Source organism: Halomonas koreensis (assembly GCF_031451675.1).
In the GTDB taxonomy this organism is placed as follows: Bacteria; Pseudomonadota; Gammaproteobacteria; order Pseudomonadales; family Halomonadaceae; genus Halomonas; species Halomonas koreensis.
On the sequence record NZ_JARWAK010000008.1, the window covers coordinates 112,330 to 164,843 of the forward strand.

At 68.8% G+C, this 52,514-nt stretch carries 73 protein-coding genes and 1 tRNA gene (2 of these 74 only partly in view); 48 read left to right on the forward strand and 26 right to left on the reverse strand.

The features are described from left to right. The 5 genes from gltB to eno all read left to right on the forward strand — a co-directional run. Positions 1-1,776: the 3' portion of a glutamate synthase large subunit gene (gltB, locus tag QC818_RS10625; protein ID WP_309652834.1), read on the forward strand. It extends 2,673 nt beyond the left edge of the window; only the last 1,776 of its 4,449 coding nucleotides appear in the window; its start codon lies off the left edge, out of view; the stop codon is at positions 1,774-1,776. Between the two features lie 23 nt (positions 1,777-1,799). Then, entirely contained in the window at positions 1,800-3,218 is a 1,419-nt protein-coding gene (locus QC818_RS10630; protein WP_309652835.1) for an FAD-dependent oxidoreductase, read from the forward strand. Between the two features lie 512 nt (positions 3,219-3,730). Beyond that, positions 3,731-5,386 carry a CTP synthase gene (locus tag QC818_RS10635; protein WP_309652836.1) on the forward strand — a complete coding sequence of 552 codons (1,656 nt, stop codon included), beginning with the start codon at positions 3,731-3,733 and terminating at the stop codon, positions 5,384-5,386. A gap of 5 nt (positions 5,387-5,391) precedes the next feature. Continuing rightward, positions 5,392-6,243 carry a 3-deoxy-8-phosphooctulonate synthase gene (gene kdsA, locus QC818_RS10640; protein WP_309652837.1) on the forward strand — a complete coding sequence of 284 codons (852 nt, stop codon included), beginning with the start codon at positions 5,392-5,394 and terminating at the stop codon, positions 6,241-6,243. Positions 6,244-6,279: 36 nt separating this feature from the next. Next, positions 6,280-7,572: a phosphopyruvate hydratase gene (eno, locus tag QC818_RS10645; RefSeq protein ID WP_309652838.1), complete on the forward strand. Its 1,293-nt coding sequence runs from the start codon at positions 6,280-6,282 to the stop codon at positions 7,570-7,572. Between the two features lie 475 nt (positions 7,573-8,047). On the opposite strand, the gene fdxA is transcribed toward eno, so the two are convergent. The 25 genes from fdxA to QC818_RS10770 form a co-directional block, all read right to left on the reverse strand. Continuing rightward, entirely contained in the window at positions 8,048-8,371 is a 324-nt protein-coding gene (gene fdxA, locus QC818_RS10650) for a ferredoxin FdxA (protein WP_309652839.1), read from the reverse strand. A gap of 157 nt (positions 8,372-8,528) precedes the next feature. Further along, complete coding sequence (mutS, locus tag QC818_RS10655) at positions 8,529-11,120, reverse strand: DNA mismatch repair protein MutS (protein WP_309652840.1); 2,592 nt, start codon at positions 11,118-11,120, stop codon at positions 8,529-8,531. Continuing rightward, positions 11,117-12,424 (reverse strand): site-specific integrase, encoded by a 1,308-nt coding sequence (locus QC818_RS10660; RefSeq protein ID WP_309652841.1) that lies wholly within the window; start codon positions 12,422-12,424, stop codon positions 11,117-11,119. The genes mutS and QC818_RS10660 overlap by 4 nt, the downstream gene beginning before the upstream one ends. Continuing rightward, positions 12,394-12,588: an excisionase family protein gene (gene xisR / locus QC818_RS10665; protein ID WP_309652842.1), complete on the reverse strand. Its 195-nt coding sequence runs from the start codon at positions 12,586-12,588 to the stop codon at positions 12,394-12,396. Before xisR ends, QC818_RS10660 begins: the two co-directional genes overlap by 31 nt. A gap of 1 nt (position 12,589) precedes the next feature. Next, on the reverse strand, positions 12,590-13,099 hold the full coding sequence (locus tag QC818_RS10670) for a hypothetical protein (protein WP_309652843.1): 510 nt from the start codon (positions 13,097-13,099) through the stop codon (positions 12,590-12,592). Then, entirely contained in the window at positions 13,096-13,308 is a 213-nt protein-coding gene (locus QC818_RS10675; RefSeq protein ID WP_309652844.1) for a hypothetical protein, read from the reverse strand. The genes QC818_RS10670 and QC818_RS10675 overlap by 4 nt, the downstream gene beginning before the upstream one ends. Beyond that, the gene (locus tag QC818_RS10680) at positions 13,305-13,691 is read right to left on the reverse strand and encodes a hypothetical protein (protein WP_309652845.1); all 387 of its coding nucleotides are present in this window, start codon (positions 13,689-13,691) and stop codon (positions 13,305-13,307) included. Before QC818_RS10680 ends, QC818_RS10675 begins: the two co-directional genes overlap by 4 nt. Then, positions 13,688-14,011 (reverse strand): hypothetical protein, encoded by a 324-nt coding sequence (locus tag QC818_RS10685; RefSeq protein WP_309652846.1) that lies wholly within the window; start codon positions 14,009-14,011, stop codon positions 13,688-13,690. Before QC818_RS10685 ends, QC818_RS10680 begins: the two co-directional genes overlap by 4 nt. After that, the gene (locus tag QC818_RS10690) at positions 14,008-14,682 is read right to left on the reverse strand and encodes a dATP/dGTP pyrophosphohydrolase domain-containing protein (RefSeq protein ID WP_309652847.1); all 675 of its coding nucleotides are present in this window, start codon (positions 14,680-14,682) and stop codon (positions 14,008-14,010) included. The genes QC818_RS10685 and QC818_RS10690 overlap by 4 nt, the downstream gene beginning before the upstream one ends. Further along, positions 14,679-15,002, reverse strand: a complete 324-nt coding sequence (locus QC818_RS10695; RefSeq protein ID WP_309652848.1) for a hypothetical protein — start codon at positions 15,000-15,002, stop codon at positions 14,679-14,681. Before QC818_RS10695 ends, QC818_RS10690 begins: the two co-directional genes overlap by 4 nt. Then, positions 14,999-16,399 (reverse strand): DNA cytosine methyltransferase, encoded by a 1,401-nt coding sequence (locus tag QC818_RS10700; RefSeq protein ID WP_309652849.1) that lies wholly within the window; start codon positions 16,397-16,399, stop codon positions 14,999-15,001. The genes QC818_RS10695 and QC818_RS10700 overlap by 4 nt, the downstream gene beginning before the upstream one ends. Next, positions 16,396-16,620, reverse strand: coding sequence for a hypothetical protein (locus QC818_RS10705; protein ID WP_309652850.1), 225 nt, complete (start codon positions 16,618-16,620; stop codon positions 16,396-16,398). The genes QC818_RS10700 and QC818_RS10705 overlap by 4 nt, the downstream gene beginning before the upstream one ends. Then, positions 16,617-17,003: a hypothetical protein gene (locus QC818_RS10710; protein WP_309652851.1), complete on the reverse strand. Its 387-nt coding sequence runs from the start codon at positions 17,001-17,003 to the stop codon at positions 16,617-16,619. Before QC818_RS10710 ends, QC818_RS10705 begins: the two co-directional genes overlap by 4 nt. A gap of 14 nt (positions 17,004-17,017) precedes the next feature. Beyond that, positions 17,018-17,143, reverse strand: coding sequence for a hypothetical protein (locus QC818_RS10715; protein WP_309652852.1), 126 nt, complete (start codon positions 17,141-17,143; stop codon positions 17,018-17,020). Then, positions 17,140-17,733 (reverse strand): hypothetical protein, encoded by a 594-nt coding sequence (locus QC818_RS10720; RefSeq protein WP_309652853.1) that lies wholly within the window; start codon positions 17,731-17,733, stop codon positions 17,140-17,142. The genes QC818_RS10715 and QC818_RS10720 overlap by 4 nt, the downstream gene beginning before the upstream one ends. An 11-nt stretch (positions 17,734-17,744) precedes the next feature. After that, positions 17,745-18,686 (reverse strand): recombination-associated protein RdgC, encoded by a 942-nt coding sequence (locus tag QC818_RS10725; RefSeq protein ID WP_309652854.1) that lies wholly within the window; start codon positions 18,684-18,686, stop codon positions 17,745-17,747. A gap of 11 nt (positions 18,687-18,697) precedes the next feature. Continuing rightward, complete coding sequence (locus QC818_RS10730) at positions 18,698-19,024, reverse strand: hypothetical protein (protein WP_309652855.1); 327 nt, start codon at positions 19,022-19,024, stop codon at positions 18,698-18,700. Continuing rightward, on the reverse strand, positions 19,021-19,548 hold the full coding sequence (locus tag QC818_RS10735) for a hypothetical protein (RefSeq protein WP_309652856.1): 528 nt from the start codon (positions 19,546-19,548) through the stop codon (positions 19,021-19,023). The genes QC818_RS10730 and QC818_RS10735 overlap by 4 nt, the downstream gene beginning before the upstream one ends. After that, the gene (locus tag QC818_RS10740) at positions 19,545-19,868 is read right to left on the reverse strand and encodes a hypothetical protein (protein WP_309652857.1); all 324 of its coding nucleotides are present in this window, start codon (positions 19,866-19,868) and stop codon (positions 19,545-19,547) included. The genes QC818_RS10735 and QC818_RS10740 overlap by 4 nt, the downstream gene beginning before the upstream one ends. 11 nt (positions 19,869-19,879) lie before the next feature. Next, the gene (locus tag QC818_RS10745; RefSeq protein ID WP_309652858.1) at positions 19,880-20,212 is read right to left on the reverse strand and encodes a hypothetical protein; all 333 of its coding nucleotides are present in this window, start codon (positions 20,210-20,212) and stop codon (positions 19,880-19,882) included. Beyond that, complete coding sequence (locus tag QC818_RS10750; RefSeq protein WP_309652859.1) at positions 20,209-20,523, reverse strand: hypothetical protein; 315 nt, start codon at positions 20,521-20,523, stop codon at positions 20,209-20,211. Before QC818_RS10750 ends, QC818_RS10745 begins: the two co-directional genes overlap by 4 nt. Next, positions 20,520-20,825 (reverse strand): hypothetical protein, encoded by a 306-nt coding sequence (locus QC818_RS10755; protein WP_309652860.1) that lies wholly within the window; start codon positions 20,823-20,825, stop codon positions 20,520-20,522. Before QC818_RS10755 ends, QC818_RS10750 begins: the two co-directional genes overlap by 4 nt. Then, positions 20,822-21,160 carry a hypothetical protein gene (locus QC818_RS10760; protein ID WP_309652861.1) on the reverse strand — a complete coding sequence of 113 codons (339 nt, stop codon included), beginning with the start codon at positions 21,158-21,160 and terminating at the stop codon, positions 20,822-20,824. Before QC818_RS10760 ends, QC818_RS10755 begins: the two co-directional genes overlap by 4 nt. Then, positions 21,157-21,540, reverse strand: a complete 384-nt coding sequence (locus tag QC818_RS10765) for a response regulator transcription factor (RefSeq protein ID WP_309652862.1) — start codon at positions 21,538-21,540, stop codon at positions 21,157-21,159. Before QC818_RS10765 ends, QC818_RS10760 begins: the two co-directional genes overlap by 4 nt. A gap of 168 nt (positions 21,541-21,708) precedes the next feature. Beyond that, positions 21,709-22,395 carry a LexA family protein gene (locus QC818_RS10770; protein WP_309652863.1) on the reverse strand — a complete coding sequence of 229 codons (687 nt, stop codon included), beginning with the start codon at positions 22,393-22,395 and terminating at the stop codon, positions 21,709-21,711. A gap of 92 nt (positions 22,396-22,487) precedes the next feature. On the opposite strand from QC818_RS10770, the gene QC818_RS10775 reads away from it, so the two are divergent. The 40 genes from QC818_RS10775 to QC818_RS10970 all read left to right on the forward strand — a co-directional run bounded on the left by QC818_RS10775 (position 22,488) and on the right by QC818_RS10970 (position 50,514). After that, entirely contained in the window at positions 22,488-22,691 is a 204-nt protein-coding gene (locus QC818_RS10775; RefSeq protein WP_309652864.1) for a Cro/CI family transcriptional regulator, read from the forward strand. 41 nt (positions 22,692-22,732) lie between these two features. After that, complete coding sequence (locus tag QC818_RS10780) at positions 22,733-22,936, forward strand: Cro/CI family transcriptional regulator (RefSeq protein ID WP_309652865.1); 204 nt, start codon at positions 22,733-22,735, stop codon at positions 22,934-22,936. Beyond that, positions 22,933-23,262 carry a hypothetical protein gene (locus QC818_RS10785; protein ID WP_309652866.1) on the forward strand — a complete coding sequence of 110 codons (330 nt, stop codon included), beginning with the start codon at positions 22,933-22,935 and terminating at the stop codon, positions 23,260-23,262. The genes QC818_RS10780 and QC818_RS10785 overlap by 4 nt, the downstream gene beginning before the upstream one ends. Continuing rightward, positions 23,259-23,561 (forward strand): hypothetical protein, encoded by a 303-nt coding sequence (locus QC818_RS10790; RefSeq protein WP_309652867.1) that lies wholly within the window; start codon positions 23,259-23,261, stop codon positions 23,559-23,561. Before QC818_RS10785 ends, QC818_RS10790 begins: the two co-directional genes overlap by 4 nt. After that, the gene (locus QC818_RS10795; protein ID WP_309652868.1) at positions 23,558-24,766 is read left to right on the forward strand and encodes a hypothetical protein; all 1,209 of its coding nucleotides are present in this window, start codon (positions 23,558-23,560) and stop codon (positions 24,764-24,766) included. Before QC818_RS10790 ends, QC818_RS10795 begins: the two co-directional genes overlap by 4 nt. Position 24,767: 1 nt before the next feature. Beyond that, complete coding sequence (locus QC818_RS10800; protein WP_309652869.1) at positions 24,768-25,397, forward strand: replication protein P; 630 nt, start codon at positions 24,768-24,770, stop codon at positions 25,395-25,397. Between the two features lie 2 nt (positions 25,398-25,399). Then, positions 25,400-25,741, forward strand: a complete 342-nt coding sequence (locus tag QC818_RS10805; RefSeq protein ID WP_309652870.1) for a hypothetical protein — start codon at positions 25,400-25,402, stop codon at positions 25,739-25,741. Beyond that, on the forward strand, positions 25,734-26,051 hold the full coding sequence (locus tag QC818_RS10810; RefSeq protein WP_309652871.1) for a hypothetical protein: 318 nt from the start codon (positions 25,734-25,736) through the stop codon (positions 26,049-26,051). The genes QC818_RS10805 and QC818_RS10810 overlap by 8 nt, the downstream gene beginning before the upstream one ends. Then, the gene (locus QC818_RS10815) at positions 26,038-26,265 is read left to right on the forward strand and encodes a hypothetical protein (protein WP_309652872.1); all 228 of its coding nucleotides are present in this window, start codon (positions 26,038-26,040) and stop codon (positions 26,263-26,265) included. Before QC818_RS10810 ends, QC818_RS10815 begins: the two co-directional genes overlap by 14 nt. Next, entirely contained in the window at positions 26,262-26,996 is a 735-nt protein-coding gene (locus QC818_RS10820) for a hypothetical protein (protein ID WP_309652873.1), read from the forward strand. The genes QC818_RS10815 and QC818_RS10820 overlap by 4 nt, the downstream gene beginning before the upstream one ends. Further along, positions 26,993-27,346: a hypothetical protein gene (locus QC818_RS10825; RefSeq protein ID WP_309652874.1), complete on the forward strand. Its 354-nt coding sequence runs from the start codon at positions 26,993-26,995 to the stop codon at positions 27,344-27,346. Before QC818_RS10820 ends, QC818_RS10825 begins: the two co-directional genes overlap by 4 nt. Then, the gene (locus tag QC818_RS10830) at positions 27,336-27,629 is read left to right on the forward strand and encodes a hypothetical protein (RefSeq protein ID WP_309652875.1); all 294 of its coding nucleotides are present in this window, start codon (positions 27,336-27,338) and stop codon (positions 27,627-27,629) included. The genes QC818_RS10825 and QC818_RS10830 overlap by 11 nt, the downstream gene beginning before the upstream one ends. 124 nt (positions 27,630-27,753) lie before the next feature. Further along, positions 27,754-28,314, forward strand: a complete 561-nt coding sequence (locus QC818_RS10835; RefSeq protein ID WP_309652876.1) for a VRR-NUC domain-containing protein — start codon at positions 27,754-27,756, stop codon at positions 28,312-28,314. 1 nt (position 28,315) lies between these two features. Continuing rightward, positions 28,316-29,050, forward strand: a complete 735-nt coding sequence (locus QC818_RS10840) for a hypothetical protein (protein WP_309652877.1) — start codon at positions 28,316-28,318, stop codon at positions 29,048-29,050. 121 nt (positions 29,051-29,171) lie between these two features. Then, positions 29,172-29,245 (forward strand) — tRNA-Met (locus tag QC818_RS10845). A gap of 133 nt (positions 29,246-29,378) precedes the next feature. Further along, complete coding sequence (locus QC818_RS10850; RefSeq protein ID WP_309652878.1) at positions 29,379-29,645, forward strand: hypothetical protein; 267 nt, start codon at positions 29,379-29,381, stop codon at positions 29,643-29,645. Beyond that, a complete protein-coding gene (locus QC818_RS10855) occupies positions 29,642-30,136 on the forward strand; it encodes a lysozyme (RefSeq protein WP_309652879.1) in 495 nt (164 codons plus the stop codon). The genes QC818_RS10850 and QC818_RS10855 overlap by 4 nt, the downstream gene beginning before the upstream one ends. Next, a complete protein-coding gene (locus tag QC818_RS10860) occupies positions 30,129-30,350 on the forward strand; it encodes a hypothetical protein (protein WP_309652880.1) in 222 nt (73 codons plus the stop codon). Before QC818_RS10855 ends, QC818_RS10860 begins: the two co-directional genes overlap by 8 nt. A 414-nt stretch (positions 30,351-30,764) precedes the next feature. Further along, positions 30,765-30,935, forward strand: coding sequence for a hypothetical protein (locus QC818_RS18430; protein ID WP_445351949.1), 171 nt, complete (start codon positions 30,765-30,767; stop codon positions 30,933-30,935). A 348-nt stretch (positions 30,936-31,283) separates the two neighbouring features. Then, positions 31,284-31,790, forward strand: coding sequence for a DUF1441 family protein (locus QC818_RS10870; protein ID WP_309652882.1), 507 nt, complete (start codon positions 31,284-31,286; stop codon positions 31,788-31,790). Next, positions 31,783-33,861 (forward strand): phage terminase large subunit family protein, encoded by a 2,079-nt coding sequence (locus QC818_RS10875; RefSeq protein WP_309652883.1) that lies wholly within the window; start codon positions 31,783-31,785, stop codon positions 33,859-33,861. Before QC818_RS10870 ends, QC818_RS10875 begins: the two co-directional genes overlap by 8 nt. Positions 33,862-33,870: 9 nt before the next feature. Then, positions 33,871-34,098: a gpW family head-tail joining protein gene (gene gpW, locus QC818_RS10880; RefSeq protein WP_309652884.1), complete on the forward strand. Its 228-nt coding sequence runs from the start codon at positions 33,871-33,873 to the stop codon at positions 34,096-34,098. A gap of 1 nt (position 34,099) precedes the next feature. Further along, complete coding sequence (locus QC818_RS10885; protein ID WP_309652885.1) at positions 34,100-35,596, forward strand: phage portal protein; 1,497 nt, start codon at positions 34,100-34,102, stop codon at positions 35,594-35,596. A 3-nt stretch (positions 35,597-35,599) separates the two neighbouring features. Next, positions 35,600-36,862 carry a head maturation protease, ClpP-related gene (locus tag QC818_RS10890; RefSeq protein WP_309652886.1) on the forward strand — a complete coding sequence of 421 codons (1,263 nt, stop codon included), beginning with the start codon at positions 35,600-35,602 and terminating at the stop codon, positions 36,860-36,862. A 71-nt stretch (positions 36,863-36,933) separates the two neighbouring features. Beyond that, positions 36,934-37,293 (forward strand): head decoration protein, encoded by a 360-nt coding sequence (locus QC818_RS10895; RefSeq protein ID WP_309652887.1) that lies wholly within the window; start codon positions 36,934-36,936, stop codon positions 37,291-37,293. Positions 37,294-37,378: 85 nt separating this feature from the next. Beyond that, complete coding sequence (locus QC818_RS10900) at positions 37,379-38,371, forward strand: major capsid protein (RefSeq protein ID WP_309652888.1); 993 nt, start codon at positions 37,379-37,381, stop codon at positions 38,369-38,371. A gap of 16 nt (positions 38,372-38,387) precedes the next feature. Continuing rightward, positions 38,388-38,711 (forward strand): head-tail joining protein, encoded by a 324-nt coding sequence (locus tag QC818_RS10905; RefSeq protein WP_309652889.1) that lies wholly within the window; start codon positions 38,388-38,390, stop codon positions 38,709-38,711. Continuing rightward, positions 38,711-39,286 (forward strand): phage tail protein, encoded by a 576-nt coding sequence (locus QC818_RS10910; RefSeq protein WP_309652890.1) that lies wholly within the window; start codon positions 38,711-38,713, stop codon positions 39,284-39,286. Before QC818_RS10905 ends, QC818_RS10910 begins: the two co-directional genes overlap by 1 nt. A gap of 7 nt (positions 39,287-39,293) precedes the next feature. Continuing rightward, a complete protein-coding gene (locus tag QC818_RS10915; protein WP_309652891.1) occupies positions 39,294-39,749 on the forward strand; it encodes a hypothetical protein in 456 nt (151 codons plus the stop codon). 12 nt (positions 39,750-39,761) lie between these two features. Further along, positions 39,762-40,091 (forward strand): hypothetical protein, encoded by a 330-nt coding sequence (locus QC818_RS10920; protein WP_309652892.1) that lies wholly within the window; start codon positions 39,762-39,764, stop codon positions 40,089-40,091. 62 nt (positions 40,092-40,153) lie between these two features. Continuing rightward, positions 40,154-40,963: an Lcl C-terminal domain-containing protein gene (locus QC818_RS10925; protein WP_309652893.1), complete on the forward strand. Its 810-nt coding sequence runs from the start codon at positions 40,154-40,156 to the stop codon at positions 40,961-40,963. Between the two features lie 106 nt (positions 40,964-41,069). Further along, positions 41,070-42,062, forward strand: coding sequence for a hypothetical protein (locus QC818_RS10930; RefSeq protein ID WP_309652894.1), 993 nt, complete (start codon positions 41,070-41,072; stop codon positions 42,060-42,062). A gap of 82 nt (positions 42,063-42,144) precedes the next feature. Then, positions 42,145-42,660 carry a hypothetical protein gene (locus QC818_RS10935; RefSeq protein WP_309652895.1) on the forward strand — a complete coding sequence of 172 codons (516 nt, stop codon included), beginning with the start codon at positions 42,145-42,147 and terminating at the stop codon, positions 42,658-42,660. A 199-nt stretch (positions 42,661-42,859) separates the two neighbouring features. Continuing rightward, entirely contained in the window at positions 42,860-43,114 is a 255-nt protein-coding gene (locus QC818_RS10940; protein WP_309652896.1) for a hypothetical protein, read from the forward strand. 2 nt (positions 43,115-43,116) lie between these two features. Continuing rightward, the gene (locus QC818_RS10945) at positions 43,117-45,912 is read left to right on the forward strand and encodes a phage tail tape measure protein (RefSeq protein ID WP_309652897.1); all 2,796 of its coding nucleotides are present in this window, start codon (positions 43,117-43,119) and stop codon (positions 45,910-45,912) included. A gap of 47 nt (positions 45,913-45,959) precedes the next feature. Next, positions 45,960-46,451, forward strand: a complete 492-nt coding sequence (locus QC818_RS10950; RefSeq protein ID WP_309652898.1) for a DUF4124 domain-containing protein — start codon at positions 45,960-45,962, stop codon at positions 46,449-46,451. A 78-nt stretch (positions 46,452-46,529) separates the two neighbouring features. After that, a complete protein-coding gene (locus tag QC818_RS10955) occupies positions 46,530-46,877 on the forward strand; it encodes a hypothetical protein (RefSeq protein ID WP_309652899.1) in 348 nt (115 codons plus the stop codon). A 71-nt stretch (positions 46,878-46,948) separates the two neighbouring features. Further along, positions 46,949-48,130, forward strand: a complete 1,182-nt coding sequence (locus tag QC818_RS10960) for a hypothetical protein (protein ID WP_309652900.1) — start codon at positions 46,949-46,951, stop codon at positions 48,128-48,130. A gap of 4 nt (positions 48,131-48,134) precedes the next feature. Next, entirely contained in the window at positions 48,135-48,740 is a 606-nt protein-coding gene (locus QC818_RS10965) for a hypothetical protein (protein WP_309652901.1), read from the forward strand. Beyond that, the gene (locus QC818_RS10970) at positions 48,733-50,514 is read left to right on the forward strand and encodes a hypothetical protein (protein ID WP_309652902.1); all 1,782 of its coding nucleotides are present in this window, start codon (positions 48,733-48,735) and stop codon (positions 50,512-50,514) included. Before QC818_RS10965 ends, QC818_RS10970 begins: the two co-directional genes overlap by 8 nt. 32 nt (positions 50,515-50,546) lie before the next feature. Here the strand turns inward: QC818_RS10970 and QC818_RS10975 are convergent, their stop codons facing one another. Beyond that, complete coding sequence (locus QC818_RS10975) at positions 50,547-50,786, reverse strand: DUF1654 domain-containing protein (protein WP_309652903.1); 240 nt, start codon at positions 50,784-50,786, stop codon at positions 50,547-50,549. A gap of 164 nt (positions 50,787-50,950) precedes the next feature. Here QC818_RS10975 and QC818_RS10980 point away from each other — a divergent pair, with 164 nt between their 5' ends. From QC818_RS10980 to recA, 3 genes are all read left to right on the forward strand, one after another. Beyond that, positions 50,951-51,079: a hypothetical protein gene (locus tag QC818_RS10980; RefSeq protein ID WP_309652904.1), complete on the forward strand. Its 129-nt coding sequence runs from the start codon at positions 50,951-50,953 to the stop codon at positions 51,077-51,079. A 312-nt stretch (positions 51,080-51,391) separates the two neighbouring features. Next, entirely contained in the window at positions 51,392-51,886 is a 495-nt protein-coding gene (locus QC818_RS10985; RefSeq protein WP_309652905.1) for a CinA family protein, read from the forward strand. Between the two features lie 161 nt (positions 51,887-52,047). Further along, positions 52,048-52,514, forward strand: the beginning of a protein-coding gene (gene recA, locus QC818_RS10990) for a recombinase RecA (RefSeq protein WP_309652906.1). Its footprint extends 595 nt past the window's final position; only the first 467 of its 1,062 coding nucleotides appear in the window; it begins with the start codon at positions 52,048-52,050; its stop codon lies off the right edge, out of view.

The window sequence follows — 52,514 nt, forward strand, 5'->3', positions numbered from 1 at the left end:
GGTGGCGAGGACCCGGCCCGCTACGGCACCATCCGCTCCTCCAAGATCAAGCAGATCGCCTCCGGGCGCTTCGGCGTCACCCCGGCCTACCTGGCCAACGCCGAGGTGCTGCAGATCAAGGTGGCCCAGGGCGCCAAGCCCGGCGAGGGCGGCCAGCTGCCCGGCGGCAAGGTCAACCAGCTGATCGCCCGGCTGCGCTACTCGGTGCCCGGCGTGACCCTGATCTCGCCGCCGCCGCACCACGACATCTATTCCATCGAGGACCTGGCGCAGCTGATCTTCGACCTCAAGCAGGTCAACCCGGACGCCCAGGTGTCGGTGAAGCTGGTCTCCGAGCCCGGCATCGGCACCATCGCCACCGGCGTGGCCAAGGCCTACGCCGACCTGATCACCGTGTCCGGCTATGACGGCGGCACCGCGGCCAGCCCGCTGACCTCGATCAAGCATGCCGGCAGCCCCTGGGAGCTGGGCCTGCCCGAGGTGCATCAGGCGCTGCGCATCAACGGCCTGCGCGACAAGATCCGCCTGCAGACCGACGGCGGCCTGAAGACCGGCCTGGACGTGATCAAGGCGGCGATCCTCGGCGCCGAGAGCTTCGGCTTCGGCACCGCGCCCATGGTGGCGCTGGGCTGCAAGTACCTGCGCATCTGCCACCTCAACAACTGCGCCACCGGCGTGGCCACCCAGCACCAGTACCTGCGCGACGAGCATTTCCGCGGCACCGTGGACATGGTCAAGCACTACTTCCGCTTCATCGCCGAGGAGGTGCGCGAGCTGATGGCGATGCTGGGCGTGGCCCGGCTCACCGACCTGATCGGGCGCACCGACCTGCTCGAGGCGATCGAGGGCGTGACCGACTCCCAGCGCCGGCTCGACCTGTCGCCGCTGATGACCAACGACTTCGTGCCGGCCGAGGCGCCGCAGTTCTGCGCGGTCAGCCGCAACGCGCCCCACGACCCGGGTGCCAAGAACCAGGAGGTGCTCGAAGCGCTGAAGACGGCCATCGAGGACCGGTCCGGCGGCGAGTTCGAGTTCGCCATCACCAACTGCGACCGCTCCGTGGGCGCCCTGGCTTCCGGGGTGATCGCCAAGCGCTACGGCGAGGCGGGCCTCGAGGATGCCCCGGTGACCGCCCGCTTCCGCGGCGTGGCCGGCCAGAGCTTCGGGGTGTGGAACGCCCGCGGCCTCAACCTCTACCTGGAGGGCGATGCCAACGACTACGTCGGCAAGGGCATGAACGGCGGCCAGGTGGTGGTCGTGCCGCCCCGCGAGAGCCGCTTCGAGAGCCACAAGACGGCGATCGTCGGCAACACCTGCCTGTACGGCGCCACCGGCGGCAAGCTGTTCGCCGCCGGCACCGCCGGCGAGCGCTTCGGGGTGCGCAATTCCGGCGCCCAGGCGGTGATCGAGGGCGCCGGCGACCACTGCTGCGAGTACATGACCGGCGGCCTGGTCACCGTACTCGGCGAGACCGGCGTCAACTTCGGCGCCGGCATGACCGGCGGCTTCGCCTACGTGCTCGACGAGGACCGCACCTTCGTCGACAAGTACAACCATGAACTGGTGGAGATCCACCGCGTCAACACCGAGGCCATGGAGGCCCATCGGCGACACCTGAGGGAGATCATCGAGGAGTTCGTCGCGCAGACCGGCTCGCAGCGCGGCCGTGACATCCTCGAGGACTTCAGCGACTTCATCCGCCACTTCTGGCTGGTGAAGCCCAAGGCGGCGAGCCTCGCCAGCCTGCTGGACGAATCCCGTCGGCGTCCCGAGTAAGCCTGCAGAGAGGAGAGAACAACATGGCCAACCGTTTGAGCAACGACTTCCAGTTCATCGACGTGGGGCGCCAGGATCCGGAGAAGAAGCCGGCGCGCACCCGGGCACGGCAGTTCGCCGAGATCTACGAGCCGTTCCAGCCCCAGGAGGCGGCGGCCCAGGCGCACCGCTGCCTGCACTGCGGCAACCCCTACTGCGAGTGGAAGTGCCCGGTGCACAACTACATTCCCAACTGGCTGCAGCTGGTCAGCGAGGGCAACATCCTGGAGGCCGCCGAGCTCTCCCACCGCACCAACTCGCTGCCCGAGGTGTGCGGCCGGGTCTGCCCCCAGGATCGGCTCTGCGAGGGCGACTGCACCCTCAACGACGGCTTCGGCGCGGTGACCATCGGCTCGGTGGAGAAGTACATCACCGACACCGCCTTCGCCATGGGCTGGCGCCCGGACATGTCCAAGGTCGCCTGGACCGACAAGAAGGTGGCGATCGTCGGCGCCGGCCCGGCCGGGCTCGGCTGCGCGGACATCCTGGTGCGCAACGGTGTCAAGCCGGTGGTGTTCGACCGCTATCCAGAAATAGGTGGGCTGCTGACCTTCGGCATTCCCGAGTTCAAGCTCGAGAAGACCGTGATGGAACGCCGTCGCGCCGTCTTCGAGGAGATGGGCGTGGAGTTCTGCCTGGGCGTGGAGATCGGCAAGGACATGGCGTTCGACCAGCTGCTGGAGGAATATGACGCCGTCTTCCTGGGCATGGGCACCTACAAGTACATGGAAGGGGGCTTCCCCGGCGAGGACCTGCCGGGCGTCCACAAGGCGCTGGATTACCTGATCGCCAACGTCAATCACTGCCTGGGCTTCGAGAAGGACCCGGCGGACTACGTCTCCCTGGAAGGCCAGAAGGTGGTGGTGCTGGGCGGCGGCGACACCGCCATGGACTGCAACCGCACCGCCATCCGCCAGGGCGCGGCCGCGGTGACCTGCGCCTATCGCCGCGACGAGGAGAACATGCCCGGTTCGCGCAAGGAGGTGGCCAACGCCCGGGAGGAGGGCGTGGAGTTCCTGTTCAACCGCCAGCCGGTGGCGGTGGTCGGCGAGGACAAGGTGGAGGGCATCAAGGTCGTCCGCACCCGCCTCGGCGAGCCCGACGAGAACGGCCGCCAGCGCCCCGAGGTGGTGCCCGGCTCCGAGGAGGTGGTGCCCGCCGATGCCGTGGTCATCGCCTTCGGCTTCCAGCCGAGCCCGGCGCCCTGGTTCGAGACCGTGGGCATCGAGCTCGACGAGCGGGGCCGGGTCAAGGCCCCCGAGCACGGCGCCTACGCCTTCCAGACCACCAACGAGAAGATCTTCGCCGGCGGCGACATGGTGCGCGGCTCCGACCTGGTGGTCACCGCGGTGTTCGAAGGCCGCCAGGCCGGCGAGGGCATCCTCGACTACCTGGAGGTGTAAGGCGCGGGCTTCGGTCCTCGGGCCTCGGGCTACGAGCGATACGGTGCTTCTATCCTGGCCGAGGTTCGAGGTTCGAGGTTCGAGGTTCGAGGTGCGAAGTGCGAGGTGCGAGGTGCGAGGTGCGAGGTGCGAGGCGGCCCGTCCGGTGGGACCGTTCGTTGGGACGGTTTCCCGGGAGCTGGAACGAGCCCGGAAAGCCGCCGCGCAAGCCTTTAGCCGAGCGCTGAGGCGGAGCGAAGCGGCGCGCGGCGCTCGCCAGGGATGGCGAGCGAGCCTTGCCCGTGAGGGATTATGTTGTAAGGCGACGCGCAGCCGCGAGCGGGGCATCAGGGCTTCGCTCGGCGTGGCGCCGGCGGCGGCTTACCGGGCGTGGCTCCGCAAGTGCTTGGCGCCACGGCTACCCTTGGCGCTTGGCCGCCAAATTGAGCCATTGGTCGTATTCTGCTACGCTGTCGTCCCATCCTGGCGCGGCTTCCTGCCGGGCCTACCGATCACGTTTCGACAGGTTCTCCATGACACGATATATCTTCGTGACCGGCGGCGTTGTGTCCTCACTCGGCAAGGGCATCGCGTCGGCTTCGCTGGCGGCGATTCTCGAGGCGCGTGGCCTCAAGGTCACCATGCTCAAGCTCGATCCCTACATCAACGTGGATCCGGGCACCATGAGTCCCTTCCAGCATGGCGAGGTGTTCGTCACCGAGGATGGGGCCGAGACCGACCTGGACCTCGGGCACTACGAGCGCTTCATCCGCACGAAGATGACCCAGGCCAACAACTTCACCACCGGTCGCGTCTACGAGCACGTGCTGCGCAAGGAGCGCCGCGGCGACTACCTGGGCGGCACCGTCCAGGTGATCCCGCACATCACCGACGAGATCAAGCGTCGCGTCTATGAGGGCGGCAAGGGCTTCGACGTGGCCCTGGTCGAGATCGGCGGCACCGTGGGCGACATCGAATCGCTGCCCTTCCTGGAGTCGATCCGCCAGATCCGCAGCGAGCTGGGCGCCAGCCGGGCGATCTTCATGCACCTGACCCTGGTGCCCTATATCAAGACCGCCGGCGAGACCAAGACCAAGCCGACCCAGCACAGCGTCAAGGAGCTGCGCTCCATCGGCATCCAGCCGGATATCCTGATCTGCCGCAGCGAGGTCGAGCTGGAGGAGAGCGAGCGGCGCAAGATCGCCCTGTTCACCAACGTCGAGGAACGGGCGGTCATCCCGCTGCAGGACGCCGACACCATCTACCGCATCCCGCTGATGCTCCACGAGCACGGCCTCGACGAGATCGTCTGCGACAAGCTGCGCCTGGAGGCCGGTCAGGCCGACCTGGCCGAGTGGATCGGCGTGCTCGACGCCAAGCTCAACCCGCTCAAGTCGATCAACATCGCCATGGTCGGCAAGTACATGGAGCTGCTCGACGCCTACAAGTCGCTCAACGAGGCGCTGGTGCATGCCGGCATCCAGAGCCGCATCAAGGTCAACGTCGACTACGTCGACTCCGAGGACATCGAGCGTCACGGCCCCGAGCGGCTGGCCGGCAAGGACGCCATCCTGGTGCCCGGCGGCTTCGGCGAGCGCGGCGTGGAAGGCAAGATCGCCACCGCCCGCTTCGCCCGGGAGAACGGCATTCCGTATCTCGGCATCTGCCTGGGCATGCAGGTCGCGGTCATCGAGTTCGCCCGCCACGTGGCCGGCTGGAGCGACGCCAACTCCACCGAGTTCACCCACGACACCCAGCACCCGGTGGTGGGCCTGATCACCGAGTGGCTGAACCCGGAAGGCAAGATCGAGCTGCGCGACGAGGCCTCCGACCTGGGCGGCACCATGCGCCTGGGCGGCCAGGTCTGCCAGCTGGCGGCCGGCTCGAAGGCCCGCGAGGCCTACGGCGCCGAGGAGATCGTCGAGCGCCACCGCCATCGCTTCGAGGTCAACGACCAGTTCGTCGCCGACCTGGAGCAGGCCGGCCTGGTGGTGTCCGGCAAGAGCGTCGACAACTCCCTGGTGGAGATGGTCGAGCTGCCCGACCACCCCTGGTTCGTGGCCTGCCAGTTCCACCCGGAGTTCACCTCCACCCCGCGTGACGGCCACCCGCTGTTCACCGGCTTCGTCAATGCGGCCCTGGCACACAAGGCGGCTCGCGTCCGCGCCCAGGCCGCCCCCCAGGAGTGAGCCCCATGTCCGCCCCGGATCGCCTGATCGATGTCGCCGGCCTCCGGGTCGGCAATCACCGGCCGCTGACCCTGTTCGGCGGCATGAACGTGCTGGAGTCCCGCGAGCTGGCCCTCGAGGTGGCCGAGGCCTATGTCGAGGTCACCGGCCGGCTGGGCATGCCCTACGTGTTCAAGGCCAGCTTCGACAAGGCCAATCGCAGCTCCATCCACTCCTTCCGCGGCCCCGGCCTGGAGAAGGGCCTGGAGATACTGGCCGAGGTGAAGGAGCGCCACCGGGTGCCGGTCATCACCGACATCCACGAGCCCTGGCAGGCGGCCCCCGCGGCCGAGGTGGCCGACGTCATCCAGCTGCCGGCCTTCCTGGCCCGCCAGACCGACCTGGTGGTGGCGATGGCCGAGACCGGCGCGGTGATCAACATCAAGAAGCCGCAGTTCCTGGCGCCCCACGAGATGCGCCATATCCTGCGCAAGTGCGAGGAGGCCGGCAACGATCGGCTGATCCTCTGCGAGCGCGGCACCAGCTTCGGCTACAACAACCTGGTGGTCGACATGCTGGGCTTCGGTGACATGAAGGCCACCGGCTACCCCTTGCTGTTCGACGTGACCCATGCCCTGCAGCGCCCCGGCGGGCGTGCCGACAGCGCCGACGGGCGCCGCGCCCAGGTCGCCGAGCTGGCCCGGGCCGGGGTGGCCGTGGGGCTGGCCGGGGTGTTCCTGGAGTCCCATCCGGATCCGGACAACGCCAAGTGCGACGGCCCCTGCGCCCTGCCGCTCGACAGGCTCGAGCCCTTCCTCGCCCAGCTCAAGGCCCTGGACGACCTGGTGAAGGGCTTCCCTCCGCTCGAGATTTCCTGATTCCCCGCAACGCTGACACGCTAAGGACGAGACAACATGACCAAGATCGTCGATATCCGCGCCCTCGAGGTGCTCGACTCCCGCGGCAACCCCACCGTGCAGGCCGAGGTGCGCCTGGAAAGCGGTGCGGTCGGCTGTGCCTGCGCCCCGAGCGGGGCGTCGACCGGTTCCCGTGAGGCCCTCGAGCTGCGTGACGGCGACAAGGGCCGTTACCTGGGCAAGGGCGTGCTGAAAGCCGTGGAGGCCGTCAACGGCGCCATCCGCGAGCGTCTCATCGGCATGGACGCCCGGGATCAGCGAGGCCTGGACAACGCCATGCTCGAGCTCGACGGCACCGACAACAAGGCGGGGCTTGGCGCCAACGCCATCCTCGCCGTGTCCCTGGCCGCGGCCCGGGCGGCCGCCAACGCCAAGGGCATGCCGCTCTACGCCCATATCGCCGAGCTCTACGGCCAGCCCGGGCAGTACCGCATGCCGGTGCCGATGATGAACATCCTCAACGGCGGCGAGCATGCCGACAACAACGTCGACATCCAGGAGTTCATGATCCAGCCGGTGGGCGCGCCGAGCTTCCGCGAGGGCCTGCGCATGGGCGCCGAGGTCTTCCACGCCCTGAAGAAGGTGCTGGCCGCCCGCGGCCTGTCCACCTCGGTGGGCGATGAGGGCGGCTTCGCCCCCAACCTGGCCTCCAACGCCGAGGCCCTGGCGGTGATCAAGCAGGCGGTCGCCGACGCCGGCTACGCGCTGGGCGCCGACATCACCCTGGCCCTGGACTGCGCCTCCTCCGAGTTCTACCGGGACGGCCAGTACCAGCTGTCCGGCGAGGGCAAGTCCTTCGACGCCGCCGGCTTCGCCGATTACCTGGTCGAGCTGTGCGACCAGTACCCGATCGTCTCCATCGAGGACGGCATGGACGAGTCCGACTGGGACGGCTGGAAGGCGCTGACCGACAAGCTCGGCGACCGCGTCCAGCTGGTCGGCGACGACCTCTTCGTCACCAACACCAGGATCCTCAAGCGCGGCATCGACGAAAAGATCGGCAACTCCATCCTGATCAAGTTCAACCAGATCGGCTCGCTGTCCGAGACCCTGGACGCCATCCGCATGGCCCAGGACGCCGGCTTCACCGCGGTGATCTCGCATCGCTCCGGCGAGACCGAGGACACCACCATCGCCGACCTGGCGGTGGGCACCGCCGCCGGCCAGATCAAGACCGGCTCGCTGTGCCGCTCCGACCGGGTCGCCAAGTACAACCGCCTGCTGGTGGTCGAGCAGGAGCTCGGCGAGCGGGTGGACTACCCGGGGCGCAGTGCCATCAAGGGCCAGTAAGCGCCTGCGGCACTGTCCCGTGTAGGAAATCGCCTACACGTGACCGGCGAGATGTGTGACATCTGCCCTGAGATACCGGCGCCCCTGGGGCGTCGGTATTTTTTTATCTTTCTGATTCTAAAGAGTTATTTTCCTTTCTGCCGAGGCCGGGCGGGGCGTTCCAGGCGCAGGGGCCCGGTTGAGAAGTCTCGCAGGGCTGCCAGAATGGTAAGCGGGACAAGGGAGAGAGGATCTCTCCCGGCAGGATGCCACGGGATGCAGTCTCGAGCGTGCGCGGTGCGACAGGACGTCGTTCCCGGGCAGGGAAATCGCTCAAGGAGTTCGGGCGGAGGGAACCGCTCAAGGAGAGCTAGGAGCGGGCGGCCTTCGGGCCGCCTTCTTTCGCTAGGTGTTCTCCTTCAACGCAGCGCGAAAACGGCGACGCCGAATGTCGGGAGACATTCGGCGTCGTCGTGTCGGCGGTCCCGAGCCGGGTTCAGCGTTCCAGCTGCTCCAGCTTGCCGGCCTTGCCGTCCCACTCCTCGGCGTCGGCCGGCGGGTCCTTCTTCTCGGTGATGTTGGGCCAGACCTCCGCCAGCTCGGCGTTGATCTCGATGAACTGTTCCTGTCCTTCCGGCAACTCGTCCTCGGAATAGATCGCCTCGGCCGGGCACTCGGGCTCGCACAGCGCGCAATCGATGCACTCGTCGGGGTGGATCACCAGGAAGTTGGGGCCTTCGTAGAAGCAGTCCACCGGGCAGACCTCGACACAGTCGGTGTACTTGCACTTGATGCAGTTCTCGGTGACGACGAATGTCATGTCAGTCTCCCTTCCTCGGGGCCGGGGGTGCGCCGCGGCCGATCGGTCTCGTAAGTTGAAATAAAGTTATAAAAACTTTTGCTTTTATAATATGTTGAACTTGGTCGAACCATTCTAGTCGGCCCGCCGCATGGCCCGCAAGCCATGGGGCCCGCGTTCACAGGCTCTCCTGCCAGTGGTACAGCCATTCCAGCGCCTGGCGAGGCGTCAGCTCGTCCAGTGTCAGGCCGGACAGGCTCTCCACCACCGGGTGCGGAGCACTGGCGAAGAGATCGGCCTGCTGGGGCGCCGGGCCCCCGTCCGGGGCCGTGGCCTCGCCGCGCTGACCCTGGTCGACCTCCTGCTGTTCCAGGGTGGCGAGCTTCTCCCGGGCTCGCGAGATCACGCCCTGGGGCACGCCGGCGAGCTGAGCCACCTGCAGGCCATAGCTCTGGCTGGCGGGGCCGTCCTCCACCCGGTGCATGAAGACGATCCCCTCGCGATGCTCGGCCGCCGTGAGGTGCACGTTGGCGACCCCGGCGGCCTGCTCGGCGAGGGCGGTCATCTCGAAGTAGTGGGTGGCGAACAGCGTGAAGGCCCGGGTGCGGGTCAGGTGCTCGGCGCTGGCCCAGGCCAGCGACAGGCCGTCGAAGGTGCTGGTGCCGCGGCCGATCTCGTCCATCAGCACCAGGCTCCGCTCGCTGGCGTTGTGCAGGATGTTGGCGGTCTCGGTCATCTCGACCATGAAGGTGGAGCGCCCGCCGGCCAGGTCGTCCGAGGAGCCGATGCGGGTGAAGATGCGATCCACCGGGCCGATCGCGGCGGCGTCGGCGGGCACGAAGCTGCCGGTATGGGCGAGCAGGGTGATCAGCGCGGCCTGGCGCATGTAGGTGGACTTGCCGCCCATGTTGGGGCCGGTGATGACCAGCATGCGCCGCTCGTCGTCCATGACCAGGTCGTTGGGCACGAAGGGCGCCTCGCTGACCCGCTCGACCACCGGATGGCGGCCGCCGCGGATGTCGAGGCCCGGCGCCTCGGGCAGCGCCGGGCGCACGAAGTCCAGGGCGCGGGCCCGCTCGGCGAGCGCCGCCAGCACGTCCAGGGCGGCCAGCGCCTGGCCGGTCGCCTGCAGCGGGCCGAGCTCGGCGTTCAGGTCGTCGAGCAGGCTCTCGTAGAGCAGCTTCTCCCGGGCCAGGGCGCGGGACTTGGCCGACAGGGCCTTGTCCTCGAACTCCTTGAGTTCGGGGATGATGAAGCGCTCGGCGTTCTTGAGCGTCTGGCGGCGGATGTAGTCCGCCGGGGCCTCCCGGGCCTGGGCCCGGGGGATCTCGATGTAGTAGCCGTGGACCCGGTTGTAGCCGACCTTGAGGCCGGGCAGCCCGGTGCGCTCGCGCTCCCGGGCCTCCAGCCGGACCAGGTAGTCGCCGGCATGCTCGGCCAGGCCGCGGTGCTCGTCGAGCTCGGCGTCGAAGCCCTCGGCGATCACGCCGCCGTCGCGGATCACCACCGGCGGGTTCTCCACCAGCGACCGGGCCAGGGTGTCGGCGAGTTCCGGGTAGGGGCGGATATGCCGCTTGAGGTCGTCCAGGGCGGTGCCGTCATCAAAGCCGGCCAGCTCGGCCTCGAGGTCGGGCAGGGCGGCCAGGGCATCGCGCAGTCGCGCCAGGTCCCGGGGGCGGGCGCTGTAGAGCGCCACCCGGGCGAGGATGCGCTCCACGTCGCCGATGGCCTTGAGGGTCTCGGCCAGCGGCTCGAAGCCGTCGCGGTCGAGCAGGGCGGCCACCGCCGCCTGGCGGGCGCCGACCCGGTCGCGGTCACGCAGCGGGCGGTTGAGCCAGCGCTTGAGCAGCCGCGAGCCCATGGCGGTGGCGGTGGTGTCGAGCACGCTGGCCAGGGTGTTGTCGACGCCGCCGCCCAGGTTGACGTCGATCTCCAGGTTGCGCCGGCTGGCGGCGTCGATGACCACGGCGTCGTCGCGGTTCTCCACCCCGATGGCGGTCACGTGGGGCAGCCGCGAGCGCTGGGTGTCGCGGGCATAGTCCACCAGCACCCCGGCGGCGGTGATGGCGGCCTCCAGGTGGGCGCAGCCGAAGCCGCGCAGGTCGGCGACGCCGAACTGGTCGCACAGGGTGCGGCTGGCCGACTCGAGGTCGAACAGCCAGTCGTTCTGGCGGCGCAGGCCGCGGCGGTCTTCCAGGGCGGCGGGCAGGGCGAGGCTCTCCGGCACCAGCAGTTCCGCCGGGTCGAGGCGGGTCAGCTCGGCCAGCGCCTCGCTCTCGCCCTCCACCTCGAGCACGCTGAAGCGTCCGCTGGACAGCTCCAGCCAGGCCAGGCCCCAGCGCTCGCCGGCCGGGTGCAGGGCGACCAGCAGGTTGTCGCGACGCGCGTCGAGCAGGGCCTCGTCGTAGAGGGTGCCGGGGGTGACGATGCGCACCACCTTGCGCTCCACCGGGCCCTTGGCGGCCGCCGGATCGCCCATCTGCTCGCAGATGGCCACCGACTCGCCGGCGGCGACCAGCCGGGCCAGGTAGCTCTCGGCGCTGTGGTAGGGCACGCCGGCCATGGGGATCGGCTGCCCCGCCGACTGGCCGCGCTGGGTGAGGGTGATATCGAGCAGCGCCGCGGCGCGTTTGGCATCGTCGTAGAAGAGTTCGTAGAAGTCCCCCATGCGATAGAAGAGCAGCACCTCGGGGTGCTCGCGCTTGATCTTCAGGTACTGGGCCATCATCGGCGTATGGCTGGGCTTCGCGCGGGAGGCCACGTCGTTCATGGGATCTCGGGCTTTCCTTGAAATTCGTGGGGCATCAGTGGGGCAAAAGCGCCGGCATTCTGCATCTCGGTCCAGATCCTGGCCGCCTCGTCCTGGCTCTCGCTGTCGATCCACCGGGCGTAGACCTTGACCAGCATCGAGTAGTCCTTGTGCCCCATCTGCTTGGCGATGAAGGCAAGGTTACCATGAGCCGTGAGCGACCAGCACGCGTAGGTGTGGCGGGTCTGGTAGGGCCGGCGGTGGCGCACCCCGGCCCGCTTCATGATCTTGGTGACCTTGGCGTGCCAGCTGTGCGGGTTGAACCAGCGGTTGATCAGCGGCTGGCGCGCCTGGACGGTCGGGCTGAGCAGTGGCACCAGCGTCTCGGTACGGCTCTGGTGGCGCGTCAGGGCCACAGGGACGGATTCCGGATCGAGGTGGGCCGTCATGTCGGAGAGCTGGCGCGCGGCCTCCAGGGCCGGAGGCAAGAGCCAGATGACGCGGTCGCGTCCCTCTTTGGTCTTGGGCACCTTGAGCTCGTTGCGGCGGGTCACGGATCGGCGCACGGTCAGGCAGCCGCGTTTGAGGTCGACATCCTCCCTGGCCAGGCCGCACAGCTCGCCGGGGCGCAGGCCGGTGTAGACGGCGATGGTGACGGCGGCCACGTCCTGCGGGTGCAGGCAGCCGCGCTCGATCAGCTGGCGGAACTCGCCCTGGGTGAACGGGTCGGGCTCGGCATCCTCGGCGCGAATCCGCTCGGCCGCGGCGGCCAGGTCCTGGTCGGTGTAACCGTTGATGCGCAGCCAGGCGAAGAATCCGTTGGCCACGGCCAGGTAGTGGTTGGCGGTGGAGACCTGGCGGGTGGCGACCAGTTCGCCGCGCATCAGCTGCACATCCTCGGGGGTGAGCGTGGCCACGATCAGGTCTTTACCCAGGCTCTCGACCACGGCATCCAGCGCAGTTCTGTAGCGGCCCTCGGTGTCCTCGGTGATGTCGACGCCCTTGAGCTCGAGATAGCGCTCTGCCGCCTCGCCGAGGCGGGCATTGCGCAGGCGCTTGGCGCCCCGGGCATGTTTGGAGCCGGGGAACCATTCGGCATAGTCGAAGGTTCCGACCTTGATCGCGTGGACCACGGCGGCCCGCTGCTGGGCCGCGTGCTTGATGTTCGCCTTGGTCGGCGTGAGGCCCAGGCTCTCCCGGCAGCGCTTGCCGTGCCACATGAACCAGATGCGCAGGCTGGGGCCGTGCACCTCGACGCCCGGGTGCTTGGCGATCAGGGCACGTAGGGCCTGGCTCAGGCCCTCAGCGGCAGGCTCTCGACCCACTTATCGATCTCCTCGACGTTGTAGAAAATCCGCCCGTCCGGCGCCTTGCGCCACACCCGGCCCTCCGGCCAGGTGCCGTCCTTGCGCTTGTGGTCGACGGCGCTCTCCGAGTACCCGAACAGCTCGGCGACCTTCTTCTTGAGCACCCACTTGTTGCGTGCCATATCAGTCTCCCGTGTGTCGGCGGCCGCCGTGGCCCCGCCCGGGGCCTGCCCGCCATTCCTGCTCTTCATCGATCCAGGCACGGTCCTTCTGTGCGCGTCGATTCTCCACGATCTCCTTCACCTCCGGCATCGCGGCGATCTGGCGCAGCCGGCCGAGCTCCTGCTGCTGGCGCTGGATGATGCCGCCGGCGACCTCGGCCACCTGCCAGCAGTCCTCCGGCCGCTCACCGTTCTGCCGCACCTTGCCGAGCCCGTAGCAGCCGCCGCAGGGGTTGGCCTTGTTGCCCTTGATGGCGTCGCGGCCGGTACCCAGGCAGAGCGAGCAGTCGTCGGCGGCGAGTGGGCGCCAGTTCTTCTCCCAGTCCTCCATCGTGGTCAGGCTTTCCGTGACCCGGTCGAGATCCTGGTAGACCACCAGCTGCTGGCCCTCGAGCGGCCCCGATCCCCAGTAGGTGGTGACCTGGCCATACCGCCCGCCATGCTGCCGGTGGGTGTGGGTGGGTTGGGTCACTGGCCATTCCCCCTCTGCTGGCGCTCTCGCTTGGCAACACCTGCCCGCCGCTGGCGCTCACCGGCCAGGGCCGGCCACGATTCACGGATGACTCGCTGGGCGCCTGGAGATGCCGCGCCGAGCTTGATCAGCTCGTGCCGGGCATCGTGGAGCAGGCGCGCCAGGTGGTCGCGCTGGGCGGCGAGCTGGGCATTGGTCGGCCGGTTCATCGCGAGACCTCCCCGGCCGTGCCGGCCTGCTCGCCTCGGACGCGACGCAGTTCCTGCACATCCTCGAATTCGGCTCGAATGTTCATCTGGTCCGGGTGGCACCGGGCGCGCTCGAAGCCCCACCAGAAGCCTTGGCGAAACTGCTCGGCATCCCGGCGGGCGAGGGAGGTGGTGGGCGTCGTAGCCAGGATCTCATCGCAGCTTGCAATCATCGTGTCGAAGTCAGGGGTTGCCTCAATGACGGCATCCCTGGCTTTACCGAGGCGGTCTGTCAGCCGCTCCACATGCGCCGCCAGGGCGTCGCGTTCTGCCTCGGCCGCCTCGGCTCTGGCCTTCCATCCGTTCGCGACTGCTAGCAGTCCGGTATAGCTGTTGTCGCTCATGATTCCTCCCCGCCCCGCAGGGCCTTCAGTCGCTCGATCTCTTCCAGGGCCTGGCGCCCGCGCACGAGGTGGCCGCACCAGTGTTGGACGTAGGCCTGGCCATCGTTCCCATGGCCACAGCAGGCGTTCATGACGATGCTCTCGGGCAGGGTGCCGAGGCAGGCGTCGTGCCCCTCCGGGGTGCCGTGCTTTCCGCAGTGGCCGCAGGCGCGACCCCGCCAGGTGTCGACGGTGGGTTCCCGGGTGTCGCAGTAGACCCAGTGCTGGCGCAGGGCATCCCATTCGATGGGGTGGCCGCGCAGGTGGCCGGTGGCTGTCATGATTTCTCCTCGGTCCGGTCAACCTTCGACTCCGAGCAGACAGGGCCGGCGAACCAGTCTTTGTCGCCGCACTTCACGCAGCGCTCACCTTCTCCGGTCTCCCAGTCCCATTCGTGACGAGGGCCTTCTGCTTCCTCCGAGCGGTCGTGTTCGATGGCCTTGGTCCGGTCGGCGGTACGCCAGTCGGGCCAGGTGCGGCTCTCGTTCTTGGCGAGCTTGGCCTCGAGGGCGATGACGACCTCGGAGGCGGTGAAGCCGGCGCGCCAGGCGCCATCCAGGGCGAGCAGCACGACGTCGATCCACTCCTCCAGGTCGTGGGGCGCTTCTTCGATCTCGGTGAGTTCCTTGCGGATGTGGTCGACCACGCCTTGCTGGCGCTCGCCAGGGCCGAAGGCGCGCATCGAGAACGCGATCTGGCGCGTCAGGTGGTCAATCAGGCAGTAGCCCGGCTGTGCCACCGTGCGCTCCCGCAGCGCCTCCACGATCCGGAGCACGGTGGGCCAGCCCAGGGTGACGCCGCCGTCGTGATGGCGCTTCTTGGCCAGGGCCAGCAGCTTCTCCGGGTCAATGCCGGTGCGGGTGGCTGCGTCTAGTGCACCATGCTGCTCAGCCAGGGCTGCCTGACTGCTCTTCTCGGGGATGTCTCCGATGTGCTCTCCACTCATGGTCATGCGCTCCACCTCTTCGTTTCATGGCCGACCACGCCCTCGCGCTGCAGGGCGTAGATGGCCTCCATGTCGTCGCCATCGGCTCGTTCGATCAGCTGTCCGCCACGGCACCACCACGGGTGCGTCGTGACGACGATGTGCTCGCCGCCCTCCATGCGACGAATGACCCGCCGGACATGCTCGCGCTGCCGGGCCTGGGCGGCGTGGATGGTGCGAGACAGGTTTAACTCGTCCTCGAGCAGCGCGAGGCGCTGCTGCTCTCGCTGGATGCGGAGCCGCTGGGTTTCGAGGTCGGCGGTGATGGTGTCGGGATGGCGGGTCATGCCACAGCCCTCCCTGCTGGCGCCGGCATGAACCGGCGTTCGTGGGTGAAATTGGCCTCGACGTAGGCGCGGGCCAGCGGCGGGCAGACGGAGTTGCCGATCAGGCGCACCTGCTGGTACTTGGGCACGGCCCGACCGCCGGCCTCGGCGAACTGGTAGCCGTCCGGGAAGCCCTGGCCGGCGGAAAGTTCGTGGGGCTGGAGCATGCGCATGCCGATGTCGACGATGGCGTATTGCTCGCCGGACAGCGTGACGGTGACCAGGCCGAAACGGTCCCGGGTGGGCGTGGTGTGCAGCGGATCGGAGCAGGGCTGGCCAATCCCGCGGCCGTAGTACTTCACCAGGAAGGCGGCGACCGCGCCGACATGAGTGTCGCCGGCGCAGACCGTGGGCATGGGCTGGCGCGGATCTCGGCCACCCCGATCGCTGCCCTTGAGGTTCACCAGGCTGACGGCGACCAGGGCGTTGTGGTCAGTGGCGGTGATCGTCGGTAGCGGCTGGCGCAGGTCGGCACCGATCACGCCGGTATAGTGTTTGGCCAGGAACGCCGCCACCAGGTGCGCGCCGGCCGGCCGGGCTGCCTGAGTGATCGGGGCGATGAACGGGTCCTCGGCCTCGACGACGAAGCGCATCACGCCACGGGCGATTCGGCGCAGAGTGGCGTCCGCCAGAGGGCGGGCCCGGTCGAAGATCGATGGGCAAGGGATGCTCCAGTCGATGCAGCTGGCGGCGCTCTCCCAAGGAAGCAGCTTCCCGCGGCGGACGGCCAGCGAGGCAGGGTCGCCATGGGTCGGCGCCGGCCAGTGGAGGGGCAGGCCGTCACGCCGGGCACCGAGGATCAGGCGTTGGCGGATGGTCGGGGCGCCGTAATCGCAGGCACGCAGTATCCGCCAGTCCACCTCGTAGCCGTGGCGGCGCAGGGCACGGACGAAGCCCCGGAACGTCTCTCCCTTGCGCGCCGGGTCAGGCCGTGCCTTCCCATCCGCGCCCTTGATCAGCGGGCCCCAGTCGAGGAACTCCTCGACGTTCTCCAGGGCGATCACCCGCGGCTTCACCTTGGCCGCCCAGCGCGCGGCGACCCAGGCCAGGCCGCGCACCGACTTGGAAACCGGGCGTCCGCCCTTGGCCTTGCTGTGGTGGCGGCAGTCCGGGGAGAACCAGGCGAGGCCCACCGGCATGCCGTGGACGGCCTGCTCGGGGTCGATGTCCCACACGTCGGCCACGCTGTGCTCGGCGCCCGGGTGGTTGGCGGTGTGCACGGCGATGGCGGTGGCGTCGTGGTTGATGGCCAGGTCCACCGGGCGGCCCAGGGCCTGCTCGATGCCCTCGGAGGCGCCACCGCCGCCGGCGAAGTTATCGACCACGAGCTCGTGGCCAAAGAGGCTGAGGTTCGTCACAGGAGCATCCCTCCCTGGATGAGGGCCCTGGCCAGGGTGGCCAGGGCGCCGCCGGCGCCCAGCACCATGAGTGCATAGGCGGTGATCAGCTGGGCCCGGGCGATGGGCCCGAGGCGCAGCCACTCGTCGCTCTGGTGGCCCATGACCACGGCGATGTAGATCAGCACGCCGGCGGCCAGGGCGCCGAGGCAGACGAGGCCGAGCAGGGTGGTGGCTATCACTGGCCGCCCTCCCGGCCCAGCAGGGCCTCGCGGAACGGCCAGCGTCGATGACGGCGCCGCTGGAACGTGCGGTAGTTGGTGCCGACCCTCTCGCACAGATCGCGCAGCGTCATCGTCACGCGCCTGGGCGTCGTCGGGGGAGTGCGCAGGGCGTCGGCCGGGTGCATGCCGTAGAGGTGCACGCGGTACCAGAACGTCGAGTAGTTGACGCCGATGCTGGCGCAGATCTGGGCCCAGCACATCTGGTACTTGTCGCTCTTCGGGTGGGGCTGCTCGTCCGGCGCGGGGGCGTCGTCGGGCTCGCCCCGCGGCGTGTCGTCGAGGACCACGGCGCCGGAGCGAGCGGCGCCGATAGGGATGCGGTCGAGGGCGGTCAGCTGCATGGCGCGGCCTCCTGTCAGTCGTCGTCGCCGTCGCGGCGGCCGGTGATGAACTGCCACAGCCGCCAGAACGGCCAGGCGATGACGTAGCGGGCGGCGACGATCAGCCACCAGGCGCGGCGCTTGAGGTTTTTCCAGGTCATGAGGCCTCCTGCTGGCGCGCCCGGCGGGCGCGCCGCTTGCCGTGGATGTGGCGCCACTGCTGGCGCCGGTGCTCGGCGAACTGCACGGCTTGGCGGTGCAGCTCGGGGTGGTGCTCACGCATCCGGGCGTGGAGCGCCTGGGGCGTGACGATGTAGCCCAGGGCGGCCAGGCGCTGGGCGACCTGGGCGATGCACATCCGCTCCACCTCGATGCAGGCCTCAGCGATGCGCTCGATCTCGGGCCAGTCGTCGCGGAGGCGGTGCCGCCACCGCTCGCGGTCGGTGAGCCCGAGGCGGTCGACGGCGCAGCGGATGCCGTTGTAGGTGCGGCCCATGCGGCGCGCGATCTCCTCGAACCCCAGGCCCTCGGCCAGCAGCCCCTCGAGGCGGTCGAAGTCCTCGCGCGCCCAGGGCTGGCCGCGGACCAGCCGTTCGGGGCGCATCATTCCGTAGCGCTGGGCGGCGCCGCGCACGGCGGTGGGCGTCTCGTGCATCCGCCGGGCGACCTCCCGGTAGCTCAGGCCCTGCTCGAGCAGGCGCTGCAGGGTGGCGCGCCGGCGGGCGGTCCATTTGCTGATGACGGCAGGCATGGGCATCCTCCTCACCCGCCGTGCGGCGCGTTGCCGTCGGCCTGGGCCTCGCCGCCCAGCCAGGCGATCAGACGCTCGATGCTGTCGGCCAGCGCCCGGGTCATCAGCAGGAAGTCGGTCTCCAAGCGGGTCACCGCGTCGTCACCGTCGTCGGCCTGCGAGGCCTCGTCGATCAGGGCGTCATCGAAGCGGATCGACTTGAGGGCGAGGTCGTCGTGGAGCACGAACGTCATCCGCCCCTCGATGCTCAGGGCGAGCTTGCTGGCCTGGCGGCCGCCCTCGAGCAGCTGCTGCATCTCGTCGCTGTCGAGATCCACCTGGCGGCCGCGGACCACGCCGTCGTCGCCCTTGGCCTTGAGCTCCACCTGGTCGCCGATGACCAGATCGGCGGGCCGGGTGCCCGGGTCGCCGAGCCAGGTGGTCATGGCGCGCATCGGCAGTTCCCGGGTGCCCAGCGGCGTGACCTTGAGGCTGCCCAGCGTCTCGCGCAGCAGGTCGAGGACCTCCTCGGCGCGCTTGCGGCTGCTGGTGTTGATGCCGATCAGCTGGCGATGGGTGTCCCACCACAGGTCGATGCGCTGGCTGCGCACGAAGGCCCGGGGCAGAAGCTCCTCGTAGACCTGTTCCTTGAGGGTCAGCTTTTCCTGGCGGTGCATCGGAAGACCCGTCTGCGCCTCGATGTCGGCGACGCGCTCGTCGACCTCCTCGCGGACCACGGAGGTGGGCAGAATCCGCTCCTGGCGCAGGGCGGTGAGCAGGTAGTGGCCCTGGAGGTGGTGGTAAAGCTGGCGCCGAGAGCTGGCGCGCCCGGCGGGCGGCGCCCAGCCGAGGCGGCGCGACTCGCTGCCGCCCAACGGCCGGGATTCCTGGGCCTCGACGTGCTCAGCGATGCAGCCGCCGTCGATGTGGGCCACGTCGTGCAGGCGGTAGAGGTGGAGGTGCTTGAACCACATGGCAGGGCTCCTCAGTGCAGGATTCGGTGTCGAACGACGGGGTGATAGTCCAGCCGGCCGTGGCGCTTGATGAAGGCGCCGACCTCGTCGAGGAAGTCGTGGCGCGATGAGAAGGCGCAGAGGCGCTGCAGGCTCTCGATGACCTCGCTGAAGTAGCGCTGCTCGATGTCGTGGGCCGAGAGGGCCTGAAGCCCCGCGCTGCCTGTGCCTTCGCAGACCCGGCATTCGCGGCCACAGCATTCGCACTCGCCCGTGCCATCGCACTCGGCGCATTCGGTCTCGACTTCCACGAAGACCTGGCGCTCCTGCCATTGGTACAGGGGTTCGATGGTGATCATGACGTGAACTCCGCGTGGCTGGTGGATTGATGGGCGAGGTACTCGGCCCAGGGCACGTGGCGGCCGTCGACCAGGTAGCCCCAGCCAGTGCCGCGTTCGCGGCCGGTGATGAACAGCGTCACCGCGCCGCCCTGGCAGACCTCATTGATGCGGTGGTAGCGGCGGACGCCGATCTCGGCGGTGTCGCCGGGCTGGCGCGAGGCGAGGTGCTGGCCGTGGCGCTCCTCGAGGTACCAGCCGCGCAGGATCAGCGTTCGGGCGTCCCACGGGTGGTCATGCAGGTGCTCGTCCTCGTCGGGCTGGCGGATGATGTGCAGGCGCACCGACACCGGGCACCAGGGCCAGCGGGCCTGGCGGGTGTGGTTGTCGTAGGGGTTGAACAGCCAGTAGCGCTCCATGTACGTCTCGCCGTTCTTGACGATGTGCGAGTACGGGGTGCGCATGGCCCGGCGCAGCAGCCAGCGGGTGACCGCGGGGCGGCTGGCGACGTGGGCGATGGCCTTCCAGGCGAATGTGGGGATCATGCCGGCACCTCGGCGTCGTCCACTGGGGTCAGCAGGGCGAGGGCCAGCGCTGTGGTCGGCTTCACCGCCAGCATCACGATCTCAGGTTCCTCGGTCTCCCAGCGGCCCAGCTCGGTGAATCCATCCGGCACGTCGAAGTCCAGCCCCTCCAGGTAGGCGTCCGGGTCTTCGGTGAAGCGCTGATGCTCCTCCGGCATGTCATCCGGGCAGGGTGACTCCACGCTCTCGACGTGAACCTCGAAGCCCATCGGCTCGAACACGTGCTTCACGGGGCGCTCGTCGAGGAGCGGGTGGTTTGTCAGCTGGTCGATCAGTCGCATCTCGGCTCTCCTCAGAACCGCACCGGCTGGCGCTGGCCGACCTGGGCCAACTCGAGCAGGTGGCTGTGGCGGATGGCGGGGCACTGCTCGGCGGCGGTGCCGCGGTAGTCGGGCTGGCCCACGCGCTGGGCGAGCGGGACGTTGCGGGCCTCCTCGGCGATCCAGAGGGCGACGTCCTGGCAGTACTGGCGCTGGGCCTCGGCGGCGACCTGGTCCCGGGATGCCCGGGCGTCGCTGTACTGCACGGCGGCCAGGGCCACGGCGAGCAGGCCGATCGCGACGAGGCCGACGAATCCCCCGGCGATGTTCACGGCGGTGTCGAGGTTGCGGTTTCGGCGGTTCATGCGGCGACCTCCGGGGCGATGATGCTGCCCTCGGCCGCCATGGCGCCGAGCAGGTCCAGCAGGCAGCGGCGGGCCTCCTCGCAGGAGGCGTGCGGGCTGGCGGTGTGGACGACGACCAGGGTGCTGGTGCTGGGCACCCGGAACGCCGGCCGCCAGCCCACGTGGTTGTTGCGGTCCAGGGTCGGCACGGCGAGCAGCTCGGTGGCCGGGTCGACGAGACCCTGGCCCACGGCGTGGACGTTCCAGGCGGCGGCCAGGTCGTGCACCGGCACGCTGGCGATGTGCTGGGTGGTCGGGATCGGTTGGCTCATGACGGCTGGTCCTCCTGGGTGGCGGGGCCCTCGGCGAGCAGGACCTCGAGGTGGCAGAGCATGGCGCGGAGAACGCCGGTGGCCTGGGCCGGGGTGATCAGGACGCCGATCTGGTTCAGGTAGATCCGGCGGGTGTACTGTCCCGGGCTGCCGTATCCCTGCCCGACCGGCCGAGTGGTGACCTGGAACTGGCAGACATGGCCATGGAAGTCGGCGTCGGCGACGTAGCGGCCGGCGGCGGTGACGTCGATGGCCAGGTCGGTGATCCGGTGGATCATCAGGCGAATGTTGGCGTCGATCATGACGGCTGGCCCTCCATGAGAAAGGCGGTCAGGCACTGGATGGCGACGCCCAGCTGGCTCAGGGCCTCCGACGCGAGGTAGTCCTCGTGAGGCAGAGGGATCTGGTGCTCGGCGACCTGCGCCACGGTGCTGGTGCCGGCGCCGGCCGGCGTCTGCCAGACCTCCAGGTGGAGGCTATGCGTGTCGCCGCGATACACGTGCCGCACCTCGTAGCGGCCCATCAGGCTGACGGCCATGGCCAGCTCCTGGAGTTGCAGCACCGGGGCGGTGACGGCGGTGGCCATGCCGTGGCGCCGGAACACGTCGGTGATGGTCATGGGGTTGGCGAGGCTCATGCGTACACACTCCCGAGGTCGCGCCGGGAGACCCGGCTGGTGGCGGTAACCTGCTGGCGCGTGCGGACCGGGCGCTGAACCCGTTGCACGGCCTGGCCGCTGAGATCGGCGACCAGAAGCGCCAGCACGAGAGGGGCGATCCAGCCGCGGCGGATGGCCTCAGCCACGGCGGCGGTTCCGCGGTGTACGCCCAGGCGGCCGTAGATCCGGGCCAGGGAGTGCTTGACGGTGGCCGGCTGGATGCCGAATTCGCGGGCGATCTCCTTGGCGGAGAGGCCGCTGGCTAGAGCCATCAGGTGCTGGGCCTCGCGCGGCGCCAGCTCGCCCCGAGTGCGGTCCGGGTTGGCGGTGGCCCGCCAGGTGCGGAATGTGAGTTGCATGGCTGGTCCCCTGTCGCGTTGTTGTGAAGTGAGTAAAGCAGGCTTCACAACATTCAGTCAAGCAAGCTTCGCGAAAAAGTGAAGCGCACTTTCCGCAGGAGCACGAAAAAACCCGCCACGGTGGGCGGGTTGGTCGGGCGGGGGTAGGCGGTCAGTTCACGCCTGGGCCTATCGGCGGCGCAGGTTCATATCGGCGATCACCACTCCGACGATGGAGCAGTTGCCGTTGATCTCCAAGTAGCGGCGCGGCCAGTCGGGGTTGAGGGCCATCAGCAGCTTGTCGCCGCCCGGCTCCTGGACAAACCGCTTGAAGGTTGCCTCGTTGGTGTCGGTGAGCACGGCGACAACGTCGTCGCCTCCCTCCGGCTGCACGGCGGGGTCGACATAGATCAGCGTGCCGGGGTTGTAGCGTGGCGCCATGCTCTCGCCGGCAACCCTTAGGGCGAATGTGTCGTCGCTGGCACCTGGCGGGCGGGGGAGCCATTCGGTCTCCTCGGGGTCCAGGTCGACAACGCACACTTCGCTCCAGGCGCCTGCCTGCACCCAGCTGATGACGGGCACCGCGCCGTGCATCGCCGGGGCCGGCTCTACGTTCTGGTTGATGCCGTAGACATTCGGGGGTTCCCGGGTGCCATCGACCATGTGCCCCTTCCCTTCAGCCAGCCACTTCTCGGAGATGCCTGCCACCTGCGCCAGGCTGCGCAGGTTGCTGTACTTCAGCTCCTCCACGTCGCCCTTCGACCACTGGGTAACGGCCGTCCTGCTGACTCGGCAGAAGTCGGCTATCTCACGCTTCTTCACGCCGTTGGCCACGGCGTGTTCTATCGCGGCAATGATCCGCTCTCGTTTGTTCATAAAGCTAGCTTAACGGGTTGCTCGCAAAGTCAGGTTGATTAAAGCTGTGAAGTGCGCTTGACTGTTGGGCATGAAACGGAGGAGCCCGCTCGATGAAGAAGGCAGATGCGATCGATCACTTCGGCAGCCCCTCGAAGCTGGCGAAGGCGCTTGGGATCACGATCCAGGCCATTGGCCAGTGGGGCGATACCGTCCCTCGCTCCCGGCAATACGAGCTCGAGGTGCTGACCGCTGGCGCCCTGCGCGCCGACACCTCTCAGCGTAAGCCGCGTGCGCCCCGCGCTCAGCGCGCCTGAGGGTGCTGTATGGCCATCCATCTAAGACGGGGGACGCAGTGATGAAGAAGGCAGATGCGATCGACCATTTCGGCAGCAAGGCCGCTCTGGCCGCGGCCCTGGGCATCACGGTTCAGGCCATTGCGCAGTGGGGCGAAGACGTGCCTGCACGCCGCTCCCTGGAGCTGGAGAAGGTCACCGGCGGGGCGCTGAGGGCCGAGCCCCCTTTAAGGGAGCCGGGCATGCGAGCGACGACCGCCGCGTGACCAGGGTGACGGTACCCGCCACTCACCAACCGGAGGAGCCCCCCGCAGCGTTCACCACCGACGAGCAGCACCGGGAGATCGCCCGGCTCTCAACCCTCGTCGCCCGGCTGGCGCTGTTGATCGAAGACACCCAGGGGCTCGGCAACCATGCCGCCGAGTACAGCCTGCAGGTTCAGTACCACCAGGCCGCGGCCGAGCTGCTGCGTTGCATCGAGGCCTGGGGAAACGGGGGCGACGAGGCATTGCGCCGTCGCCATCTGGAGCGGGCCGCCGAGTTCCAGGCGCGGCTCGACAGCGACGGCGAAACGAACAGGGATCCATCATGAATCAGCCACTGCTACCCACCACGGCCGCCGACATGGCCGAGCGCCAGCAGACCCGCGAGGCGCTGATCACCTCGACCAGCCGCCTGGCGTTCGAGGTCGAGGCCGCCGAACGGGAGACCGATCGGCTTGCTCAGGTGCGCCTGCGCATGCAGTTCCACCGCGAGATGGCCGAGCTGATGCTCCTGACCCCGGCCTGGTGCCCGGAGAAGGCGGCGACGATCCGCGACAACCGCCGTGGGCACCTCGACGTGCTCGCCGGGTATGAGGCTGAGCTGGCGCAGCTGGAGGGGCGGGGATGACGGCCGATGTGCTCAGGTTCCCCCACCAGGCAAGGCCCCGGAGGTCGCAGCAGGTGACGTCGTGGAATGCCGATGAGGACGAGGCGCTCGACGCCCTGCCGCTCGAGTGCCAGGTGATCTACCTGCGCGTGATGCGGCGGCACATGGACTATGCCACGGGCATCGTCGGCCGAGTGCGGCGCATCGACTACCGCCAGATCCTCGAGCGGCTGGAGTACCGCCCGCCGGCGGGCAGCCGCGAGGAGCCGGTGACCTACTCCCGCGACCAGGTCAAGCGCCTGATCCAGCGGCTGGTGACCGCCGGCCTGCTGGTCCGCCTGCACGACACCACCCGCGGCGTGGCCCCCATGGAGTTCTACCTGCCGCTGGCCGATGCCGATGGCGTGCCGGAGGCGGTGGCCGGCCAGGAGGGTGCAGAAAATCCGCAGGGGGGTGCAGAAAATAGCCCGCCACGGCAGAACCCGCATGGTGCCGGCGCTGGCACCGGCCAGCCCGCCACGGAGGGGGCAGAAATTCCGCAGGGGGTGCGCCACGGGAGCGCCACGGGAGGAGCGCCACGGCAGAACCCGCATGGTAGAGCCTCTGGTGAGGGTCAGCCCGCCAGGGGGGCGCCACGGGAGGAGCGCCACCCTTCCGGTACCTCCGGTGTAGAGGCTAACGCCTCTACGAGTACTAACGCGCGCGAGACTGGGTCGACCGATGCTGGCGCCCAGCCCCGCCCCCCGAAGGAGCGCCCCGATGCCGCGATCCAGAACCGCAGCGCCTCGCAGTGGGGCACCGCCGATGACCTGGCGCTGGCCGAGTGGATGGCCGCCCGGGTCGATGCCCTGCCCGGCGGCACTGAGCGTCGATCGATGGCGGCCTGGGCGAACGAGATCCGGCTGATGCGCGAGCGCGACGGCCGGGAGCTGCGCCACATCCGCGCGCTGTTCGCCTGGGCCAACCGCGACGAGTTCTGGCAGGTCAACATCCGATCCCCCCGCAAGCTGCGCGCCCAGTGGAAACCGCTGGCGATGCGCCGCAACCAGGAACGTGAACGCGCCAAGGCGCAGGAGGCCCGTCATGCCCAACAGCCAGCCGGCGGCCAAGGTGCTGGACGCCGCCGTATGTCCGCGCAGGAAGCGCGTGCTCAAGCCCGAGCCCAGCAGCAAGGCGGCTCAGGGAACGTCTACGACGGGGACTGCACCCCGCGTGACGGAGAGTGAGGTGGATCACGTGTTCAACGCCATGGGCGACCTGTTCGGGGCGAAGTTCTCCAGCCAGTGGGGCGCCTACGACGCCGAGGGCAAGTGGCTGGCCGAGCTGACCCACCTGAGTGTGCGGCACCTGGAGCTGGGGATCACCCGCTGCCGCGAGCAGGTGCGCGAGGCGGCCCGCTCCGGCGACGAGGCCTGGCCCCCGCAGCCGGTGGCGTTCGCCGCTCTGTGCGAGCCGCGGCCGGAGGATGCCGGCCTGCCGGCGGTGGCCGATGCCTGGGCCGAGGCCTGTGCCCACGCCCACGAGCCGCGCGGCCACCGCTGGAGCCACGAGGCGGTGCGCCTGGCGGGCAACGCCACGGGCTGGTGGGAGCTGCGCCACGTGCAGCCGAGCCGGGTGGATCGCCTCGAGCGCCGTTTCGGCCGGGAGTACCAGGCCCTGGTCAACCGGGTGATGGCCGGCGAGGGCCTGGCCGAGCGCCAGTTGCTCGAGCACGACGGCAGCCGCAGCCCGGCGGAACTGGCCGAGCGGGCAGGCCGGGAGGCCGCCCAGGCACAGGCGGAGGCCGCCGGCCTGCCGCCGACCATGAAGGCCGACGAGGGGCTCGCCGCCCTGCGGGCCGCCGTAGGGAGGGAGTGACCATGAGCGCACTGATGCAACCCACCGGCAACGAAGTCTCCCGCGAGGGTCTGGACGACGTGCGCCGCTCCGGCCGGGCCGGGCGCCAGCAGATGGCGATCCTGTGCCACCTGTACTGGCTGGCCAATGGCCAGGGCCGTACTCGGCAGAACATCGCCGCCGCCCTGGGCCTGGCGCTCTCCAGCGTCTGCGGCCGCTGCGCCGAGCTCGCCGACCTGGAGCTGATCGCGCCGATCGGCACTGTGGGCAAGCCCGCCCGCCAGGTGCTGGGCATTACCGAGAAGGGCATCGACTGGCTGCTGGCCGCGATGACCGCCGACGAGGAGGGCGACCACCATGGCTGATCAACCCATCCCCCTGGACCGCGCGATCCTGCTGACGCTGCTGCGCACGCGGCAGGGCACGGCGCTGACCGTCAACCACCTGTGGCGGCGGCTGACCAATGCCGGCGGCGCCGGGCCGAGCTGGCGCGAAGTGGCCAGTACCGTCACCCGGATGGAGCGCCACGGGCTGCTCGAGATCGTCGGTGACGAGCTGGTCGGCGAGGACTGCCGCCCGCAGTACGCCCTCACCGGCGCCGGTCGGGCCCTGGCGCATCAAACCCGGCAGCTGCGGCCGACGGCCCTCGAGGAGTTCGCCAATGGCTCTGCCTAAACAGCCCGTGCAGGACGGCCTGTTCGCCGTGGAGCACGACATCAGCCTGAGCGAGGCCACGGCCTACCGCCGGGGCCGGGAGGCCCGAGACCGCGGCGCCAGCTTGCACAGCCTCGCGCTCAGCACCTACGACGCCTGGTTCGCCGCCGGCTGGCACGACCAGGACATCGAGATGGGCAACCGGGTCATCCCGACCCAGGAGGTGGCGGCATGACGACCCAGGCCGCAGAGATCGACGACCGCATCCGCCTGACCGCCATGCAGGCCCGGGTGCTGGAGGGGGTGGTCTCCGAACACCGGCAGACTCACCGCGGCGTGCCGATCCTGATCGTGCAGGCCTACTGCAACGCGCTCACCGCCCGGGACCAGGGCCGCGTGCTGGCCGCCCTGGCGGACCTGCGCCGCCTGGAGCTGATCCGCGTGCGGGGCGAGGCGGTGCTGCCGGCGCCCGGGGCGATGGACCGGATCCAGCCTGGCGAGCCTGCCGCGGAGGCGCCCGGGCCCCGGGCCGCCGCGGGGGATGCCCGCCCGCCGGTGCGCCCACCCAGCCGCGATACCCTGCGCCCGGTGGTGGGCGGCGCGCCCAAGCCGGTGACCAGGTCTGAGGCGGCGGCATCACGCCCCGCGAAAGCCTGCCAGGCCACTGACTGCAATCGCCCGGCTCTCGAGGTGCCGAACGCCTCGCTCTGCGGGAAGTGCCGGGAGCGCATGAAGTGGCCCGGTAGTCAGCCCCGAGTGGAATACCCCGCCACCGCCGAGCGCATTCATCCCGAGGGTGGCGTAGCCATCTCCGCCGAGCTGCTCGACCGCTGCGCCGCGATGCATCTCTCGCTGCTCGAGCAGGCCCTGGCCGACTACGCCCAGGGCGACGAGGCCGCCGGCCGGGAGATCCTGTGGCTGCGCGAGACGGGCCGGCAGCTGGTGGCTGCAGGGGGTGGGGCATGAGCCGGAGACACGATCAGCAACAGGCCCTGAGCTATCGCAGCCGCCTCGAGGCCTCCGAGTCCTCGGCCGCCGGCATGGGCTGGCGCGGGTGGCTGGCGCATCGGTGCCGGCGCCTGGCGGCCCGGCTGGATGGCGATATATCGCTGCGCCTGCGGGTGGAGACGCTGCCCTGCCTGGAGCGACAGGAGGTGGCCCGCTGCGTGGAAGCGGGGCTGGCGCACGCCAACACCCTGTTGATCGACGCCTGCCGGGCCGAGGCCATGGAGGGGCACCTGCGTGCCGAGTGCAGCGAGCTCTACGACGACCAGGCGGATGCGCTCATCCCGTGGAGGCCGCGCCATGGCGACTGATCAGCAGAAGGGCGGCCGGCTGGCGCGAGAGGCCGCCATGCTCGGCGACCTCCCGGCGTTCGGCCTCTACCTGGATGCTCGCCGCCGGCGCCAGCACGGCATGACCGAGGACCAGCTGCCGGACGGCACTCACACCCCGGAGGACGCCGCCGACGCTATCCGCCGGGCGTGCGGGGTTCAGAGCCGGGCCGAGCTCGACCACAACGAGGCCGCCGCGGCGATGTTCCGCCGGATCGTCGCTGACTTCGGAAACTGGAAGCGCAGGAGGGAGGGCGCATGCTGAGCACCCGCGCCAGCGCCATATCCCCTACGGCGGATAATCGGCAATTATCCCCCGCAGCGGATATGAGCGAGCCCAACGAGAAGCCCCGGGATTCCCGGTACCACAACGACCCACGGAGGCGCGGATGAGCTGGCGCGACTACGGCCGGGCCCCGGGCCGGCGGAGGAAGACCCGGGCGGACGGCAAGCCTCGCCGCAAGCTGGTGGACTGGGAGGGTCAGGAGCAGGCGGTGCTGATCCGCTGGCTGCTGGGCGAGAAGATGCGCGGCACCGCGGTGGGCGAGCTCTATGACGCCACCTATCACGTACCCAACGGCGGGTACCGGTTGGGCAAAGAGGCCGGGCGGATGAAAGCGCAAGGCGTGAAGGCCGGGGTTTCGGACCTGGTGATCCGCCAGGCCCGCGGTGGCTGGCATGGCCTCTACCTCGAGTTCAAGGCCGCGCCGCCCCGGGATGCCGCGCTGGCCGACAGTCAGCATGAGTGGTTGGACGATAGCGAGTACGAGGGGTATTGCCCGGCGCTGGCGCGGGGATTCGAGGAAGCCCAGGCGGTATTGAGGGAGTACGCCAGCTGGCCGCGCACCCTGATAGTCGGCTGGCGCTGGGAACTGGAGAACGGCACGGACTGGAGACGGGGAGACGACGATGGCGATGGCAGCACTGGCGCAGACCGAGGGGAGGGGTAGCGTGACGGCACAGACCAGGGACTACGAGCGCATGGGCATCTGGCAGCTGCGCGAGCTGGCGCGCCAGCAACACCCGGAGCACGACGGCGAGGCGGCCCGGGTGTTCGTCCGCCGGATCCTCGACATGGAGGTGGAACGGCGAACGCTGCACCCGACCCATCTGGGGTTTCATGCCGACAGCCCGCTGGCGCACGCCGGCGAGCACCCAGGCGGCACCGACATCGCCCGGGAGCCGCTGGCGATGATGTACGACCGCGGCATCCGCACCCACGAGAACCACGAGGCCGTGCGCCGCTGGCTGGCCTGGGCGAACATCCCCGAGCGCCAGCTGCTGGCGCTGCTGATCCAGGCGCGCAAGTTGGACCGCCGGGCCCGGGGGAGTGAGTGGGCGGCCAACTATGACCAGATCGCCGCCAACATCGGCCACTATGCCCAGCAGCTGGGTTATCCGCGCGTGTCCCCGGTGCCTGGGCACACGTTCGAGTGCATCGAGGATCGGCCGGTGGAGGATCGCGGCCGCCGCCAGTGGCAAGTGGTGCCGCGCAGCGAGGCGGAGCGCGTCGAGATGGCCGAGCGCCACGCCAGGGCGCAGGAGGGCGGTCGCCGGCGGGTGCGGACCGCCCACCAGGTGCCGGCGTTCCGAAATGGCCAGGCGATCAAGGACGCGGCCAAGTCGGCCAAGGCCCAGCTGATTCTGCTGGCCAAGGTAGGTTATCCACAGGAGGAGATTGTTTAGCACAACATGTTGCACTCGATCCACGGTTGAGCTACCTTCTGTGTAGCTTGGCGATCGTTCCGCCAGGCGCCAGACATCATCGCGGCCCGCCGGCACCCACCGGCGGGCCGCTTTCGTTTGCAGCGGATGGGTCAGACAGCAAGACGCCGGGCTCATAACCCGGAGAAGTCGATGCAACTCCGGCATCCGCTACCAATTTATGCCGCCCGGCGTTCCCTCCCTGTCGCGCCAGCCCCGTGGGCGGCCCCTATTTCGTGATGACGCTGCCACCTGGCGCGTCTTGCCCCTCGTGCGGGGCCTTTTCTTCATGCCCAGACGACGAGTCGCTATGTCCACACGAGTTGCGATCCACGAAGGAGCGCGGGCCGCGCCCGTGGGGGCCGCCTGGGCCACGATGGTCAACGCCGATCCCTCCACCCAGGTCTCGGTGGTGGTAGGGGTGCTGACCTGCCTCTACCTGGCTCTGCAGATGTGGTTGATCGTCCGCCGGCTGCGCTCCGAGCGCCGCAAGCTCGAGATGGCCGAGCGGGAGCACCGCAACGCCCTGGTCCGGCACGATGAGGAGATGGAGCGCCTCCGGGAGGGAGAGTCGTGACGGGCCTGAAGCGCCTGACCCTGGCGGCCGGCGCTGCCGGCGCGCTGGCCTTGGGCACGGTGAGTCACTTCGAGGGCAAGGAGAACACCGCCTACGTCGATCCGGTCGGCGTGGTGACGGTGTGCTATGGCCACACGGCGACGGCGCGGATCGGGCAGACCCATAGCGACGAGGAATGCGAGGAGCTGCTCGCCGGCGACCTGGGCGATGCGTTCGCCGCGGTGGACGAGCATGTCGAGGTCGAGCTGCCGCCCACCCGCCGGGCGGCCTTGGCCTCGTTCGTTTTCAACGTGGGGGAGGGGGCGTTCCAACGCTCAACTCTGCTGGAGCGGCTCAACGCCGGCCAGGTGGTCGAGGCCTGCAACGAGCTGTCCCGCTGGGTGTATGCCGGCGGCGAGCAGCTGCCCGGTCTGGTCCGCCGGCGCGATGTCGAGCGCTGGATGTGCCTCTACGACGAATACGCGACCCTGGTGGCCGGCGACGATGAGTGACCATCCCGAGTCCCGCGACTGGTGGCGCAACCGCCGCCGGCTGGCCCATTGGGCGATGGCCGCGGCGATCCTCGAGACCGCGGCGCTGTTCTGGCTGCCGCTGCCCGAGGCCGCCTTGTGGCCGACCTATGGGCTATGGGGCACGGTGATCGGCGCCTACATGGGCACGGCCATCTGGGATGACGTGGTGGCCCGCAGGTTGGGGCAACGATGATCCGACTGCTGCGATTGATACCGGGGTGGGTGTGGGCCGCCCTGCTGGCCGTGGCGCTCGCCGGCGGCGGCTGGCTCTACCTGCAGGGCTTGGAGGCCGCCCGGAACCTGGCGGCCGCCGAGCGAGACGCCGCCCAGGCCGATCTCGAACGAACCCAGGGGGAGGTGGCCGCGCTGACCAGCGCCCTGGAGTGGCGCCGCGAGAACGCTCGTAACCTGCTGGCCGCCCTCGAGCAGCGCGAGCAGGCCCTGGCCGACGCACGCGAAACGATCCGGGGGCACCTCGAGGCGCTCGACCGGCTGGAGGAAGACGATGCCGAAGTGGGCGACTGGGCTGCTCAGCCTCTGCCTGATGCTGTGGCTCGCTGGCTGCGCCAGCTCGGCGCCGCAGACGGTGCCGGTGCTGGTGACGCCGATGGTGCCGCCGAGCCTGACCAGCCCCCTCCCGCATCCCGCCGGGACGGTCGCAACGAACCGGGGGCTGCTGGACCTGCTCGCTGAGTACGACGGGCTGCTGCGGCGCGCCAACGCCGATCGCGCGGCTGTCGTCGAGATCCTCAGCCACGACGCCGGCGCCGAGGAATGAACGGCCGGGGGCCAGTCACCCAGCGTTTCCGCAACACCGCAGCCCTGGTGCTGCTGGTCCTGCTGCTGGCATTGCTGCTCAGCGCGATGCACTCGCACCGACGCCACCGGGCCAGGCACTGAGGGCATACCGGCGACGCGCCAACCCTCGCCGAGGCCTATGGCGCGGGTCCTCCCGGCGGCCCCCACCCCCGTCCACGGGGACGCAGAGCCTCGGATTTCGACAAAATTTCGGCATTCCCTGGTCGTCAGCAGCACCCGGGGCAATGCCGCGTGGTTGCTGGCTTTCATGGTGCCGAGGGTGCCGAAATGCAGAGGGGTGCGGTGCCGAACATAGGATGACCGTCGTGTGGCTGAGATCAACCGCCTGGAAGAGGCCTACAACTGGAACATCAGCAGGCTGGCGGATGCGTTCGGGCTACATCGGGATACGGTCCGCAAACGCCTGAAGGTGGCAGGCGTGGTGCCGGCGGGCACCCGCAACGGGGCCAACGTTTATGCCCTGAAGGATGCCGGGCCGGCGCTGTTCGGCGAGACCCATCTTTCCGAGGGAATGGACCCCTCGAAGATGCACCCCCAGGACCGAAAGGACTGGTACACCTCCGAGCTCTCCCGCGTGAAGCTCGAGAAGGAGATGCGCCTGCTGATACCGGTCGAGGACGGTCACCGCGAGATGAGCCGCCTGGCCAAGGCCGTCGCCTCTGGGCTGGACAGTTTGGCCGACATGCTCGAGCGCGATGCCGGACTGCCGCCGGAAGCGATCGAGATGGTCGAGCAGACCACCGACGCCCTGCGTGAGCAGATGTATCAGGCGATCGTCGACGACGAGGGTGATGAGGAGGCAGCCGATGGCTAGCACCGCCAGCGCCGCCGCCATTCGCCGCGACGTCGCCGAGCTGATCCGCCCGCCGCGCCGCATCCGGGCCAGCCAGGCCGCCGCCGAGGTGATGAAGGTGGTAGGCGGCGACGGCACGGTGCGCGACTGGTCGCCGGACGCCACGCCCTACATGGTCGAGCCGCTCGACTGCATGGGCAGCCGCCGCTATGACGCGGTGATCTTCGTCGGCCCCGCGCGGACCGGGAAGACTCAGGCCCTGGTCGACGGTTTCACCGCCTACAAAACCGACTGCGATCCCGGTGACGGTGTCATTGTGCAGATCAGCGAGGACAAGGCCCGCGAGTACAGCAAGAAGCGTATAGGCCGCATGCTGCAGCACTCGCCCAAGCTCAACGCTCGGCTGAGTCCGCGCGGCCACGACAACAACGTCCACGACATCGTCTTCCGCGCCGGCAACTACTTGGGCATCAAGTGGCCGTCCAAGAACGTGCTGGCGAGTTCGGACTATCAGTTCGTGCTGCTGACCGACTACGACCGGATGGGGGAGGACATCGACGGCGAGGGTGACGCCTTCACCCTCGCCAGCAAGCGCACCCAGACGTTTGGCTCCACCGGCATGACGCTGGCCGAGGCCTCGCCGGGGCGCGAGGTTACCGATCCGGACTGGGAGCGGCCGGCGGATCAGCCGCACATGGCAGACCCGACCACCGGCATCCTCGATCTCTACAACCAGGGCGACCGCCGGCGCTGGTACTGGCAGTGCCCTGAGCCGTCGTGCCGGCGCTGGTTCCAGCCGATCAAGGACCACTTCAACCCGCTGTCGAAGCGGGTGTGCTGTGCCCACTGCGGTGTCGAGGTCGACCCGAAGCACAAGCGCGCGCTCAACCTGTGCGGCCGCTGGGTGCCGGAGGGCTGCGATCTGACCCTCGAGGGCGAGCTGATCGGCACGCCGCGCCAGACCCGTATCGCCTCGTTCTGGATGGAAGGCCCTGCCGCCGCGTTCCAGAGCTGGGCCAGCCTGGCCGACAAGCTGGCGCGGGCGGAAGAGACCTACCAGCAGACCGGCAGCCAGGAGACGCTCAAGACCGTCATCAACACCGACTGGGGCCTGCCGTATCGGCATCGCCGCAGCGAGACCCAGCGCTCCAGCCAGCAGCTGATGGACCGCGCCGAGCAGACCGAGCGGCGCACCGTGCCCCACGGCGTCAGGTTCCTCACCGCCACCGTCGACGTGCAGGGCGGCAAGCATCGCCGCTTCGTCGTCCAGGTGCACGGATGGGGCGTCAACCGCGAGAAGTGGATCATCGACCGCTTCAACATCAAGGAAGACCGCGGCCCCGACAACGACCAACCGCCCCGCCAGATCAGCCCGGCCACGCAGCCCGAGGACTGGGACCTGCTGACCCGCGACGTGCTCAAGCGCTCCTATCGCCTCGCCGATGGCAGCGGCCGGCGCATGCCGATCCTGGCCGTGGCCGTCGACACCGGCGGCGAAAAGGGCGACGACGGCGAGTCGGTCACCAGCCAGGCCTACGACTGGTTCCGCCGCCTGCGCAAGGACGGTCTCCAGTCCCGCGCCTACCTGGTGAAGGGCGGCAGCAGTAAGACGGCCAACCGCGTCACCAAAAGCTGGCCCGACAACACCGGGCGGAAGAGCCGCAAGAGCCGCGCCCGTGGCGACGTGCCGCTCTACACCCTCGGCACCGACCTGCTCAAGGACGCCGTGGCCGCCATGATGGACCGCGACAACCCCGGCGCCGGCTACATGCACGTGCCCAGCTGGCTCGGCCGCTGGTGGTACGACGAGCTGACCTACGAGGTGCGCGACCCGGCCACCGGCAAGTGGAGCCGCCCCGGCAAGCGACCCAACGAGGCCTTCGACCTGCTGGTCTACGACTCGGCGCTCGGCATCATCCTCGGCATCGAGAAGCTCGACTGGTCGGCGCCGCCGCCCTGGGCCGCCGACTGGGACGAGAACCTGCTGGTGTATCGCCCCGGCGAAGAGCCCGGCCAGGCGCCGACCACCCAGCAGGCCGCGCCGTCGCCGCAGAAGAGACGCCGCCGCAAGGTGGCCAAACCCCGAATCTAGGAGCCGCCCATGGCCTACACCGCCGATGATCTCGCCCAGGTGAAGCAGGCCATTCTCGACCTGGCCGCCGGGCGCCGCGCCACGATGGTCACGCGCGATGGGCGCACCGTGCAGTACGCCCGGGCCGACATCGCCAAGCTGCGCGACCTGGAGCGGACCATCTCCGCCCAGCTGAACGCCGCCAGCGGCGGCCGCCGTTCCCGCACTCGCTACGCCGCCACCAGCAAAGGGCTCTGACATGACCGCGACCGTGAAACCGCGCATCCGCATGACGATGCGCGGCGGCCAGCTCGTGCCCATGCGGGCCCAGGCGTCCTACGAGGGCGCCTCGAGCAGCCGCCGCATGGCCGGGAAAGGCACGGTGGTGTCCGGCCCCAACGGCCCGATAGCGCGCTCGCTGCCGCTGCTGTGGTCGCGCAGCCACAACGCCATCCGCAACAACGCCTATGCCCAGAGCGCGAAGGAGAAGCACATCTCCAACCTGGTCGGCACCGGCATCAAGCCGCAGTGGGGCGACCCGGAGATTCAGGCGCTGTGGGACCGCTGGGTGGCGGAGTGTGACGCCGATGGCATCGACAACTTCTACGGACTGCAGGCCCTGGCCGCCGGCAGCCAGTTCGAGGCCGGCGAGGCGCTGGCGCGGATTCGCTTTCGCAGGTCGAGCGATGGGCTCTCGGTGCCCATGCAGCTGCAGCTGATCGAGCCCGAGCACCTCGACCCGAACTTTTCGCGCGCCTTCGGTGGCCGCCTGATCAAGATGGGCATCGAGTTCGATGGAATCGGGCGCCGCACTGCCTATCACCTGTGGCGGTTCCATCCGCACGAGAAGCTGACCAGCGAGCTCAACGAGCGGGTGCCGGTACCGGCCGACAACGTGGTCCACATGTTCCGCCGCACCCGGCCCGGCCAGCTGCGCGGCGTGCCCGAGCTGACCTCGGTGATCGTCCGGCTCTACGAGATCGACGAGATGCAGGACGCCACGCTGGCCCGCCAGAAGCTGGGCCAACTGTTCGGCACCTTCGTGCACCGCAAGACCGCGCACGATCCCGAGGACGACGGCCCGACCTTCGGCGAGCTGGTCAGCGCGCCGGGTGACATCGAGCCGCTCGACGAGTTCACCCCCGGCGGCATCCACTACCTCGAGGACGACGAGCAGGTCACGTTCTCCAACCCGCCGGACATCCAGGGGCAGTACACCGAGTGGCTGCGCTCCGAACTGCTGGCCGTGGCCGCTGGTGCCGGCATCACCTACGAGCAGCTGACCGGCGACCTCAAGGGCGTCAACTACTCCAGCATACGCGCCGGGGTGATCGAGTTCCGCCGCCGTGCCGAAGCCCTGCAGGCGATGCTGATCGTCCACCAGTGGTGCAAGCGCATCGCCGCCAAGTGGCTCGACGTTGCAGTCACCAGCGGCGCCCTGGTGCGCCCCGACTACTGGCGCAACCGGGCGCGGTATCTGGCCATCGACTGGATCGCCCCGAAGTGGGAATGGGTCGACCCGCTCAAGGAAGTCACCGCCGACCTCATGGAGGTGCGCGCCGGTTTCGCCCCGCGCAGCGAGAAGGCCGGCGAACGCGGCTGGGCGCTGGATCAGCTCGACGCCGAGATCGCCAAGAGCCACCAGAGCGCCGACGACAACGGCCTGGTGTTCGACTCCGACCCGCGCCGCGTGAACAAGAGCGGCGCACTGCACCAGGCCCTCCAGACCCTGGCCGACACCGAAGAAGAGGACTGACCCATGCCCTGGTTTTCCATTCAGGCGCGGGAGGACAACCCGCGCCACGCCGTCGTCGTGATCGACAAGCCCATCGGTAGCGACTGGGCGCCGGACTGGATCAACGACTTCATGGGCCTGCAGCCGGCCCGGGAATTCATCGCCGCCGTCGACGAGCTCGGCGAGCTGGACGAGATCACGGTCGAGATCAACAGCCCGGGCGGCGACGTCGCCAGCGGCGTGCGCATCTACCACTACCTGCGTGGCCACTCGGCCAAGGTGCACACCCGCGTGACCGGCATGGCGGCCAGCATCGCCACGGTGGTCATGATGGCCGGCGACACTCGCTCCATGGCCATTGGCAGCAACATGATGACCCACCGGGCCAGCGCGCTGATCTGCGGCGCCTTCAACGTCGCCGACATGGAAGAGATCGCCAGCAACCTGAAGAAGGTCGATGCCTCGCTGGTGGAGATCTACACCACGACCACTGGCAAGAGCGCCGACGAGATCAGCGGCCTGCTCGACCAGGGCGATACCTACCTCGACGCCGAGGAAGCGCTGGACTGGGGCTTCGCCACCGACGCCGATGAATCGCTGCGGGCCGTGGCCAGTGCCGACATCACGCCATTCATGAAGCAGCTCGAGCAGAGCAGCGAGATCGCCAAGCTACGGGCGGAGCTCAAGGGGCAGGGCGGCGGTGCCACCATGACCGCGGCCGATGCGCTGGCGCTGGCCTTCGATCTCACCCCCGAGCAGGCCGAGGCCCAGGCCGCCGATCTGGGTGACCAGATCATCGCGCTGCGTCAGCGGGCCGAGCCGAAATCGGAGGCGGAGGCTGCCAACGTGGTCGCTGGGTTCATCGAGTCTTTCCCGTCTCTGGCTATTGCCGTCCAACACCAGGAGGAGGGCAAACCGGTAGCTCTCATCGCCAAGGCCCTACAGATGGACGCCAAGGACATCGTTGCCGAGCCCGGCAAGGCAGTTCAGGCCATCAAGGCGCTGCAAACTGGCGCTGGAAATCCTGACGAGATCCTCGCCGCCGAACGCACCCGTGTCTCCGCCATCGCCAAGGCCTGCCAGACCACTGGCCAGCATCAGCTGCTCGAAAAGCTGGTGGACAACGGCATGCCTGAAGAGCAGGCCTCCGAGTACATCTTCGACGTCGCCGCGGCCAGCGGCGACGGCCAGCACATCAATGGCAGCCACTCGCCCGAGGGCGGCCACCGCGCCGGCATCGACTACGGAAAGATCTACGCCCGGCAGAACCGCAAGGCCGGCGCCTGACGCCCGGCCATTCCCCACCGCGGCGCCCGGCGGCGTTCGCACCCTGAACCAGTCACCACAGGAGACTGATCATGACGAGCTTCACCGAACCCCGCCACACCGGCGAGCACATCGTGTCCGAGGCCAACGGCGCCCGCTCGCGCGAGCAGGGCACCCTGGCCAGCGGCAACCTGCCGGCCGGTGCCGTGCTGGCGCTGGATACCAACGGCGATTACGTGCAGCTGGCGCCCGGTGCCTCTGACGGTACCGAGACGGCCAAGGCGGTGCTGTACGGCGCGGTCGACGCCTCCGGCGGCCCTCAGCCGTGCACCGTGCACGTGCGGGCCTGCGAGGTGCAGGAAGACGCGCTGACTCTGCCGGACGGCATCACCGAGCCGCAGACCACCACCGCGATGAACGACCTGATCGGCGTCGGCATCATCCCGCGCTGAGCCGCCTGGGGTAACCCTCCACCATCGAATGCCCACGGCCCCGCGGGGCTGGGGGACTGATCACCATCACCCATAGGAGCCAACCATGGGCATCTTCGATTCCGACATATTCACGCTGTCGTCGCTGACCGCCGCGATCAACGAGGTGACCTACGAGCCGAGCCAGATCGGTGACGCCGGCCTGTTCGAGGCCGAGGGCATCTCCACCACCAGCCTGATCATCGAGAAGGACGGCGACACCCTGGGCCTGGTGGAGAACAAGCCGCGCGGCGCGCCCGGCACCGTGGTCGGCGCCGACAAGCGCACTGGGTACAGCTTCCACACCGCTCACCTGCCCACCACCGCGACCATCGGCGCCGACGAGGTGCAGAACGTCCGGGCCTTCGGCAGCGAGGATGCCGAGCAGGCGGTGCAGACCGTGGTCAACCGCCGCCTGGCCAAGATGGCTCGGCGCATCGACATGACCCACGAGTACCATCGCCTCGGCGCGATCCAGGGCAAGGTGCTGGACTCCGACGCCACCACCGTCATCTACGACCTGTTCCAGACGTTCAACATGACCCAGCAGACCGTCGAGATGAAGCTGGATACCGCCAGCACCGACGTGCAGGGGAAGGCCCTCGACATCCACGAGAAGATCGAGGATGCCCTGGGCGGCCTCTCCTACACCGGCGTGACGGTGCGCTGCGGCAAGAGCTTCTGGAAGAAGCTCATCACCCACAGCAAGGTCAAGGAGGCCTACGAGCGCTGGCAGGCTGGCGCCCAGCTGCGCGCCGATCCCCGCGCCCCGTTCCCGTTCGGCGGCATCTTCTGGGAGCGCTATCGTGGTGGCGGCTCGGTCAAGATCGCCGACACCGAGGCCTATGCCTCTCCCGACGGCGTGATGGACCTGTTCATCACCCGCTTCGCGCCGGGTGACTACATGGACACCGTCAACACCCTGGGCCTGCCGTTCTACTCCAGCTCCAAGATGCTGGACCACAACAAGGGCGTGGAGCTGGAGGCGCAGTCCAACCCGGCGCACCTCTGCACCCGGCCCAAGGCCAACATCAAGCTCTACGAGAACACCGCCCCGTAAGGGGTGGTGAATCCCCATGAGCTTCAGCGACCTGAGTGACCGCCTCGACGAGGCGGTCATGGAGCACCTGGCCGACACCCAGTCGGGCACCTATACCCCTGCCACCGGCGACCCCGTCACGCTGCCCGTCATCGTGGAGCGCGACGTGGAGCGCACGGTTGGCGGCTACCAGGGCACGGTGGTGGAGCGACGGACGGAGCTCAGCGTCTTGCTCGCCGACCTGCCCGACGCCAAGCGGGGCGAGACCATCACCGTAGGCAGCGACACCTGGGTGTTGGAAACCCCGCTGGCCAATGACGGCCGCTGGATCACCTGGAAGGTCAAACCGGAGCGTCCGTAATGGCCCTGGAACCGATCAAGATCCGAATCGACCGGACGCAGGTTCGGCAGGTGGAGGAAGACCTGGCGCACCTGAAGAACGGTGCCGAGCGGGCGATGTCCCGGGCGATCAACCACACCTTGGGCGTGACCCGCACCGAGGTGAGCCGGGAGATCCGCAGCCAGGTGCGGCTGAAGGCGGCCTATGTGCGCGAGAAGCTGAAGGTGCGCCGGGCGACGGTGACCAAGGCCCAGGGCGCGATCCAGACGCCGACCCGCGGCCAGCTGCTGAGCCGCTACCCCTACACCGTGTATGCCAACAACAAGGGCATCGGGGTGACGGTGAAGCCCGGCGCCGGCCAGCGGCAGCGCATGCCCGGGGCGTTCGAGATCACCTTCGCCAATGGCGTGACCGCCATCGCCATTCGCACCAAGCGCGGGCCGGGCCTGGGCCGCAGCGAGGGCCTGCAGGTGCTGTATGGCCCGTCCGTCTCCCAGGTGTTCACCGACGTGAAAGACGACCTCCAGGCCCCGGCCGGCAACCGGCTGATGGAGCGCCTGGGCGTGGAGGCCGATCGCCTCCTGAATCAGCAGTGAGGGCCGCATGGCAACTCCCATCCGCGAACAGATCCTCGTCGCCCTGCAGGACAAGCTCTCCGGCCTGGCGGCGTTCGATGGCGCCCAGGTGCAGCGCTCGAACCGGCACATCGACGGCGACAACCTGCCGGCGATCAACCTGTGGGATGACAGCGACGCCACCATCGAGCAGGAGCGCTACAGCCAGACCAGCGTGACCACCCAGGTCAACGTCGAGACGCTGCACTGGGCCGACAAGGACCACACCCAGTGGAGCACCCAGGCCAACGGCCTGCTGGCCGAACTGATCAAGGCCGCCACCAGCGGCGACCGCACCCTGGACGGCCTGGCCGACGACGTGGCCTACCGCGGCGACGCCATCGACTACCCGGTGGACGGCAGCGACATGATCGGCATTGCCGTCGTGCTCGAGGTCCGCTGGCGCCACGACATCGGCGACCCCTTCACCAACAGCATGGGATAACCGGAGACCGCCATGGCGACCCTTCGAGAGATGCGCAGCGAGACGCTGCCGAGCCGCACCGACCCGCGCTGGTTCCACAAGGAGACCGTGACCGACGCCACCAGCGAACCGGTGATTCTGCCCAGCCTCGGCCGGGAAGCCGCGGTGGCCGTGAGCCCCGGCACCAACGCCAAGGTGCAGTACACCCTGAGCAGCTACGACGCTATCGCGGACGACACCGCCGTGTGGCATGACTGGCCGGCCGGTGCCGCCACCGAGGCCGCCGTGGACAGCATCACCGGCGCCGCCAGTGCGCTGCGTCTGGTGAGCACCGGGACCAGCAGCTGGGAGATCACGGTATGAGTGTATGGAAGGGCGGGCTGTGGGGCAGCCAGCGGGGTGGGGGTGGATCAGGTGGAGAGGTGGTGATCACCAATGACCAAACCATACCCTCGCTGACCCTTGAGCAGACTGCCGATGGGCAGAATCCGGTGGTGACGGCCTCGATCACTGACTCGGCTGGGTCTGTCGATGAGCTGCGCCTTTATCGCAGCGAAACGCCGATGGACCCGCAGGCCTTGCCGGCGCCTATAGTTGTACTCGGTGCGGCCGCGGTATCTCATGATGACGACACCGTGGCCATCGACACGAACTATTACTACCGGGTCGCCAGTGTCGAGGGTGGTCTGGTTCGCCTGAGTGCTGAGGCGAGTGTTGCAGTTGTTGAGACTCTTGCGCCGGACTATGCCAATGCCTCGGTCGGCGACGAGATCGGCGGCGGGATCTACGCGGGCACGATCACCTACGCGGATGCGCGACAATTCCACATTATCGCAGCGAAATCAGCGGGGGAGTCCGGGTCGATGCGCTGGAGCTTCTCGAGTTCTGGTAGTGGAATTACGGCGGAAGACCCTGACGACGGCTACCAGAACACGCAGGAGGCCCTTGGCTTCTACAACTCTATGCCCGCAATCGAGCACTGCCTCGACTATACCAACGACGGCTTCGATGACTGGTACATGCCGTCGGAGAACGAGCTGAACCTCGTCGTCCAGAACCTGTCGATCCCGGACCACCCGGAGTTCTCGATCAACAACCAGCTTGTCTACCGCTGGTCGAGCACCATGAAAAGCTCCGATTCGGCCCTGACACAACGGTTCTCCGACGGGGTGACCTTCAACCAGAACGTGACGCAGGACCGCCCGGTGCGCCCCGTCCGCCGCGTGCCGGTGTAACCCGTAACCCCTCACAAGCACCGACCATAAAACCCGCCACCCGGCGGGTTTTTCATGCCCGGCCGCCGGGCTCTCATCACATCAGCCACACCAGAGGAGATGCCTGATGGCCATCACCAACAACCCGAAGCTCGAGTACGAGTCCGGCCAGTCGTTTCAGGACTTCGAGGAGATGAGCGACACCGGCGACGCGACCACTTTCGAGGCGTCGTTCGCGCCGTGGTCCGGCCGTTCCGGTTTCGAGGCCGCCGTGCTGCCGTTCGGCCTGGCCACCGGCGGCGACATCACGCCGAACACCGGCAACGACTCCGTGGCCGTGGCGGCGCTGACCGCTTACATGCCGGGCACCGCGGCGGCGAATGCCGATGGCCTGGCCAGCGTGGCCAGCGGGACCGTGGCCGTGACCCGGGCCGTCACCGACACCCACATCATCAACTCGATCACCGTGGACGCCTCCGGCGCGCTGGTCGCGGTGCAGGGCAGCGAGGGCACCTCCTTCACCGAGACACGCGATGCCGCCGGCGGCCCGCCGCTGATCCCCGTCGACTCGGTGGAGATCGGCCAGGTGCGGCTCTCTGCCCAAGCCGCGGCGGTGGTGAAGACCTCCGAGATCTTCCAGGTGGTGGGCACGCATACCGAGCGCTATGACTCGCCGGTGTGGACCGAGGACCCGACGGCGGGCGAGATCACCTTCGCCACCGCGCTGCCGGCCATCCATACCGGCAGCGTACCGAAGCAGGTGCACGTGCGTGGCTACGTGCCCATCTTCGCCGAGCTGCCGCGCGTCTCCGACTTCGTGCCGGCGGACGAGTCCAACACCGTGAACTCGACCCAGATCTACGGCAGCACTCTGGGCTCTGTGAGCTCCTCGCTCGGCCAGGCCTCGTTCACCTACTACGGCCAGGACGGCATCACCGACCCGATCATCAAGGTGAAAGGGGAGCGCCTGTGGTTCCGCTGGTACCAGGACCGCAACCGCGCGCCGTTCTCGCTGACCCAGGGCATCGTCGGCATCAGCCGCACCTACCCGGCGGGCGACCATGTGAACATCCCGGTCACCATCTCCGCCGAGCAGCCCACCGAGGACTTCGACGGCTGACGCCGGCCGTTCGCCTCACGCCTGACCTCCGGCCCCGGCACGCCCGGGGCCGGCCTCTTTCCACATGCGAGCAGGAGCTGGCATGGAATTCGACATCAGCAAGTTCACCGGCGCCACGTTCACCCCGCGCGAGGAAGACGTGCAGGTGCCGGGCCTCAAGGCATTCTTTACCGGCGAACCGGAGAAGGACGACAAGGGCAATCCCAAACCGCCGGTGTGGCGGGTGCGTGGGCTCAAGGGTGCCGAGCTGGCCAAGGCCAACGAGGCCGTGGAGATGAACCGCAACCGATCCGCCATCGCCGAGGCACTGGCCAGCGGCAAGGACCAGAAGATCACCGAGGCACTGCGCGAGCTGATCGGCAACGGAGAGAAGGTGCCGGATGACACCGCTAAGCGTATCGAGATGTTGACCCTCGGCAGCGTGTCGCCCGAGTGCTCCGGCCAACTAGCGGTAAAGTTGGCCGAGGCGTTCCCCATCGAGTTCACCCAGCTGACCAACAAGATCATGCAGCTGACCGGCCTGGGCGGTGAGCCGGGAAAGCCCAAGCGCTCTTCAGGGAAGACGAAGTCCGCCTCGCGCTCAGCCTCTGCCACCTGAAGGGCGAGTTCCTGTTCCGCGTGCGGCCCGACCTGTTCCCCCTGCAGATGCTGACCTCGCTGGAGTGCGAGCTGTGGTCACTGTTCTTCGACGAGCAGAAGGCCCGGCAGGACGGCCAGCCCAAGACCTGACCCTTTCCCCGTTACCCGAGCGCCCGCCACCCGGCGGGCGTTTCTGTGCCTGATTGCCGGAGGTGGCTATGCCGCAGCTATCACTATCGCGCCGCACTGTGCTGGCGCCTACACCTGGTCTCGCCGTGCAATCCGGTAAGCGCAAGAAGGCGGTGTTCGGCCAACCGGGTGACGTGGTGAAGATCAAGGGCGAGTCGCTCCACAACGGGGTGCGCTGGTTCAAAGCCACGCTCTACCGCGGTGATCGCCGGGTAGGGAGCGGCTACTTGATCTCGACGGCTCTTGTCGGGCAAGCCGGCGCCTCCTCTGTACTGGGTAGCTGATCATGGCCGATCTCGAAAAGACCGTCGCCATCATCTTCGAGGGCGTCGACCGCATGGGCGCCGGGGTGGATTCCTCCACCCGCAAGCTCGACAGCCTGACGGCCGCGGTGCGCAACGCCTCTCAGCCGATGGCCGATGCCACCTTGGCGGCGTTCAAGTTCGAGGGCGCGCTGCTCGCCGGCGGCGCGGCGGCCGCGGCGTTCGCGGTGAAGCTGGCCGGTGACTTCGACGCCCAGTTCCGCGAGATCGCCACGCTGATCGACCAGCCCATCGAGGCGCTGGGCGACTTCCGCGCGGAGATTCAGGCCTACGGCCGCGACTCTACCCAGTCGCTAGGGCAGATCAACCAGTCCGTCTACAGCGCGATCTCCGCCGGCATCGACTACGCCGACTCCCTGGACGCTGTGCGCCAGGCCGAGCGCCTGGCCATCGCCGGCAAGGCGGATCTCGATCAGTCGCTGACGGTGCTGGTGTCCTCGCTCAACGCCTACGGCGTGGGCATGGAGGAGGCCGAGCGATTCTCTGACCTGCTGTTCCAGACCGTGCGCTCCGGCCAGACCACGCTGCCCGAGCTGGGCAACTCGCTGGCAGCCGTGACCGGTCTGGCGGCGACCGCCGGCGTGAGCTTCGACGAGCTGCTGGCGGCCGTGGCCACGCTGACCGCCACCGGCTCCGGTACCGCCGAGGCGATCACCCAGGTGCGCGGGGCGATCTCCAACATCCTCAAGCCCACCAGCCAGGCCCGCGACATGGCCGCCGAGCTGGGGCTGGAGTTCAACGCCTCGGCGCTGGAAAGCAAAGGCTTCGCGCAGTTCATGCGCGACGTGGGCGAGGCCACCGGCGGCAGCACCGAGCAGATGTCGCTGCTGTTCGGCGACGTGGAGGCCCTGAACGGCTCGCTGACGCTGACCGGTCTGGGCGCCGAGAAGTTCGCCGAGACCATCGGCGCCATGGGCGACAGCGCCGGCGCCACGGAAACCGCGTTCGAGAAGATGCGCGGCACCGTGGAGAACGGCAGCCAGAGTATCCGCAACGCGCTGGAGGCGGCGTTCGTCGGCGTGGGCACGCCGCTGCTCGACGAGTTCGGCGGCATTCAGGAGGCCATCGCCGCGATCTTCAACGCCATCGGCGTGAGCGTGGACGGTGGCCAGCTCGAGGCGTTTGTCGACCAGCTCGAGAGCATGTTCCAGGGCATGGAGCAGACCCTGCGCGACGTGGCGCAGAACCTGCCGGAGGCCCTGGAGGAGGCCGACTTCTCCGGCTTCTTCGAAGGGATCGAAGCCATTCAGCGGGCCGTCAGCAATCTCTTCGACGGCGCCGACCTGACCAGTGCCGATGGTCTGGTGTCGGTGATCGAGACGCTAGGGCTCGGCTTCCGCGCGCTCTCGGAGTATGTGGGCGGGGCCATCGAGGGCATCGGCCCCTTCCTCGAGCAGCTGGCCGAGCTCACCGGCTGGTTCCTCGAGCTGGACCCGGCGGTGTTCGCCGCCGCGGGCACCATCGGCGGGCTGTCGATCGTCATCAACACCCTGGCCACCGCCGCCCTGGCCACCACCGGTGCGGTGCGCGGCCTGGCCGGTTCCGGCGGCGTGGTGGCCAAGGGCACCCCCATCCTCAAGGGCATGGTGAGCGTGCTGACCGGGCCGCTGGGCCTGGTGGCCGCCGCTGGCGCCGTGGGCACCGCAGTGTTCAAGGCCGGCGAGCAGATGCTCGAGGCCAACCGCGCCATCGACGAAAGCCGCCGTGCCCATGCCGAGCTGGCGCAGGCGGTCGAGGACGGCCGCCTGGTGTGGGACTACGCCGTGGACGACTACGTCGCCGCCGCCGAAGCCCAGGAGACCCTGCAGGACCGGGTCAACGCCAGCCAGCAGGCCCTGGCCGACTGGGTGCGGAGCCTGGGCGACACCTCGACCGAGGCCGAACGCCAGGCGCAGGCGATCCGTTCCTCGGCCGCCCAGTACACCGACTGGGAGCAGGTGGTCGACGAGGCCTGGAAGAGCAGCGAGTCGTTCCGCGAGGAGCAGGAGGCCACCACCAAGAGCCTGCGCAGCATGCTCGAGGCCATCGGCCCGGTGGAGGACGCCTGGAAGGCGGTGGGCGAGGGCGTCTACGAGAACGTCACCAACATCGGCGAGCTGGAGGCGGCCTACGACAAGGTGCGCCTGGCGTTCGACGAGGGGCTGATCAGCCAGGCTCAGTTCGATGAGCTGACCAGCTACTACGAGACCATGAAGAGCGGCGCCGAGACCGGCGAGCAGGCCCAGCAGCAGGTCGCCGATGCTGCCCTGCAATCCGAGGAGGCCATCCTCAAAGCCCGGGACGCCGTGCTCGAGCAGGAGCTGGCGCTGGAGGAGCTGGCCAGCAACGAGCGCATCAAGCGCATGGAGTTCTCGGCCGAGATCCAGACGGCCCAGATCGAGGCGGACGTGAGGCGGGTGGAGGCGGTATTCGAGTCGCTGAACACCTCGATCACCAGCACCGGCGACACGCTCTCCAGCCTCTACGGCACGCTGGGCAGCGAGAACCTGTCGCGGCTGCAGGAGCTAGACCTGGAAAAGGTTCTCGACGACGAGAACCGCCGCCGCGAGGAGGCCTTCAGGCTGCAGCAGCGTCTGACCGAGGCGCAGATCGAGCAGATGCGCGCCAAGACCGAGGCGCTGCGCCGCGGCGACGGGCTGATCAAGATCGACTCCACCGGCCTAGAGCCGGCGCTGGACATGCTGCTGTGGGAGGTGCTGGAGAAAGTCCAGCTGCGAGCCAACGCCGAGGGCGCGGAGTTCCTGCTGGGGATTGGGTGAGGTGCTAACCTGACTAGGGGATTCAGCACAGGGAGCCAGGCAGAATCATGAAACAGGCGATGCTCGCGATGCTGGTGTTGTTGATGGCGCCGGCGACCGCTCATGCGGTCTACAAGTGCGAGATGGATGGGCGGACCGTCTATCAGCAGACCCCGTGCGTAGAAGGGCGCTCCGCAGCGCCAGGGGATGGCACGTTTTCCCAGATGGGAGGTGGCATTGACCACGCCTCTCAGCGGTGGCTGCAGGAGCGCATTCACCGTGAGAAGCGAGAAGCTGCCCGAGCCAATGCTGCTGCGGCTGCCCGTGAGCGTGAACGTGATGAGCAGCGTCGCGTGGAGCGACAGGCCCGGCGCTCCGGCATCGTGGCTGAGGGGATGAGTGAGCGCGACGCCCGGAGGATGTATGGCACGCCGGACAGCGTGAACATCAGCCAGTCCGGGGGTCGTAGCTGCAAGCACCTGCGCTGGCGCGATCCCTACCGCACGGTGATGGTCTGCGACGGAGAGGTCGCCAACTCCTATGCCCAGGGAGTCGAATAGCTGGCGCTCGCCTGACATGCCCTCCGGAAGCCCGCCACCCGGCGGGCTTTTTCGTGCCCGCTCGATAGAGGACACCTCATGACCTACCACATCGGCCTGGCGGCCCGGACCTATGACCCCGAGGGCGCGATGCTGCTGCCCTGGCGTGAGGGCACCGAGGCGGAGGGGATCGAGCGCCGGGTGAGCCGCACCCGCACCCTCGACGGCGGCGTGGCTGTCACCGACCGCGGCCATGTGCCCGGCGACCGCACCGTGATCGTTTCCCTCGAGGGCGCGACCCGAGCCCGCCTCGACCAGGCCCGGCGCCTGCTGCGCCTGCACGGCAACGTGACGGTGAGCCTGCCGGACGGGTGCTTCACCGCCGCACCCCAGCGCTTCGACGAAAACCGCCAGACCCTGACCCTGCTGATCCGCGGCACTGCCTGACCCGACTCAATCGCCACCCTGAACATGAGCCCCGCCAGTGTGCGGGGCTTTTTTCTGGCTGAGGAAACTCCATGCGCTACGGCTTCGTGAACAACTTCGAGCAAACCCTGGCCGCGGACCTCGCCGCCGGCGCCACGACCATGACGCTGGACGGGGGCGGCTCGAAGCTCTCGGCGGCGACCACGGATTTCGTCTACACGCTGACGCTGCTGAACCCCAGCACCGGGGCCAAGGAGATCGTGCACGCCACCGGCGTGAGCGGCGACGACGTGACGATCGTGCGTGAACAGGAGGGCACCACGGCGCAGTCTCCGTGGCCCAGCGGCACGCCGGTGGAGATGCGGCTGACGGCGGCGACGGCGGATGCGTTCGCACAGAATCAGGCGCCCGGGGCCCGTTCCGACGGCAACCTGGCACTGGGCTACAACGCGACGGTCGACGACTCCGGCGGAACGATCGTCAGTGCCACGGTGATCGGCGACGGGGCCACGTCCACAGCACAGTCTGCGACGGTGATCGGCGCCTATGGCAGCGCAGCGGGGTTCGAGGGCACCGCCCTGGGCCGCGAGTCGCAGGCCGATGGGGCGCAGTCTCTCGCGGGCGGTGCGTATGCCCAGGCGCCGGCGGACGAGGCGATCGCGTTCGGCGACCATACGGTGGCCAACGCGAATCGCGCCATCGCCCTGGGCGCCTGGACCTGGAGTAGCGGGTATCAGTCAATCGCGATCGGCTACAGCCTGGGGCCCGATGAGCCGGACAGCGTGGCCATCGGCGCTGGCGTCCGGCTGGCGCTGGCCGGCGGCATGGTGATCAACGCTGTGCCGGTGCTGGCCAAAGCGCCCCGGGAGTATTTCGATGCCTCCACCAATAATGCCGCGTACCTGGTGGCCTCGCGCGTGGTGTTGCAGACCGAGACCCTGGACCTGACCATGCTGGGCGCGTCGTTCACGCTGACGATGCCGACGGGCTCCTCCAACACCTCGGTGCTGTTCATCGACAGCATCGACGTGGTGCTGCTGTCGGTCGACACCATCAACACCGCCCCCGACATCAAGCTGGGCACGACCTCCGGCGGCAACGACATCATGGGCGCCACGACGATCACGGCCTCCGCGGTGCACGAGCGTCAGCAGGCGTCGTCGCTCATTCCTGACCAGGGGGTGACGGCCGTGCATGCCGAGGTGGCGACCGCGGCGGATGCCACCGCGATGACCGGCCGCGTCGTGCTCCACGGCTATGTAATGGAGGTCTGACGCCGTGATGCTCAACGGCTCTACGCTCAATGGCGCCACCCTGAACGGGGCGTCCTCGTTGCCTGGGGTCGACGACTGGGAGGCCGAAGCGCCGCTGGAACGCCGGACCGTCTATGTGCTGGACGTGGGCAGCCTGCGCGTGCCGATCAGCAGCGCCCAGTCGACGATGCGGCTGAGCGGGCAGTCGTTCCTGCAGGCCGTTGTTCCCTCCGGCGATCTCTATATCGACGAACTCGAGACCCTGGCCGGCGCCACCATGACCCTGCGCAAGGGGTACCGCTACGCCGACGACTCCCTCTCGCCCCTGGAGGCGATTGCCGAGGCGCCGTTCGAGACGCTGCGCAGCGACGCCGGCGCGACGGATACCCGGCTGACCCTGGGCGGATATGGGGAGGTGTTCCCCTCCACGATGACGACTCGGGACCTGCGCGCCGTACAGTACCGCAGCACCAGCGATACCGGCGTGCGCCGGGTGCGGTGTGGCATCGACCTGTTCCTGCGCCCCGGGCATAACGCCCGGGACATCGATGGGGTGGAGTTCCCCGTGGGCGTCATCCAGCACTTCATCAACGACATCGTGGAGTTCATGGAGGTGCTGCAGGATGGGTAGGGGGCGGATCCTCGTCGACAACGGAGCGGGCCATTACACCGTCGAGGTGATGGAGGACCGCTCCCGTGCCAACGCTCGCCGGACGCTGGCGGAGCAGCGTGTGTCGGCCCTGGATGGGCGAATCGGCGAGCTCGAGACCAACCTGGCGGCGGCTCAGTCCGATGTGGACGCCGCCGCCGACGATCGCGACCAGGCCATCGCCGACTACCAGGCGGCCCTGGCCGGTGGCGGGGAGCCGGATGCCGAGCTGCGCCAGGCGCTGACGGAAACCGCCGAGGCCCTGCTGGCGGCGACGGCAACGCGCGACGCCATCGCCGCCGACATCCGCGCCCTGAAAGCCGAGCGGCTCGCCCTGCAGCGGCGCATCGACCTGATCGACGCCCTGCCGGCGCTGCGCCAGGTTGACGCCTGGTGCGCGGATTACAGCGAGGGCCTGGGAGGCGAGGTGGCCACCGCGGAGGTGCCGGGAGAGATCGGCCAGCTACTGGTGCGCCCGGGGTTCGACGACGGGGCGGCCTGGTCCGCGAGCAGTGACGGCGCCATACAGCCGGCACTCTCCGGCACGCCGGCCGGGGTGTTCTACTCCCTGGCGATGCTGCCCGGCTGGCAGAAGTGGCGGCCGACGTTCCGCATTGCCACCATCGACGCCCTCAACAACGATCTCTGCGACATCACCCTGGACGCGGCCAGCAGCAGCCAGCAGGGGCTGAACGTGAACGCCCAGTCCGCCTACGCGGACGTGCCGATCTACTACATGAACTGCCACGGCGATGCCTTCGAAGTAGGGGACCGGGTGCTGGTGGCATTCAGCGGCAACACCGACGCGCCGATGGTAGTGGGATTCGAGAGCAACCCGCGGCGCTGCGACGGCCTGTGGTTCTATCCCCGGATGGCCATGGCAGACGACCCCAGCAAATACGTGGAGGTGGCGCCGCAGCTCTACTGGGACGGCGAGGACTACACCATTCAGGAGAGCCAGGTCACCGAGTATGCGGTGGATGCCATCAATCAGCTGAACGACGACGGCAACACCGTGGTGCCCTGGACGATCGACAGCATCGCGCACACCTTCAGCGAGACCGTGGCGGATGCCGGTGGCGCCACATCCGCGCCGGACATCGATGTCACGCTCGACCGCGACCTGACCCAGAGCTATGAGTCCCATTTCTACGCCGTGGACGAGAACACCTACGGCCGGCGCTACTCCCAGGACGTCACGGACACCCTGACGGTGACCGTCGACTTCACCTACGACGGCCTGGCCGTGGCGATCAGCATGGATACGTCGTTCTCGATCTCGCTGATCAAGGACACCCAGCACGGCACCCTGAACATGGGGAGCGAACCGCGCACCGTGACCGATACCCCGGTGCCGAGCGAGCCGATCGTGCAGGAGAGCCCGCCGAGGAGCTATGCGGCCACGATCACCGTCAATGGAACAGTGTTCGACTGCCATGTGTCCGACAACGTCGACAGCGAAGGCGATGTCATCCTGGGCACTTGGTACGGTGCCTACGGGTACAAGCAGCACTACTCCACGGGCACGCTGTCGACGGACGTGGTGGTATCGACCGATGACGATCATCTGCTGGTGACGCTGGCTCACTATGACTATGCCCCGGCTCTGGAGCGCACCATCCCCTACCTGTACACGTTCAAGGTCTACAAGGATGGGGTGACGGCGCCGGAGCGGGTGATCGCGCCCAGTTCCCACAAGCAGCAGATCGCCGCCAACACGGACCTGAGCTATAGCGAGATCTACCGGACAATCTGACGGAGGAATCGGCTGACGCGAAGCGTTGGCGATCACCTACACACCGCCTCGGCCGGGTTCCATCTGATCAGCACCTCGCCGGTCTCCAGCCGGGTGATGTCCACGTTGCCGTGGGTCTCGAACTCCTCGAGCAGGCGCTCCCAGTCCGCCGGGTCGTCATCCGGCCAGGGCGCCAGGGTGAGCTGATACTGCTGCCGGCGGGTCGCCGCGGCGAGCTGCTGCTGCACCCGGCGGCCGAGCTGCTCGTAGCTGGTGGGGGTGTGCTGATCCATGGCGCCTCTCCCTGTCGTGACTGGATGGGTATCCAGTATCGGCAGGGTGGGGTGGAGGATGCAAGGGGAGGGGCCAACGCCCTGTGAGATCAGGGCGTGGGGCATGAATGGGGCAAACCGGACGCCATTCCATGCCATCTGGCGGGGTGGGGAGGTGGTGCCAGGTGGTTGATCAGGCCAGCAACGGCGCGGGGTATCGGCTGCTGGCGCTGGATGCCCGTCCATATGCGGCCATCATCGGCGTGTGCTTGGCGCTGGCCTGTGACATGGGCTTCCTTGACTGGCTGGGATGACGGTGAAGAACGAAGGCTCGGGATGGCGTCCGACACGCCATGCATATCGCGGACAAAGCCAGTATTCTACGCTCAAGGACGGCCGGCGTCAGGGTCGTCGAGACAACCTCAGGGCCACCGCCGCCGATGTTGGCGCGGGCTGATCCGTCGACAGGTCCCGGAGCGCCTGACCGACGAGGGGGCGCTGTGACCCCCTCCCTGGGCGCCACTCTTGCCCTCCATGGCAAAAGAGCCCCTCTACTGCCTGTCCCCGGCGCCCGCGCATCATGCTGAGCGGCGAGCGGTTGGGCGCGAGAACTTGGAGGGAAGCCGATGTCCGTATCGCCCGAGACCTGCCGCCTCGCCGAGACGCTCGGCGAGCTTTGCCGGGCCCGGGGCGTGACCGTGACCGCCGCCGAGTCCTGCACCGGCGGGGGAGTGGCCTGCGCCATCACCGAGGTGGCCGGCAGCTCGGACTACTTCGAGACCGGCTACGTGACCTACGCCAACGCGGCCAAGACGCGTCTGCTGGGCGTGCCCGAGGCGCTGCTCGAGGCGCACGGCGCGGTCAGCCGCGCGGTGGTGGAGGCCATGGTGGCCGGGGCCTGCCGCGACAGCGGCGCCGATCTGGCCGTGGCAATCAGCGGCGTGGCCGGTCCCGGTGGCGGCAGCGAGGACAAGCCGGTGGGCACGGTCTGGCTGGCCTGGGGCAGCGCCGAGCGGGTGCGCGCCGAGCGTCGCCATTTTCCCGGAGAGCGGGATGCGGTGCGGAACCAGGCCGTGGACGCCGCCCTCGAGGGGCTGATCATCGAGCTGGAAAACGGCTAGCATGGTATCGGCCAGTCCGCTCGGATCGGGCTGGCCGAGCGCCATGTTTTTCGTCATACTACTGTGCAGTCATACAGTGCTTTCGGCGGGCCGTGCGGCCCGTCGCCACGACCCACGTTTCGTCAGCGCCGTGCCCCACGGCGACCGTTTAGGAGACCCACATGGCTCAGGACGACAATCGTTCCAAGGCGCTCGACGCCGCGCTTTCCCAGATCGACCGGCAGTTCGGCAAGGGAACCGTGATGCGCCTGGGGGATGCCCCGCGCGTGGCGATGCCCTCGGTGTCCACCGGCTCGCTGGGCCTGGACGTCGCGCTGGGCATCGGCGGCCTGCCCTATGGTCGCGTGGTGGAGATCTTCGGTCCCGAGTCCTCGGGCAAGACCACCCTGACCCTGTCGGTGATCGCCGAGGCCCAGAAGCAGGGCAAGACCTGCGCCTTCATCGACGCCGAGCATGCCCTCGACCCGAGCTATGCCGAGAAGCTCGGCGTCAATCTCGACGACCTGCTGGTGTCCCAGCCCGACACCGGCGAGCAGGCCCTGGAGATCTGCGACATGCTGGTGCGCTCCGGCGGGGTCGACGTCATCATCATCGACTCGGTGGCGGCCCTGACCCCGCGGGCCGAGAT

What these genes read in the sequence shown, in the direction of transcription:
- QC818_RS10945 (WP_309652897.1), top strand. Translation starts at nt 43,117, where the DNA reads ATGGCCGATCTCGAAAAGACCGTCGCCATCATCTTCGAGGGCGTCGAC.
- QC818_RS10695 (WP_309652848.1), bottom strand. Translation starts at nt 15,002, where the DNA reads ATGACCCGCCATCCCGACACCATCACCGCCGACCTCGAAACCCAGCGG.
- QC818_RS18430 (WP_445351949.1), top strand. Translation starts at nt 30,765, where the DNA reads ATGGTGCCGCCGAGCCTGACCAGCCCCCTCCCGCATCCCGCCGGGACG.
- QC818_RS10635 (WP_309652836.1), top strand. Translation starts at nt 3,731, where the DNA reads ATGACACGATATATCTTCGTGACCGGCGGCGTTGTGTCCTCACTCGGC.
- QC818_RS10920 (WP_309652892.1), top strand. Translation starts at nt 39,762, where the DNA reads ATGGCGACCCTTCGAGAGATGCGCAGCGAGACGCTGCCGAGCCGCACC.
- QC818_RS10940 (WP_309652896.1), top strand. Translation starts at nt 42,860, where the DNA reads ATGCCGCAGCTATCACTATCGCGCCGCACTGTGCTGGCGCCTACACCT.
- QC818_RS10960 (WP_309652900.1), top strand. Translation starts at nt 46,949, where the DNA reads ATGCGCTACGGCTTCGTGAACAACTTCGAGCAAACCCTGGCCGCGGAC.
- QC818_RS10725 (WP_309652854.1), bottom strand. Translation starts at nt 18,686, where the DNA reads ATGTGGTTCAAGCACCTCCACCTCTACCGCCTGCACGACGTGGCCCAC.
- QC818_RS10820 (WP_309652873.1), top strand. Translation starts at nt 26,262, where the DNA reads ATGACGACCCAGGCCGCAGAGATCGACGACCGCATCCGCCTGACCGCC.
- QC818_RS10690 (WP_309652847.1), bottom strand. Translation starts at nt 14,682, where the DNA reads ATGACCATGAGTGGAGAGCACATCGGAGACATCCCCGAGAAGAGCAGT.
- QC818_RS10950 (WP_309652898.1), top strand. Translation starts at nt 45,960, where the DNA reads ATGAAACAGGCGATGCTCGCGATGCTGGTGTTGTTGATGGCGCCGGCG.
- QC818_RS10860 (WP_309652880.1), top strand. Translation starts at nt 30,129, where the DNA reads ATGAGTGACCATCCCGAGTCCCGCGACTGGTGGCGCAACCGCCGCCGG.
- QC818_RS10930 (WP_309652894.1), top strand. Translation starts at nt 41,070, where the DNA reads ATGGCCATCACCAACAACCCGAAGCTCGAGTACGAGTCCGGCCAGTCG.
- eno (WP_309652838.1), top strand. Translation starts at nt 6,280, where the DNA reads ATGACCAAGATCGTCGATATCCGCGCCCTCGAGGTGCTCGACTCCCGC.
- QC818_RS10935 (WP_309652895.1), top strand. Translation starts at nt 42,145, where the DNA reads ATGGAATTCGACATCAGCAAGTTCACCGGCGCCACGTTCACCCCGCGC.
- QC818_RS10835 (WP_309652876.1), top strand. Translation starts at nt 27,754, where the DNA reads ATGAGCTGGCGCGACTACGGCCGGGCCCCGGGCCGGCGGAGGAAGACC.
- QC818_RS10915 (WP_309652891.1), top strand. Translation starts at nt 39,294, where the DNA reads ATGGCAACTCCCATCCGCGAACAGATCCTCGTCGCCCTGCAGGACAAG.
- QC818_RS10760 (WP_309652861.1), bottom strand. Translation starts at nt 21,160, where the DNA reads ATGAGCCTCGCCAACCCCATGACCATCACCGACGTGTTCCGGCGCCAC.
- QC818_RS10910 (WP_309652890.1), top strand. Translation starts at nt 38,711, where the DNA reads ATGGCCCTGGAACCGATCAAGATCCGAATCGACCGGACGCAGGTTCGG.
- QC818_RS10890 (WP_309652886.1), top strand. Translation starts at nt 35,600, where the DNA reads ATGCCCTGGTTTTCCATTCAGGCGCGGGAGGACAACCCGCGCCACGCC.
- xisR (WP_309652842.1), bottom strand. Translation starts at nt 12,588, where the DNA reads ATGGCACGCAACAAGTGGGTGCTCAAGAAGAAGGTCGCCGAGCTGTTC.
- QC818_RS10740 (WP_309652857.1), bottom strand. Translation starts at nt 19,868, where the DNA reads ATGCGACTGATCGACCAGCTGACAAACCACCCGCTCCTCGACGAGCGC.
- QC818_RS10685 (WP_309652846.1), bottom strand. Translation starts at nt 14,011, where the DNA reads ATGACAGCCACCGGCCACCTGCGCGGCCACCCCATCGAATGGGATGCC.
- QC818_RS10680 (WP_309652845.1), bottom strand. Translation starts at nt 13,691, where the DNA reads ATGAGCGACAACAGCTATACCGGACTGCTAGCAGTCGCGAACGGATGG.
- QC818_RS10810 (WP_309652871.1), top strand. Translation starts at nt 25,734, where the DNA reads ATGGCTGATCAACCCATCCCCCTGGACCGCGCGATCCTGCTGACGCTG.
- QC818_RS10790 (WP_309652867.1), top strand. Translation starts at nt 23,259, where the DNA reads ATGAATCAGCCACTGCTACCCACCACGGCCGCCGACATGGCCGAGCGC.
- QC818_RS10850 (WP_309652878.1), top strand. Translation starts at nt 29,379, where the DNA reads ATGTCCACACGAGTTGCGATCCACGAAGGAGCGCGGGCCGCGCCCGTG.
- gpW (WP_309652884.1), top strand. Translation starts at nt 33,871, where the DNA reads ATGGCCTACACCGCCGATGATCTCGCCCAGGTGAAGCAGGCCATTCTC.
- mutS (WP_309652840.1), bottom strand. Translation starts at nt 11,120, where the DNA reads ATGAACGACGTGGCCTCCCGCGCGAAGCCCAGCCATACGCCGATGATG.
- QC818_RS10970 (WP_309652902.1), top strand. Translation starts at nt 48,733, where the DNA reads ATGGGTAGGGGGCGGATCCTCGTCGACAACGGAGCGGGCCATTACACC.
- QC818_RS10750 (WP_309652859.1), bottom strand. Translation starts at nt 20,523, where the DNA reads ATGAGCCAACCGATCCCGACCACCCAGCACATCGCCAGCGTGCCGGTG.
- QC818_RS10805 (WP_309652870.1), top strand. Translation starts at nt 25,400, where the DNA reads ATGAGCGCACTGATGCAACCCACCGGCAACGAAGTCTCCCGCGAGGGT.
- QC818_RS10895 (WP_309652887.1), top strand. Translation starts at nt 36,934, where the DNA reads ATGACGAGCTTCACCGAACCCCGCCACACCGGCGAGCACATCGTGTCC.
- QC818_RS10900 (WP_309652888.1), top strand. Translation starts at nt 37,379, where the DNA reads ATGGGCATCTTCGATTCCGACATATTCACGCTGTCGTCGCTGACCGCC.
- QC818_RS10675 (WP_309652844.1), bottom strand. Translation starts at nt 13,308, where the DNA reads ATGAACCGGCCGACCAATGCCCAGCTCGCCGCCCAGCGCGACCACCTG.
- QC818_RS10780 (WP_309652865.1), top strand. Translation starts at nt 22,733, where the DNA reads ATGAAGAAGGCAGATGCGATCGACCATTTCGGCAGCAAGGCCGCTCTG.
- QC818_RS10825 (WP_309652874.1), top strand. Translation starts at nt 26,993, where the DNA reads ATGAGCCGGAGACACGATCAGCAACAGGCCCTGAGCTATCGCAGCCGC.
- QC818_RS10795 (WP_309652868.1), top strand. Translation starts at nt 23,558, where the DNA reads ATGACGGCCGATGTGCTCAGGTTCCCCCACCAGGCAAGGCCCCGGAGG.
- QC818_RS10710 (WP_309652851.1), bottom strand. Translation starts at nt 17,003, where the DNA reads ATGCAGCTGACCGCCCTCGACCGCATCCCTATCGGCGCCGCTCGCTCC.
- QC818_RS10775 (WP_309652864.1), top strand. Translation starts at nt 22,488, where the DNA reads ATGAAGAAGGCAGATGCGATCGATCACTTCGGCAGCCCCTCGAAGCTG.
- QC818_RS10885 (WP_309652885.1), top strand. Translation starts at nt 34,100, where the DNA reads ATGACCGCGACCGTGAAACCGCGCATCCGCATGACGATGCGCGGCGGC.
- QC818_RS10630 (WP_309652835.1), top strand. Translation starts at nt 1,800, where the DNA reads ATGGCCAACCGTTTGAGCAACGACTTCCAGTTCATCGACGTGGGGCGC.
- kdsA (WP_309652837.1), top strand. Translation starts at nt 5,392, where the DNA reads ATGTCCGCCCCGGATCGCCTGATCGATGTCGCCGGCCTCCGGGTCGGC.
- QC818_RS10715 (WP_309652852.1), bottom strand. Translation starts at nt 17,143, where the DNA reads ATGACCTGGAAAAACCTCAAGCGCCGCGCCTGGTGGCTGATCGTCGCC.
- QC818_RS10730 (WP_309652855.1), bottom strand. Translation starts at nt 19,024, where the DNA reads ATGATCACCATCGAACCCCTGTACCAATGGCAGGAGCGCCAGGTCTTC.
- fdxA (WP_309652839.1), bottom strand. Translation starts at nt 8,371, where the DNA reads ATGACATTCGTCGTCACCGAGAACTGCATCAAGTGCAAGTACACCGAC.
- QC818_RS10815 (WP_309652872.1), top strand. Translation starts at nt 26,038, where the DNA reads ATGGCTCTGCCTAAACAGCCCGTGCAGGACGGCCTGTTCGCCGTGGAG.
- QC818_RS10875 (WP_309652883.1), top strand. Translation starts at nt 31,783, where the DNA reads ATGGCTAGCACCGCCAGCGCCGCCGCCATTCGCCGCGACGTCGCCGAG.
- QC818_RS10955 (WP_309652899.1), top strand. Translation starts at nt 46,530, where the DNA reads ATGACCTACCACATCGGCCTGGCGGCCCGGACCTATGACCCCGAGGGC.
- QC818_RS10770 (WP_309652863.1), bottom strand. Translation starts at nt 22,395, where the DNA reads ATGAACAAACGAGAGCGGATCATTGCCGCGATAGAACACGCCGTGGCC.
- QC818_RS10905 (WP_309652889.1), top strand. Translation starts at nt 38,388, where the DNA reads ATGAGCTTCAGCGACCTGAGTGACCGCCTCGACGAGGCGGTCATGGAG.
- QC818_RS10830 (WP_309652875.1), top strand. Translation starts at nt 27,336, where the DNA reads ATGGCGACTGATCAGCAGAAGGGCGGCCGGCTGGCGCGAGAGGCCGCC.
- QC818_RS10755 (WP_309652860.1), bottom strand. Translation starts at nt 20,825, where the DNA reads ATGATCGACGCCAACATTCGCCTGATGATCCACCGGATCACCGACCTG.
- QC818_RS10765 (WP_309652862.1), bottom strand. Translation starts at nt 21,540, where the DNA reads ATGCAACTCACATTCCGCACCTGGCGGGCCACCGCCAACCCGGACCGC.
- QC818_RS10985 (WP_309652905.1), top strand. Translation starts at nt 51,392, where the DNA reads ATGTCCGTATCGCCCGAGACCTGCCGCCTCGCCGAGACGCTCGGCGAG.
- QC818_RS10720 (WP_309652853.1), bottom strand. Translation starts at nt 17,733, where the DNA reads ATGCCTGCCGTCATCAGCAAATGGACCGCCCGCCGGCGCGCCACCCTG.
- QC818_RS10735 (WP_309652856.1), bottom strand. Translation starts at nt 19,548, where the DNA reads ATGATCCCCACATTCGCCTGGAAGGCCATCGCCCACGTCGCCAGCCGC.
- QC818_RS10745 (WP_309652858.1), bottom strand. Translation starts at nt 20,212, where the DNA reads ATGAACCGCCGAAACCGCAACCTCGACACCGCCGTGAACATCGCCGGG.
- QC818_RS10975 (WP_309652903.1), bottom strand. Translation starts at nt 50,786, where the DNA reads ATGGATCAGCACACCCCCACCAGCTACGAGCAGCTCGGCCGCCGGGTG.